General features: G+C 68.0%; 51 protein-coding genes (2 of these 51 running past the window's edge). 27 read left to right on the top strand and 24 right to left on the bottom strand.

Annotation, left to right across the window (positions count from 1 at the left end):
• Both AC1EJR_RS13635 and AC1EJR_RS13640 read right to left on the bottom strand, forming a co-directional pair.
• A protein-coding gene (locus AC1EJR_RS13635) for a sensor histidine kinase N-terminal domain-containing protein (protein WP_477147206.1) crosses the window boundary here: on the bottom strand, positions 1-1038 show its 5' portion. It extends 543 nt beyond the left edge of the window; only the first 1038 of its 1581 coding nucleotides appear in the window; its start codon is at positions 1036-1038; its stop codon lies off the left edge, out of view.
• Positions 1039-1050: 12 nt separating this feature from the next.
• Positions 1051-1740, bottom strand: a complete 690-nt coding sequence (locus AC1EJR_RS13640; RefSeq protein WP_092291989.1) for a response regulator — start codon at positions 1738-1740, stop codon at positions 1051-1053.
• 235 nt (positions 1741-1975) lie between these two features.
• Between AC1EJR_RS13640 and recA the strand changes: the two genes are divergently transcribed.
• From recA to AC1EJR_RS13695, 11 genes are all read left to right on the top strand, one after another.
• Positions 1976-3040 carry a recombinase RecA gene (recA, locus tag AC1EJR_RS13645; RefSeq protein ID WP_092291991.1) on the top strand — a complete coding sequence of 355 codons (1065 nt, stop codon included), beginning with the start codon at positions 1976-1978 and terminating at the stop codon, positions 3038-3040.
• Positions 3041-3125: 85 nt separating this feature from the next.
• Entirely contained in the window at positions 3126-3584 is a 459-nt protein-coding gene (recX, locus tag AC1EJR_RS13650; RefSeq protein WP_441591743.1) for a recombination regulator RecX, read from the top strand.
• Positions 3585-3931: 347 nt separating this feature from the next.
• Positions 3932-4606, top strand: a complete 675-nt coding sequence (locus tag AC1EJR_RS13655; protein WP_092291995.1) for a DUF2889 domain-containing protein — start codon at positions 3932-3934, stop codon at positions 4604-4606.
• A gap of 89 nt (positions 4607-4695) precedes the next feature.
• A complete protein-coding gene (sucC, locus tag AC1EJR_RS13660; RefSeq protein WP_477147207.1) occupies positions 4696-5862 on the top strand; it encodes an ADP-forming succinate--CoA ligase subunit beta in 1167 nt (388 codons plus the stop codon).
• 84 nt (positions 5863-5946) lie between these two features.
• Entirely contained in the window at positions 5947-6828 is an 882-nt protein-coding gene (gene sucD, locus AC1EJR_RS13665) for a succinate--CoA ligase subunit alpha (protein WP_092291999.1), read from the top strand.
• 280 nt (positions 6829-7108) lie between these two features.
• Positions 7109-7804 carry a TerC family protein gene (locus tag AC1EJR_RS13670; protein WP_092292001.1) on the top strand — a complete coding sequence of 232 codons (696 nt, stop codon included), beginning with the start codon at positions 7109-7111 and terminating at the stop codon, positions 7802-7804.
• A gap of 260 nt (positions 7805-8064) precedes the next feature.
• Positions 8065-8565, top strand: a complete 501-nt coding sequence (locus tag AC1EJR_RS13675; protein ID WP_454756826.1) for a pilin — start codon at positions 8065-8067, stop codon at positions 8563-8565.
• 210 nt (positions 8566-8775) lie between these two features.
• Complete coding sequence (locus tag AC1EJR_RS13680) at positions 8776-9303, top strand: pilin (RefSeq protein WP_441644813.1); 528 nt, start codon at positions 8776-8778, stop codon at positions 9301-9303.
• An 11-nt stretch (positions 9304-9314) separates the two neighbouring features.
• Positions 9315-9839, top strand: a complete 525-nt coding sequence (locus tag AC1EJR_RS13685) for a pilin (RefSeq protein ID WP_441644812.1) — start codon at positions 9315-9317, stop codon at positions 9837-9839.
• A 232-nt stretch (positions 9840-10071) separates the two neighbouring features.
• Positions 10072-10566 (top strand): pilin, encoded by a 495-nt coding sequence (locus AC1EJR_RS13690; protein ID WP_441591899.1) that lies wholly within the window; start codon positions 10072-10074, stop codon positions 10564-10566.
• A gap of 132 nt (positions 10567-10698) precedes the next feature.
• Complete coding sequence (locus AC1EJR_RS13695) at positions 10699-12483, top strand: PglL family O-oligosaccharyltransferase (RefSeq protein WP_477113360.1); 1785 nt, start codon at positions 10699-10701, stop codon at positions 12481-12483.
• Positions 12484-12510: 27 nt separating this feature from the next.
• Here the strand turns inward: AC1EJR_RS13695 and AC1EJR_RS13700 are convergent, their stop codons facing one another.
• From AC1EJR_RS13700 to moaC, 3 genes are all read right to left on the bottom strand, one after another.
• Entirely contained in the window at positions 12511-13035 is a 525-nt protein-coding gene (locus AC1EJR_RS13700; protein WP_092292011.1) for a hypothetical protein, read from the bottom strand.
• On the bottom strand, positions 13032-13517 hold the full coding sequence (locus AC1EJR_RS13705) for a hypothetical protein (RefSeq protein ID WP_092292013.1): 486 nt from the start codon (positions 13515-13517) through the stop codon (positions 13032-13034). Before AC1EJR_RS13705 ends, AC1EJR_RS13700 begins: the two co-directional genes overlap by 4 nt.
• Before the next feature lie 251 nt (positions 13518-13768).
• Positions 13769-14245 (bottom strand): cyclic pyranopterin monophosphate synthase MoaC, encoded by a 477-nt coding sequence (moaC, locus tag AC1EJR_RS13710; protein WP_092292015.1) that lies wholly within the window; start codon positions 14243-14245, stop codon positions 13769-13771.
• 111 nt (positions 14246-14356) lie between these two features.
• Between moaC and AC1EJR_RS13715 the strand changes: the two genes are divergently transcribed.
• The gene (locus AC1EJR_RS13715; RefSeq protein ID WP_477113361.1) at positions 14357-16141 is read left to right on the top strand and encodes a beta-barrel assembly-enhancing protease; all 1785 of its coding nucleotides are present in this window, start codon (positions 14357-14359) and stop codon (positions 16139-16141) included.
• Positions 16142-16150: 9 nt separating this feature from the next.
• Here AC1EJR_RS13715 and AC1EJR_RS13720 read toward each other — a convergent pair whose 3' ends face one another.
• The 6 genes from AC1EJR_RS13720 to AC1EJR_RS13745 all read right to left on the bottom strand — a co-directional run bounded on the left by AC1EJR_RS13720 (position 16151) and on the right by AC1EJR_RS13745 (position 20598).
• On the bottom strand, positions 16151-16759 hold the full coding sequence (locus AC1EJR_RS13720; protein WP_092292019.1) for a DUF2946 family protein: 609 nt from the start codon (positions 16757-16759) through the stop codon (positions 16151-16153).
• Between the two features lie 9 nt (positions 16760-16768).
• Complete coding sequence (locus tag AC1EJR_RS13725; protein WP_092292021.1) at positions 16769-17821, bottom strand: YheT family hydrolase; 1053 nt, start codon at positions 17819-17821, stop codon at positions 16769-16771.
• 13 nt (positions 17822-17834) lie between these two features.
• Positions 17835-18275 (bottom strand): YybH family protein, encoded by a 441-nt coding sequence (locus AC1EJR_RS13730; RefSeq protein ID WP_092292023.1) that lies wholly within the window; start codon positions 18273-18275, stop codon positions 17835-17837.
• A gap of 10 nt (positions 18276-18285) precedes the next feature.
• Entirely contained in the window at positions 18286-19308 is a 1023-nt protein-coding gene (waaF, locus tag AC1EJR_RS13735) for a lipopolysaccharide heptosyltransferase II (RefSeq protein WP_092292025.1), read from the bottom strand.
• A 112-nt stretch (positions 19309-19420) separates the two neighbouring features.
• Positions 19421-19615: a zinc-finger domain-containing protein gene (locus tag AC1EJR_RS13740; protein ID WP_092292027.1), complete on the bottom strand. Its 195-nt coding sequence runs from the start codon at positions 19613-19615 to the stop codon at positions 19421-19423.
• Positions 19616-19677: 62 nt separating this feature from the next.
• Positions 19678-20598: a branched-chain amino acid transaminase gene (locus AC1EJR_RS13745; RefSeq protein WP_477147208.1), complete on the bottom strand. Its 921-nt coding sequence runs from the start codon at positions 20596-20598 to the stop codon at positions 19678-19680.
• A 137-nt stretch (positions 20599-20735) separates the two neighbouring features.
• On the opposite strand from AC1EJR_RS13745, the gene AC1EJR_RS13750 reads away from it, so the two are divergent.
• The 5 genes from AC1EJR_RS13750 (at position 20736) to AC1EJR_RS13770 (ending at position 28138) form a co-directional block, all read left to right on the top strand.
• Positions 20736-23663: an SNF2-related protein gene (locus AC1EJR_RS13750; protein WP_477147209.1), complete on the top strand. Its 2928-nt coding sequence runs from the start codon at positions 20736-20738 to the stop codon at positions 23661-23663.
• A 252-nt stretch (positions 23664-23915) separates the two neighbouring features.
• Complete coding sequence (locus tag AC1EJR_RS13755) at positions 23916-25421, top strand: amidase (RefSeq protein WP_477113362.1); 1506 nt, start codon at positions 23916-23918, stop codon at positions 25419-25421.
• A gap of 26 nt (positions 25422-25447) precedes the next feature.
• Positions 25448-26785 (top strand): MFS transporter, encoded by a 1338-nt coding sequence (locus tag AC1EJR_RS13760; protein WP_092292035.1) that lies wholly within the window; start codon positions 25448-25450, stop codon positions 26783-26785.
• 193 nt (positions 26786-26978) lie between these two features.
• Positions 26979-27818, top strand: coding sequence for an AzlC family ABC transporter permease (locus tag AC1EJR_RS13765; protein WP_477113363.1), 840 nt, complete (start codon positions 26979-26981; stop codon positions 27816-27818).
• Complete coding sequence (locus AC1EJR_RS13770; protein WP_092292039.1) at positions 27815-28138, top strand: AzlD domain-containing protein; 324 nt, start codon at positions 27815-27817, stop codon at positions 28136-28138. Before AC1EJR_RS13765 ends, AC1EJR_RS13770 begins: the two co-directional genes overlap by 4 nt.
• Before the next feature lie 26 nt (positions 28139-28164).
• Here AC1EJR_RS13770 and AC1EJR_RS13775 read toward each other — a convergent pair whose 3' ends face one another.
• Both AC1EJR_RS13775 and AC1EJR_RS13780 read right to left on the bottom strand, forming a co-directional pair.
• Positions 28165-29310 (bottom strand): helix-turn-helix transcriptional regulator, encoded by a 1146-nt coding sequence (locus tag AC1EJR_RS13775; protein ID WP_441645009.1) that lies wholly within the window; start codon positions 29308-29310, stop codon positions 28165-28167.
• A 122-nt stretch (positions 29311-29432) separates the two neighbouring features.
• Positions 29433-30539 (bottom strand): helix-turn-helix transcriptional regulator, encoded by a 1107-nt coding sequence (locus AC1EJR_RS13780; protein WP_092292043.1) that lies wholly within the window; start codon positions 30537-30539, stop codon positions 29433-29435.
• Positions 30540-30976: 437 nt separating this feature from the next.
• Here AC1EJR_RS13780 and AC1EJR_RS13785 point away from each other — a divergent pair, with 437 nt between their 5' ends.
• The 7 genes from AC1EJR_RS13785 (at position 30977) to AC1EJR_RS13815 (ending at position 38677) form a co-directional block, all read left to right on the top strand.
• On the top strand, positions 30977-32173 hold the full coding sequence (locus AC1EJR_RS13785) for a phosphoglycerate kinase (RefSeq protein ID WP_477147210.1): 1197 nt from the start codon (positions 30977-30979) through the stop codon (positions 32171-32173).
• A 79-nt stretch (positions 32174-32252) separates the two neighbouring features.
• Positions 32253-33689: a pyruvate kinase gene (gene pyk, locus AC1EJR_RS13790; protein ID WP_092292047.1), complete on the top strand. Its 1437-nt coding sequence runs from the start codon at positions 32253-32255 to the stop codon at positions 33687-33689.
• Between the two features lie 123 nt (positions 33690-33812).
• The gene (gene fba, locus AC1EJR_RS13795; RefSeq protein ID WP_092292049.1) at positions 33813-34877 is read left to right on the top strand and encodes a class II fructose-bisphosphate aldolase; all 1065 of its coding nucleotides are present in this window, start codon (positions 33813-33815) and stop codon (positions 34875-34877) included.
• A 79-nt stretch (positions 34878-34956) separates the two neighbouring features.
• Complete coding sequence (locus AC1EJR_RS13800; RefSeq protein WP_477147211.1) at positions 34957-35865, top strand: phosphoribosylaminoimidazolesuccinocarboxamide synthase; 909 nt, start codon at positions 34957-34959, stop codon at positions 35863-35865.
• Between the two features lie 21 nt (positions 35866-35886).
• Positions 35887-36384: a 5-(carboxyamino)imidazole ribonucleotide mutase gene (gene purE / locus AC1EJR_RS13805; RefSeq protein ID WP_092292053.1), complete on the top strand. Its 498-nt coding sequence runs from the start codon at positions 35887-35889 to the stop codon at positions 36382-36384.
• Between the two features lie 49 nt (positions 36385-36433).
• Entirely contained in the window at positions 36434-37678 is a 1245-nt protein-coding gene (locus AC1EJR_RS13810) for a 5-(carboxyamino)imidazole ribonucleotide synthase (protein ID WP_092292055.1), read from the top strand.
• Between the two features lie 9 nt (positions 37679-37687).
• Positions 37688-38677, top strand: a complete 990-nt coding sequence (locus AC1EJR_RS13815; RefSeq protein ID WP_092292057.1) for an L-threonylcarbamoyladenylate synthase — start codon at positions 37688-37690, stop codon at positions 38675-38677.
• A gap of 379 nt (positions 38678-39056) precedes the next feature.
• On the opposite strand, the gene dacB is transcribed toward AC1EJR_RS13815, so the two are convergent.
• A complete protein-coding gene (gene dacB, locus AC1EJR_RS13820; RefSeq protein ID WP_441591770.1) occupies positions 39057-40631 on the bottom strand; it encodes a D-alanyl-D-alanine carboxypeptidase/D-alanyl-D-alanine endopeptidase in 1575 nt (524 codons plus the stop codon).
• Positions 40632-40732: 101 nt separating this feature from the next.
• Positions 40733-41179, bottom strand: a complete 447-nt coding sequence (locus tag AC1EJR_RS13825) for a PACE efflux transporter (RefSeq protein WP_441591771.1) — start codon at positions 41177-41179, stop codon at positions 40733-40735.
• A gap of 137 nt (positions 41180-41316) precedes the next feature.
• Between AC1EJR_RS13825 and AC1EJR_RS13830 the strand changes: the two genes are divergently transcribed.
• A complete protein-coding gene (locus AC1EJR_RS13830) occupies positions 41317-42228 on the top strand; it encodes a LysR family transcriptional regulator (protein ID WP_092298003.1) in 912 nt (303 codons plus the stop codon).
• Here AC1EJR_RS13830 and AC1EJR_RS13835 read toward each other — a convergent pair whose 3' ends face one another.
• Genes AC1EJR_RS13835 through AC1EJR_RS13850 form a run of 4 tightly spaced genes read right to left on the bottom strand, consistent with a single transcriptional unit; the run spans position 42229 to position 51742 of the window.
• Positions 42229-43722 (bottom strand): efflux transporter outer membrane subunit, encoded by a 1494-nt coding sequence (locus tag AC1EJR_RS13835; protein WP_441591773.1) that lies wholly within the window; start codon positions 43720-43722, stop codon positions 42229-42231.
• Between the two features lie 5 nt (positions 43723-43727).
• Positions 43728-47042 carry an efflux RND transporter permease subunit gene (locus AC1EJR_RS13840; RefSeq protein ID WP_477147212.1) on the bottom strand — a complete coding sequence of 1105 codons (3315 nt, stop codon included), beginning with the start codon at positions 47040-47042 and terminating at the stop codon, positions 43728-43730.
• A complete protein-coding gene (locus tag AC1EJR_RS13845) occupies positions 47042-50224 on the bottom strand; it encodes an MdtB/MuxB family multidrug efflux RND transporter permease subunit (protein ID WP_477147213.1) in 3183 nt (1060 codons plus the stop codon). Before AC1EJR_RS13845 ends, AC1EJR_RS13840 begins: the two co-directional genes overlap by 1 nt.
• Positions 50225-50248: 24 nt before the next feature.
• Positions 50249-51742: an MdtA/MuxA family multidrug efflux RND transporter periplasmic adaptor subunit gene (locus tag AC1EJR_RS13850; protein ID WP_477147214.1), complete on the bottom strand. Its 1494-nt coding sequence runs from the start codon at positions 51740-51742 to the stop codon at positions 50249-50251.
• A 285-nt stretch (positions 51743-52027) separates the two neighbouring features.
• Between AC1EJR_RS13850 and AC1EJR_RS13855 the strand changes: the two genes are divergently transcribed.
• Both AC1EJR_RS13855 and AC1EJR_RS13860 read left to right on the top strand, forming a co-directional pair.
• Positions 52028-52762, top strand: a complete 735-nt coding sequence (locus AC1EJR_RS13855) for a response regulator (protein ID WP_092298018.1) — start codon at positions 52028-52030, stop codon at positions 52760-52762.
• Positions 52759-54039, top strand: a complete 1281-nt coding sequence (locus tag AC1EJR_RS13860) for an ATP-binding protein (RefSeq protein WP_092298022.1) — start codon at positions 52759-52761, stop codon at positions 54037-54039. The genes AC1EJR_RS13855 and AC1EJR_RS13860 overlap by 4 nt, the downstream gene beginning before the upstream one ends.
• 42 nt (positions 54040-54081) lie before the next feature.
• Here the strand turns inward: AC1EJR_RS13860 and plsY are convergent, their stop codons facing one another.
• From plsY to AC1EJR_RS13885, 5 genes are all read right to left on the bottom strand, one after another.
• Entirely contained in the window at positions 54082-54693 is a 612-nt protein-coding gene (gene plsY / locus AC1EJR_RS13865) for a glycerol-3-phosphate 1-O-acyltransferase PlsY (protein WP_477147215.1), read from the bottom strand.
• A gap of 95 nt (positions 54694-54788) precedes the next feature.
• A complete protein-coding gene (locus tag AC1EJR_RS13870; protein ID WP_092298028.1) occupies positions 54789-55280 on the bottom strand; it encodes an aminoacyl-tRNA deacylase in 492 nt (163 codons plus the stop codon).
• A gap of 21 nt (positions 55281-55301) precedes the next feature.
• Positions 55302-56240: a site-specific tyrosine recombinase XerD gene (gene xerD / locus AC1EJR_RS13875; protein ID WP_477147216.1), complete on the bottom strand. Its 939-nt coding sequence runs from the start codon at positions 56238-56240 to the stop codon at positions 55302-55304.
• Positions 56237-56716: a methylated-DNA--[protein]-cysteine S-methyltransferase gene (locus AC1EJR_RS13880; RefSeq protein ID WP_092298034.1), complete on the bottom strand. Its 480-nt coding sequence runs from the start codon at positions 56714-56716 to the stop codon at positions 56237-56239. Before AC1EJR_RS13880 ends, xerD begins: the two co-directional genes overlap by 4 nt.
• 249 nt (positions 56717-56965) lie before the next feature.
• A protein-coding gene (locus AC1EJR_RS13885; protein ID WP_092298037.1) for a tripartite tricarboxylate transporter substrate binding protein BugE crosses the window boundary here: on the bottom strand, positions 56966-57671 show its 3' portion. 272 nt of this gene lie beyond the right edge of the window; only the last 706 of its 978 coding nucleotides appear in the window; its start codon lies off the right edge, out of view; the stop codon is at positions 56966-56968.

Raw genomic sequence — 57671 nt, forward strand, 5'->3', positions numbered from 1 at the left:
AAGCAGCTGCGTCACCAGGTGCGCGGTGCGTTCGGAACTGCCGGCGATCTGCGCCAGCGAGCGGCGCAATTCCTCGGGCGACTGCTCGCGCTGCGCCAGCTCGGCCTGCATGCGCAGCCCGGCCAGCGGCGTCTTCATCTGATGCGCGGCATCGGCGATAAAGCGCTTCTGCGTCTGCACGGACTGGTCCAGTCGCGCCAGCAGGTCATTGAACGATGCCACCAGCGGCGTGATCTCCTGCGGCGCGGCGGTCTCGTCGATGGGGCTCGTATCGCCGGGGTTGCGCGCCCGGATGCGCTGCTGGATCGCGGTCAGCGGCGCCAGCCCGCGCGTGAGGCCGAACCAGACCAGCACCACGGCCAGCGGCAGGATCACGAACTGCGGCAGGATCACGCCCTTGATGATTTCGTTGRCCAGCCGCGCGCGCTTGTCGAGCGTCTCGGCCACCTGCACCAGCACCGGCTGGGAGCCGGCGCTTTTCAGGTCGACATAGGTATAGGCCACGCGTACGTCGTTGCCGGCCACGCGGTCGTCGCGCAGGGACACCAGCCCGGCATGGCCCTGGTCCTCCTCGGACGGCAGCGGCAGATCGTGGTCGCCGGCCACGTACTCGCCGCGCTTGCCCACCACCTGGTAATAGATATTGTCGGTTTCGTCGGCCCGCAGGATCTCGCGCGCGGAGAGCGGCAGCTGCAGCGTCACGCGGCCGTTCACCTCGCGCACCTGCTGGGACAGCACGATGGCGCTGGCCTCCAGCGCGCGGTCGAACGGACCGTTGGCGATGGATTTGGCGACGAGGTAGGTGACCGCAATGCTCATCGGCCAGAGCAGCAGCAGCGGGGCGAGCATCCAGTCGAGGATCTCGCCGAACAGCGAGCGCGGGGAGGGATGGGCGGACGATTCTTCCAGGTGCGGCAGGGCGTCGGCCAGCGCGGCGTCCTCCGCCGCGGCGTCGGCCAGGGTCGGCAGGGGCGGCGGCGAGTTGGGCAGGGGGGGCAGGGCCGGCGGGCGGCCCCAGCGCAGTCTCAGCAGGCGCATGCCGCCCCCGGATCAGCCATGCGCCGCCATCACCGGCTGGAACTTCTCCAGGCAGTAACCCAGGCCGCGCACCGTGGCGATGCGGATGCCACCCACTTCGATCTTCTTGCGCAGCCGGTGCACATAGACCTCGATGGCGTTGTTGCTGACTTCCTCGCCCCACTCGCAGAGGTGGTCCACCAGCTGTTCCTTGGAAACCAGCCGCCCGCTGCGCGTGAGCAGGATCTCCAGCAGGCCGATCTCGCGTGCGGACAGGTCCAGCATCTGCTCGTTCAGATAGGCGATGCGGCCGACCTGGTCGAAGGCCAGCGGCCCGTGGCGCATCAGCGTGGCGCCGCCGCCCGCGCCGCGCCGGACCAGCGCGCGCACGCGCGCCTCCAGCTCGGACAGCGCGAAGGGCTTGGCCATGTAGTCGTCGGCGCCCAGGTCCAGGCCCTTGACCCGCTCGTCCACGCCATCGGCGGCGGTCAGGATCAGCACCGGCAGCATCGCGCCGCGCGTGCGCAGGCGCTTGAGCACCTCCAGGCCGGGCATGCGGGGCAGGCCGAGGTCCAGGATCAGCAGGTCGAAATGCTGGGTCGACAGGGCCGAATCGGCTTCCACGCCGTTGGCGACGTGGTCGACGGCGTAGCCGGAATGCCGCAGCGAGCGCGTGAGCCCGTCTGCCAGCACGTCGTCATCTTCCGCAATCAGAATGCGCATGGTTGTCTCCACCCTGTTGCCAGCATCGCACGCCACGCGGTTGCGGAACCGGTGGGGCTTGCCAAGCATACTGTTTTTTTATACAGTACCCGACATTCCGCAGGCTGCCTTGTGGGCAGCGGGGTCGGGTCGCACGCCAGATCACTTTTCAGGCCGATTTCCGTCGGAAATCGCTTAAAAATCAGGCGTCGCGCCGCATGCGGCCTATTTATACACCATTGACTGAAGGACGACCATGGACGACAAGAAGGCCGGCGCCGGCGTGAGCGCTGAGAAGCAGAAGGCGCTTGCCGCCGCGCTCTCCCAGATCGAGAAGCAGTTCGGCAAGGGCTCGATCATGCGTCTGGGCGATGGCGAGATCGAAAAGGACATCGAAGTGGTGTCGACCGGCTCGCTGGGGCTCGATATCGCGCTGGGCGTCGGCGGCTTGCCGCGCGGCCGCGTGGTGGAGATCTATGGTCCGGAATCGTCGGGCAAGACCACGCTGACGCTGCAGGTGGTGGCCGAGATGCAGAAGCTGGGCGGCACCTGCGCCTTTATCGACGCGGAACACGCGCTGGACGTGAACTACGCCGGCAAGCTGGGCGTGAACGTGGGTGAACTGCTGATCTCCCAGCCGGACACCGGCGAGCAGGCCCTGGAAATTACCGACGCCCTGGTGCGCTCGGGCTCGATCGACCTGATCGTGATCGACTCGGTGGCCGCATTGGTGCCGAAGGCCGAAATCGAGGGCGAAATGGGCGATTCGCTGCCCGGCCTGCAGGCCCGCCTGATGAGCCAGGCGCTGCGCAAGCTGACCGGCACCATCAAGCGCACCAACTGCCTGGTGATCTTCATCAACCAGATTCGTATGAAGATCGGTGTGATGTTTGGTTCACCTGAAACGACCACCGGCGGCAATGCGCTGAAGTTCTACGCCTCGGTGCGCCTGGACATCCGCCGCATCGGCTCGATCAAGAAGGGCGACGACGTCATCGGCAACGAGACCAAGGTCAAGGTGGTGAAGAACAAGGTGTCGCCGCCGTTCCGCGAGGCATTCTTCGACATCCTCTACGGCCAGGGCATTTCCCGTCAGGGCGAGATCATTGACCTCGGCGTGGATGCCAAGATCGTCGAGAAGTCGGGCGCGTGGTACAGCTACAACGGCGAAAAGATCGGCCAGGGCAAGGACAACGCGCGCGAATACCTGCGCGAGAACCCTGACATCGCCGCTGAGATCGAGAACAAGGTCCGTGCGGCGCTGGGCGTGGTGGCGATGAACGCCGCTGTCGTCAGCGCGCCGGCCGAAATCGAAGGCTGAGGCGGAGCTTTCTCCGCCCCTCGGAAGCCGTCGCAGATCGTGCGGCGGCTTTTTTTATGGGTACTGCACTGTCGATGACCCCCTGATGGCTGGCTCCCGCCCCCCGCTCTCGCTGAAGGCCCGCGCCGTTGGCTACCTGTCGCGCCGCGAGCACAGCCGCGCCGAACTGCGGCGCAAGCTGGCGCCGCACGCCGAGACGCCCGAGGAGGTGGATACCCTGCTCGACGCGCTCGAGCGCGAGAACTGGCTCTCCAACGACCGCTTCGTCGATAGCCTGGTCCATCGCCGCGCCAGCCGCTATGGCGCCGCCCGGGTGATGCAGGAGGCCAAGACCCATCAGCTCGGCAATGAACAACTGCATGACCTCCAGGACCGCCTGCGGGACACCGAGGTCGAGCGGGCCCGGGAGGTCTGGCGCAAGCGCTTCGGCACCGCCCCGGATTCTCCGGAGGCCAAGGCCAAGCAGATCCGCTTCATGGTCGCGCGCGGCTTCTCGCGCGCCGTGGTCGGCAAGATCATCCGCGGCGCGGAAGATGACGAGTGAGATGGCAACAACGTGTCGATTACGCCACGTAGACCACTGTATACCTGCGTGCGCAACAGGGATTTTGTGATCCGGCGCCTAACGTTGCGGCGCCGCACCACCGACCGTGCCGCCGGATACGATGGCCGCCCGCCAGCCCTTGTCGCGCCGTGGTTCGACGTTGTCACCGGCGCAACAATTCGCCCCCGACATTCCGTATCGCAGGATGTTCCCGGTCAAAGCGGCGCGGCATGTTAAACTCTCCCGGTTTTCCGGCCTTGGCGGCCGTGCGGCTGTCGGCCGTCCCGCCCCGGCCGTGACGTTTGCCCCCGGTCACACCTCAACATCCCGCGTCAGCCCCAGCTGTCATGCCACTTTCCCCGCCTGCCAACCGCACCTTGCGTCATCGCCGTGCCATCACGGCGGAAGCGTATGCGCGGGAAGACGGTCTGTGGGACATCGAGGCCCGCCTTACCGACACCAAGCCACGTGACATCGAACTCGCCGGCGGCGGCATTCGCCCCATCGGCCAGCCGCTGCACGACCTCTGGCTGCGCGTGACGATCGACCTCCGCATGAACGTGGTGGATGCTGAAGCCTGCTCAGACTGGGTGCCGTATCCGACGCATTGCGACACGATCGGCCCGGCCTACCGGAAGCTGATCGGCCTGAACCTGACAAAGGGCTTCCGCAAGGCGGTGCGCGAGCGGCTGTCCGGCGTGTCCGGCTGCACCCACCTGACGGAGCTCGCCGGCGTGCTGCCGACCGCCGCCATCCAGGCGTTTGCCGGCGATGTCTTCAATGTGCGCGACGGCGCCACCGTCAACGATCCGAATCCCGAACCGCCTTACCAGCTCCATGGATGCCACGCGCTCCATTTCGAGGGCGAGGTGGTTCGCCAGTTTTACCCGCGCTGGTATGGCTACCAGCCGGCACCGAAGGCCGGCGCTGCGGCGTCATCGTCCCAGACCGCGTCACGCGTCGATGCTCCGGCATCGGGCGACGACACCCTGGCCCACCGGCCCAACGGAACCTCGGGCTGACCGTCACGGTCCGCCCACAGGAACAGCGAGAGACGAGTCGTCTCCCCCATTTTTCCCATCCCTTTACGCCTACCCGAAAGGAAACACGCATGAATATCCATGAGTATCAAGGCAAGGAAATCCTGCGCAAATACAATGTGCCGGTTCCGCGCGGCATCCCGGCTTTCTCGGTTGAAGAAGCCCTGAAGGCGGCTGAGCAGCTCGGCGGTCCGGTGTGGGTCGTCAAGGCACAGATCCACGCAGGCGGCCGCGGCAAGGGCGGCGGCGTGAAGGTGGCCAAGAGCATCGAGGACGTCAAGACCTACGCCACCAACATCCTGGGCATGCAACTGGTGACGCACCAGACCGGTCCGGAAGGCAAGAAGGTCAACCGCCTGCTGGTCGAAGAAGGCGCTGACATCAAGAAGGAACTGTACGTGTCGCTGGTGGTGGACCGTGTCTCGCAAAAGGTGGCCCTGATGGCCTCCAGCGAAGGCGGCATGGACATCGAGGAAGTGGCTGCGCACAGCCCGGAAAAGATCCACACGCTGATCGTGGACCCGGCCGTGGGCCTGCAGGACGCCGAAGCCGACGACATCGCCCGCAAGATCGGCGTGCCGGACGCCAGCGTGCCGCAAGCGCGCCAGGCACTGCAAGGCCTGTACAAGGCGTTCTGGGAAACCGACGCTTCGCTGGCCGAAATCAACCCGCTGATCCTGACCGGCGACGGCAAGGTGATCGCTCTGGACGCGAAGTTCAACTTCGACTCCAACGCGATGTTCCGTCACCCGGAAATCGTGGCCTACCGTGACCTGGACGAAGAAGACGCCAACGAAATCGAGGCCTCGAAGTTCKACCTGGCCTACATCTCGCTGGACGGCAACATCGGCTGCCTGGTGAACGGCGCCGGCCTGGCCATGGCCACCATGGACACCATCAAGCTGTTCGGCGGCGAGCCGGCCAACTTCCTGGACGTGGGCGGCGGTGCCACCACCGAGAAGGTGACCGAAGCCTTCAAGCTGATGCTGAGCAACCCGAACGTGGAGGCCATCCTGGTCAACATCTTCGGCGGCATCATGCGCTGCGACGTGATCGCCGAAGGCGTGATCTCCGCTTCGAAGGCTGTGCAGCTGGGCGTGCCGCTGGTCGTCCGCATGAAGGGCACCAACGAAGACCTGGGCAAGAAGATGCTGGCCGAGTCGGGCCTGCCGATCATCTCGGCGGACACGATGGAAGAAGCCGCCCAGAAGGTTGTGGCCGCTGCCGCTGGCAAGTAAGCCGAAGCCGATACGCCAACAAATGCAAGCGCGCGGTGCGCAGGCCCTGCCCGCGCCGCGCGACGCCAAGCAAAGGATTACAGCATGTCGATTCTGATTAACAAAGATACCAAGGTCATCACCCAGGGGATTACCGGCAAGACCGGCCAGTTCCACACCCGTGGCTGCCGCGACTACGCGAACGGCAAGAACGCCTATGTGGCGGGCGTGAACCCGAAGAAGGCCGGCGAGGATTTCGAGGGCATTCCCATCTACGCGAGCGTGAAGGACGCCAAGCAGGCGACCGGCGCGACCGTGTCGGTGATCTACGTGCCGCCCGCCGGCGCTGCCGCCGCCATCTGGGAAGCCGTTGACGCCGATCTGGACCTCGTGGTCTGCATCACCGAAGGCATTCCCGTCCGCGACATGATGGAAGTCAAGGACAAGATGCGTAAGCAGAACAAGAAGACCCTGCTGCTGGGTCCGAACTGCCCGGGCCTGATCACGCCGGACGAGATCAAGATCGGCATCATGCCGGGTCACATCCACCGCAAGGGCCGCATCGGCGTGGTGTCGCGCTCGGGCACGCTGACGTACGAAGCCGTGGGCCAGCTGACCGCGCTGGGCCTGGGCCAGTCGTCGGCCGTGGGCATTGGTGGCGACCCCATCAACGGCCTGAAGCACATCGACGTGATGAAGATGTTCAACGACGATCCCGACACGGACGCCGTGGTCATGATCGGTGAGATCGGCGGCCCGGACGAGGCCAACGCCGCGCACTGGATCAAGGACAACATGAAGAAGCCGGTGGTTGGCTTCATCGCCGGTGTGACGGCGCCCCCGGGCAAGCGCATGGGCCACGCCGGCGCGCTGATCTCGGGTGGTGCGGACACCGCCCAGGCCAAGCTGGAAATCATGGAAGCCTGCGGTATCACGGTGACCAAGAACCCGTCGGAGATGGCCCGCCTGCTGAAGGCGATGCTGTAAATMATGCGTCACTTCCCGCGCCATGGCGTGCCGATTCGGGCGCCTGGCGTGTGGTGATTGCATCGCATTGCCCCCGCTCGCCCGGGGGCAATGTCATTCTGGCGAGACGCTGACCTAGGGTATTTCCCGAGCCGCCTGCCGGAAGGTTGAAACCGAATMGTAAGGTTCGTGCGATACATCTCCATGTCTGTAAGTTCAGACATCCAAAAGTTCGCAGTGGCGCCGCCTGCCGGGCGGTTGGCGAACGTGGAATAAACCTAGAAATTCGAGGAGTCTTGCCGTGGAATTGCTGTCGAGCAGCGCATTTTGGATTGCGCTGGGATCCATCATCCTGACCAATATCGTGCTGTCCGGCGACAACGCCGTGGTGATCGCGCTCGCCTCGCGCAATCTGCCGCCGGCCCAGCAAAAGAAAGCCATTTTCTGGGGCAGCGCCGCCGCCATCATCATGCGCGTGGTGCTGACCGTGGCCGCCGTGAAGCTGCTGACGCTGCCGTACCTGAAGATCGTCGGCGCCATCCTGCTGGTCTACATCGGCGTGCAACTGCTGACCGGTGATGACGGCGAGGAAGGCCACGACGCCAAGGACAACATCTGGCAAGCCATCCGCACCATCCTGATTGCCGACCTGGTGATGTCGCTGGACAACGTGGTGGCCGTGGCCGCCGCCGCCCAGAAGGGCCCCGAAGGCAGCCAGCTGATGCTGCTGGTGCTGGGCCTGGGCCTGTCGATTCCGCTGATTGTGTTCGGCAGCACCATCCTGCTGAAGGTGATGGAGCGCTTCCCGCTCATCATCGTGCTGGGCGCCGCGCTGCTGGGCTACCTGGCCGGCGAGATGCTGGTGAGCGACCCCGTGGATGCAGAGTGGTTCCAGGTGCATGTGCCGCACGCCCATCTGGTGTTTGGCTTGGTCGGGGCCGTGCTGGTGGTGCTGGTGGGCAAGCTGCTCAAGCGCCGGAGCGCGCAGGTGGCCTGACGCCTCTGCATTGCAGTCTCGTCATGCCTGAAACGGGCGGCCGATCTGGCCGCCCGTTTTTCTTTGGTGGCGCCGCTACAACAGGGCGCTGTGGGCGCCCGCGCCACGAATTCCTGTGGATTTCCAAGCAATTCCCACAAGCCTGTGGGAATTGTCGGAGATCAATCGGAGTAGGGGGCTGACCTCCCGATCATGGGTGCCGTGCCGGTGCGCAACGTCGCGCGGCACGGACATCAACCATCACCATGAAAAGGGTCAATATGCAACGCAAGCCTTCCGCACGCCGCCATCGCGGCTTCACGCTGATCGAACTGATGATCGTGGTGGCGATCATCGGCATCCTCGCCGGGGTCGCCATTCCACAGTATCAGGACTACGTGGCGCGCTCGCAGTTCGCCGAGGGACTGAGCCTGGCGTCGGGGCAGAAGCCGGCGGTGATCGAAACGTTCTCGTACGGCGGCACCTGCCCCAGCAACGCCAGCGGGGCGGCGGACGGGATCCCACTGGCGACCAGCATTGCCGGGACGTACATCAAGAGCGTGGTCACGGGCGGCACGCCCACGGCCGCGGGCGGCTGCACCATCGTCGCCAACTTCAAGGACGCTGGCATCGCCAAGGGGCTGGTCGGCAAGTCCCTGACGCTGCGCATGACCGGCGCGGACCAGGGTGCCGTGGCGTGGCAGTGCGAATCGGGCGCTGAACGGAAGTACCTGCCCAAGGCGTGCAGCCACGTGGCGGCGGCTGCGGCGGCGCCGGCCTGATCTGATGACGGCGGCTGACCGGGGGTGGGACCGCTCCCAGCCTCGGTCAGCATCGAAAAAATCGGGCCGAAATGCGCCATTTATGGTGCATTTCCATCAGAGTGAATCAACGTCCGGCGGCTTGCGCGCGATCAAATTTGTAGCGCGCAGCCCGCCACAGCATACGACCCCAGTCATCGCGTCGATGACGACAACCAGAAAGGGGGTCCTATGCAACACACCAACACTTATCCACGGCGGTCTGGCCGTCTTGTGCGCCGGACCATGCGCGCCGGCTTCACGCTGATCGAACTGATGATCGTTGTGGCGATCATCGGCATTCTGGCCAGCCTTGCCATTCCGCAGTACCGCGACTACGTGGCGCGGGCCCAGTTCGCCGAGGCGCTGACGCTGGCATCGGGCCTGAAGACGTCGCTGGTGGAGGCCTACGTCAGCTCCGGGTCGTGCCCGGACAACAAGACGGCCAATAACTCCGGCCTGCCGCTGAGTTCGACCATCAATGGCCGGTATGTGGCATCGGTGGAAACCAAGGCCAATGGCGTGGTGGGCGACTCCGGCGGTTGCGTGATCACGGCCCGGTTCCGGAGTGACGTCTCGCAGGCGCTGGCCGGCAAGCATGTGGAGTTGGAACTGAAGGGCTCCGAGGGCTCGTTCACCTGGGATTGCTTCTCCAACGTGGACCACAAGCTGATGCCGAAGTCCTGCAGCGTGCGGGGATCGAGTTCCACCTCGGCCTGAGGCGGTGCGCCATGGATCGCCGCAAGCGCCTTCCACGGCGGGCGGGCTTTTCGCTGATCGAGCTGATGATCGTGGTGGCGATCATCGGCATCCTGGCCAGCCTCGCCCTGCCGCAGTACCGCGCGTACGTGGCGCGGGCCCAGTTTGCCGAGGGACTGTACTTGCTGGGTGGGTTGAAGGTCTCGGTGCTGGAGACCTATGTCTTGTCCTCTCAATGTCCTGACAACACCGGGGAGAACGATACCGCTTTGCCGCCCGCTGAAACCATAAACGGAAAGTACGTGGAGCGCGTGGTGGCCCAGCGCATGGGCCAGGTCTCAGACGGCGGCGGGTGCTTTCTCCGGGCGTACTTCCGCGAGGACGCGTCGCCGCTGCTCCGGGGCAAGTTCGTGGAGCTTGAGTTAAGTGGGACCGGCAAACCGTCTGAAGGCTACGCTGGCGGCGGCGCGGCGTCTTGGGACTGTTATTCGAACGCGCGCGAAAATGTGCGTCCAAAGGCATGTCGGTATCGGTGGGGGTACACCCCAGAGGCATAGCCCGTCCCGCCCGCCTCAAAGTGCAAAACTTTGGCAGTCCCGCAGACACAAAATGTKACAAATTTTGTTGATTGGCCGTCCCTTGGAATCGTAGATCGGCCAAATTTTGTCACTCCCGCATGAGATTATCGGCATTTGCTGGCCTGGCACACTCCCTGCTTTAGGGGTAATGCATCACATGCAAGCAGATGTTTCTTTCTGTAACGAAAATCTCATCGAGGGGTCAATCCTTATGCAACGGGTACAACAAATCAAAAAACTGGGCCGCCAAGCTCAGAAGGGTTTCACGCTGATCGAACTGATGATCGTGGTTGCGATCATCGGTATCCTGGCTGCTATCGCGATTCCGCAATATCAGGATTACACGGCGCGTACGCAGGTGGCACGTGCAGTCAGCGAAATGGGCGCGTACAAGACGGCATTTGAAGATCGTCTGAGCAACGGCGCCGCGGTTGCCGCCTTGGCCGATATTGGCTTTGTTCAGTCGAATCTGTATGCCGATCCGAATGTGCCCGCTAACGTGAACACCGGCGCATTTGTCTGGTCGTCGACGCTGACCACGGACGCAGGCACCAACAAGAATGCTAGCCCTTCCGTGGCAGGTGCCACCATCAACTGGCAGCGCCAAGATACTGGTACGTGGCGCTGCTTCGTTACAGCTAGCAACAACGCTGGTTGGAAAGCCAGCTACGCTCCTTCGGGTTGCCCGATTGGCCAGGCGATTTAATATCAAGCCATCAGCGAGCCTTTCCCTCGCCTGATGTCTGAAGCTTGAAAAAGCGCCTTCGGGCGCTTTTTCTTTTCCTGCTTCCCCAAGCCGCCAAGCTATCATGGCGCCTTTCCTTCCCCTCGCGCCCGCATGCCGCCATCCAGGGCTTTGCTTCCGGGGTCGGCGATCATCGCCGCCTTTACCCTCCCGCTGCTGGTTTCGAAGCACACGCTTCCGCTCGCCACCTTCTACGGCGAATGGATGGCCGGCGTGCTCGGTGTCGCGCTGGTCTGCCTGCTGGCCTTTCGGCGTTCGCCAGACACCCCCCAAGTCCCCTGGATCGTCCTGCTGCCGCTCTGGCTGATCCTGACGACAATCATCCAGTCCGCCGCCGGCATGCCCGACATCACCGGCAGCCGCTCCACCACCCAGATCGTCCTCGCCCTCGGCGCGGCCATGATGGTCGCCGCGTGGCGTCTCGGGCAGGGGTTTTCCACCGAGGAACGGGCCGAGATTGTCGATGCCCTCGCCATTACCTTCCTCGTCGCCGGGCTGCTCGGCACGTTGGCCCAGTGGATCCAGGTCTTCCATATGGAAGACCAGATGTTCGGCCTCGTTTCGGAATATTTCTACGACACCAACCGCCGGCTGTGGGGCAACCTGAACCAGCCCAACCATCAGGCGACGATCCACGGCTTTGGCCTGGTTGCCGCGATGTGGCTGGCGCGGCGGGCGCGGCTCGGGTTTGCGGCTTGGCTGGCCGCCGTGCTGCTGCTCGAGTCGGGTATCGCGCTGACCGGCTCGCGCACGGGCCTTGTCCACGTAGGGCTGGCCGTCGTCTACGCCCTGATCGCCGCCGCGATGGCGCGCGGCGAGCGGCGCGGGCCGAATCCGATGGCGCGCCCGCCCGGATTGGTGCTCGCCGCCGTGCTGTTGGTCGTCGGCATCGTGGTGCTGCAGCCGGTCATCAAGAGCGCCGGGCAGGCATTCGATTGGCGATTGTTCGATACCGTCGCGCAACTGAAGGCCGGCGATCAGGTCTCGGCACGCGGCGCGCTGTGGGCGCATGCCATCGCCATGTTCCGCTCGCATCCGCTGCTCGGCGTGGGTTACGGGGAGTTCGGCTGGGCGCAGTTCCAGCAGATGTCGCAACTGCGCGTGACGGCCGAGATGTCCCTGCACGCCCACAACGCCGTGCTCGATCTGCTGGCGAAGACGGGTTTGACGGGGACGGCGGGCGTGGGGGTGCTGCTGCTGGCGTGGCTGGGGCGTGTGGTGCGTAGTCGCCTCTGGCGCGCGACGTCGGCGGAGCGCCCGCAGACCGTGGTGATCCTGCTCTGGCTGGCGATGGTCGGCGCGCATTCGATGCTCGAATACCCGCTCCATTACCTCTACTTCTTCCTGCCGTTCTGCTTCCTGCTGGGATGGCTGGAGCCGTCCGGCTTCGGCAAATGGCGAGTCCCCAAGCCGGTGCCGATGGTCATCGGCATCGCCTTCGTCGCGCTCTCGGCCATCATCCTGACCACGCTCTGGCAGGACTACCGTCGCGTGGAGGCGCGCGAGTATGCGAGCGATGAACGGCGCGATGGCCTGCCGATGCCGCGCCACTGGTTCCGCCAGCACGCCGCCTCGGAAGCCGTCGAGCGGACTGTCATCACCGCCCAGAATGCCGTTGAATTGCTACCCGCGCACCTCGACGCGCTGCACCTGCTGCCCACCCCGAACCTGATCGGCCGCACCGCGTGGCTGCTGGCGCTGACCGGCCAGCCGGAGCGCGCGCGGCTGTGGATGGATCGCCTGCGCTATTACTATCAGGGCGACGAAGCCGCGCAGTTCAACACGCTGGACAACGCCTGCGAGGAAATGGCCGACGCGCACCGTCCGCGCGACTTCTGCGCCTGGGTGCGCGTACGCGCCCGGCAGGGCCACGGCTGAGCCGAAACCCAGCCAGGGCCGAAGCCGTCAGCGCACGTAACCGGGCGGCGGGGGCGGAGGATAGTAGGGCTGGTAGTTCGACGGCGGCGCCGCGTAGCTGGTGGCGCGCGGCGTGGACACCATCTGCCCGTAGACCGGCACGCGGTTGCCGCTGGCGTACATGCACTGGACGTAGGCGGCGTCGTACTGCCGCTGCGAGCCATATCCCGCGTTATACGAGTTCCCGGCCCCCACGGCGGCGCCAGTGAGCAGGCCCACGCCGGCGCCGATGGCCGCGCCCGAACCGCCGTCGAAGGCCGCCCCGGCCGCTGCGCCGAGTGCCGTGCCGATGGCCGCGCTGCCCACGGCGGCCGTGTTCGATGCCTGCTGGGCGCTTACGCCGCCCACCTGACCGAATGCGAACTGGCGGCAGTTGTAGTCATCCCCACGGAATTGGTCGAAGGTCTTGCCGGTGCCCGGCAGCGCCATCACGCTCGGGCCGGACGGCATGACCGCGCAGGCGCCAAGGCCCAGCGTGCCCGCCAGCAACAGGGGAAGGATGCGCGGATTCATGACGTCGCTCCCGGAACACGGCCCTGCGGCGTGGTGGACGAAGACGGCGTCGGCGGCACCCGCTGCCAGCCGGTGGGACACTCGCGGACGTACGGGTAGAAGCCCTCGGGCGAATCGCAGTGGTACCACCAGGCGTTGGGCGAGTCATTCGGCGCGCCGCTGGCCGATGGCGCGGGCACCGGATTGCCATCCGCGCCCTGTTCGATGTACTGCGGCGGATTCGGCGCCGGCACCGCGACGACGGCGGGCGGATAGTAGCCGGGCCCGTAGTAGGGGCCATAGGCATAGGGTCCCCAACCGGGCCCCCAGCCTGGACCCCAGCCGGGTCCCCATCCTCCCCAGCCCGGTCCCACGTAGACGCCCACGCCGACGCGCGCGCGCCCCCCGTGGTAGTGGCCGCCGGCCATGGCCGACGTGCTGACAGCGGCCGAGGCCACCGCCGCGAAAGCCAGGGCGATCTGGCAAAGCTTGCGCCCGTTCATGATGTGTACCCCTACCCAATGTGCTGCATGCGTGCCGGCGACATCCCGAAAGCGGCGTTTCCGGCGTTGTGACCTGTTACCTAACCCTCAACGCTCGACCCGCCCGATCCGTGGACGGGCGGCGCCGGGCCTTGCTGGTAATTCAATACCAATTTTCCGGAAGTGGCGCCGGCGCGGGGGGCTTGGAAATGCGGCGTTACCTTTATTACGGGCGGGACAACGGGGGACAACGGGAGACACGGGGCGACAAATCAGCCCGCCACCCAATCCCCCGACTTCCCGCCATGCTTTTCCAGCAGCTTCACGTTGCCCATCACCATGCCCCGGTCCACTGCCTTGCACATGTCGTAGATGGTGAGCAGGGCCACCTGCACGCCGGTCAGCGCCTCCATCTCCACCCCGGTCTGGCCGTGGGTTTCGGTGCGTACCACGCAGGCGATGGTGGAACTCGGTTCGTCCAGCGCGAAATCGACCGCCACCTTGGTCAGGCCGATGGGATGGCAGAGGGGGATCAGGTCGGAGGTGCGCTTGGTCGCCATGATCGCGGCCACCCGGGCGATGCCGAGCACGTCGCCCTTCTTGGCGGTGCCGTCGCGCACCAGCGCGAGGGTATCCGGCTGCATGGTGATGGTGCCGGTGGCCACCGCCACGCGATGGGTGCTGGCCTTGTTGCCGACATCGACCATATGGGCTTGTCCGGCGGCGTCGAAGTGGGTGAGTTGGCTCATGGCGTCAGAATTCGAGKGATGAAATAGCGCCCGTCGCAATCCGGAGAAACAACGCGGGGCAAGGGGTCTGCCGGATTGGGAACGCGCGGCGGAGGCCGCTATCATAGCAATATGCCCAAGACCTCCTGGCGCCGCCGCCTGCCCGCTCCGGCGCGCGCCGCCGACACCGCTCCCGCTGCTTTGGCCGCCCCCGCCATGCGCGCGTCACTTGCCCGTGCCGTGGCCGCCGCCCTCGTGCTGACCATGGCCGCGCCGGCCTGGCCGCAGGGCTTGACCGTACCCGCCGCGCGGCTGGCGCCGTCCTCGCAGCAGCCGGCGCCCACTACGGAGCTGGTGCCCGACGCCAGCGATCAGGTCTACGACAATCTCAACCGCAGTGTCAGGGCGGGTCAGAAATCCGAATTCGGATTGCGGACCAATAACCCGGTGGTGGAGGGCGGCAGCCTGCAGCTCCCGGACCTCGGCGACCCGTCCACGGCATCGCTGTCGCCGGACATGGAGCGGCGGCTGGGCGACCGGATCATGCGGGATATCCGCCGCGATACCGACTATGTCTCGGACGCGCTGCTCAACGATTACCTGAACGCGCTCGGCTACCGGCTGGTGCAGGCCGCGCGCCGCCAGAACGTGGCCGGTTCGAATGGCGCGGGCACCTTCGCCACCGGTTTCGAGCTGTTTGGCGTGCGGGACCGCTCGATCAACGCCTTCGCGCTGCCGGGCGGCTATATCGGCGTGCATACCGGGCTGCTGGTCCAGTCCGAGACCGAATCGGAACTTGCCTCCGTGCTCGGCCATGAAATCGGCCACGTGATGCAGCGCCATATCGCGCGCGGCATCACCAAGCAGGATGAGTCGATGTGGATCGCGCTGGCGTCGATGGTGCTGGCCGGGCTGGCGGCCACCAAGAGCGGCGATGCAGCGGCGGCGCTGGCGATGGGCGGGCAGGGCGCGGCCGTGGCCAACCAGCTGTCCTTCTCGCGCGGGGCCGAGCGCGAGGCTGACCGCGTCGGCTTCCAGATCATGACCGCTGCCGGCTTCGACCCGCAGGGCATGCCCGATTTCTTCTCGCGGCTGCAGCGCGTGACCGGCATCTCGGACAACTCGATCCCGGCCTATGTGCGCACCCACCCGCTGACCTCCGAGCGGATCGCCGACATGCAGGACCGCGTGCGCCACGTGACCGCCCGCAAGGTTGGCAACACGCCCGAATACGAGTTCGCGCGCGCGCGGGCGCGCGTCATCCAGGCCACCACCCCCAACGACCAGCGCAACGTGCTGGAGACGTTCCAGTCGCAAGTGGCGAACGCCTCGCCGGTGCGGCAGCCGGCGATCTATTACGGCATCGCCTTCGCCAACCAGCGGCTGGGCCGCTACGCGGATGCCGACCGGGCGCTGGCCGAGGCGCGCCGGCTCTATGGCACGATTCCATCCGCCACCTCGGGCAGTCCGATGCTGGATGTCATGGCGATCGAGCTGGCGCGCGCCGAGGGCCGTCCGCAGGAAGCGCTGACGCAGGCCAACGCCTCGATGCGCGCGTTCCCGCTCTCTCATGCCGTGGCGCTGACGTATGCCGATTCGCTGGTCGCCGCCGGCAAGCTGGGCGACGCCGTGACCTTCCTGCGCGCCCGCACGCGCGAGGAAAAGGCGCGTGCCGAATGGTGGGAGCTGCTCGCGCGCGCCTACGCGGCGCAGGGCAAGCGGCTGCAGCAGCATCAGGCGCTGGCCGAGAAGTACGCGATGGACGGGTCCTACCAGGCGGCCATCGAGCAATTGCAGATCGCCCGCAAGGCCAATGATGGCGATTTCTACTCGCTGTCCGAGGTCGATGCGCGGCTGCACCAGCTCCAGCTGCAGTTCCGCGAGGAAAAGCAGGACAACAAGGGCATGCCGAACTGAGGCTGGGCCTCAGCCAGCTTCGGCTTCCGGTGCGGGTGCAGGTGTTCGCACGAAGCCGAAGCGCGTCGGCACCTCGTCCTCGGCAATCGGTTCGATGTCGAAATCGCGCCCGGCGTGATGGAACACCCCCAGCGCCGCACCGCACCCCTCGCCATGCCAGGTGCAGGCGCTGCTGAAGGCATCGAGGTCATGGTCGTGCAGCAGCGCGGCCTGCACCGGCGCGCCATCTCCGTCCCCATCCCCCAGACCTTCCACCGTCCCCGCCAGCACCACGTTGCCGTGCTCGTCGGCATGGCAGGCCGCCACGCTGAACGGCCGCCCGGTGGTGGTGGCCAGCGCGCCGTCGTGCATCCGCACGATCCACGGCGCGTAGCCGAGCGAGACGAACACCCGCTGCGGCCCGTTCTGGAAGAACCAGGCGCCGCGCGCGTCGTGGGTGTAGTTGCGTTCGATGAAGTGGATCAGCGCCTCGTGGCGGATCGGGTCGCCGGACAGCCCGTGCTCCTGGGCGAACTCGTTGCGCAGGCGCCATTGCCCGCGCCGGTCCAGCGCCAGCCATCCGTACGCGTTCGGCACGTTGGGCCAGCGGGCCATCGCCTGCTTGACGATGTCATCCATGGTTGTCTCCTACGCCGTCTGGCGCGTTCCACCCACGCTGTCGAAGTAGTCGAGGATGCGCGTGGGCAGCCATTCGATATGGCCCGCCACCGGGAACAGCGGCAGGTGGCCCAGCACGCCGGCGCGCGGCGTCATGAAGCCGACGTGGCCGCCGTGCGCGGGCTGCTCCAGCAGCACGTCGGGGCTGACCTCGGCCTGGCTCGGCAGGTGCTGGCCGGGCAGGAAGGGGTCGTTGCGCGCGTTCAGCACCAGCGTGGGAATGCGGATCTCGCCCAGCACCGGCTTGCTGGCGGCGCGCATCCAGTAGTCGTCGGTATCGCGGAAGCCGTGCAGCGGCGCGGTGACCACGTTGTCGAAGGCGTAGAGGTCGCGGCTCGCCAGCATCGTCGCGCGGTCGAACAGGCCCGGAAACTGGTCGAGCTTGGCCAGCGACTTGCGCTTCAGCGTCTGCAGGAACATCCGGGTATAGATCAGGTTGAAGCCCTGGGAGAGCGCCGCGCCGCCCGCCGCGAGGTCGAGCGGGGCCGAGATGGCCGCCGCCGCCGAGAGGAAGCGCGCGCCGTGGCCTTCCTCGCCCAGATAGCGCAGCAGGGCATTGCCGCCGAGCGAGATGCCGACTGCCAGCATGCGCTGTCCTTCCGCCCGTCCGGGCTGCACCCGTTGGCGCAGCCGCTCCAGCACCCAGCGGATCTCGGCGGAATCGCCCGAATGATAAAAGCGCGGCGCGCGGTTCAGCTCGCCCGAACAGCCCCGGAAATGTGGAATGGCGCCCTGCCAGCCGCGTGCGCGCAGCGCGTCCATCAGGGTTTGGGCGTAGTGGCTGTTCGAGTCGCCCTCGAGGCCGTGGAACATCACCACCAGCGGGGCGCCCGGCGCTACCGGGTGCGTGGTCCAGTCGACGTCGATGAAGTCGCCATCGGGGGTGTCCCAGCGTTCGCGCCGGAACGTGACGCGCCGGTGCCGCGTGAAGCGGGCCGCGAGGATGGTCTGGGCATGGCCGCCGCGCAGCCACCACGGCGTGTGGAAGGTCTCGCCGAAGGGGGCGCCCAGCTTCAGGCCCATCACGTCGAAGTGGTCAGTGCAGCGCCTGGCCCGGGGCGGCGGCCACGGCGGCTACCTGCACCGCGTTGGCCGGGCTGCAGTGGATGTGGGCCAGGCGCCAGCCCTCGTGGTTCTGCATCAGCACGTAGGTGGTGTGCACGTAGAGGTCCGCTTCCACGCGGTCCGCGCCAAAGCGCAGCGCCTCGGTCACGTCGAAGATCGACACGCCGAGCGAGGCATGGCTGCTGGTCTCGATGGCGTCGATCAGCACCGGCTGTTCCTCCAGCAGCAGCATGAAGGCCTGGCGCAGATGGTCGTGCCCGATCAGGCGCTGGCCGTCGGGCATCACGCACGTGACCGAATCCTCGTCCAGCCAGAGGCGCAGCGCGCCATCGGCATCGCGCAGTTTCATGGCTTCGCGGAAGGCATCGACGATGTCTTCGGCGGAATCGAACAGTCGGGCGAAACGGGGCATGTTGGCGTGGTCAGGGTCGATGCAGGAGCTTGCGCAACTCGACGAACACCATTTCGGGTTCGATGTCCTTCAGGCAGCGCAGGTGGCCCAGCGGGCACTCGCGTTTGAAGCAGGGGCTGCACTCGAGTTGCAGCCACATGATACTCGCAGCCTGTGACAGCGGGGGCGTATGGCGCGGGTCGCTGGAGCCGAAAACGGCCACCTGGGGCCGGTTCAGTGCGGCGGTCACGTGCATCAGGCCGGAGTCGTTGCAGACGGCGGCTTCGGACAGGGCGAGCAGGTCCACCGCGTCGTCCAGCGAGGTCTGGCCGCACAGGTTGCGCACGAACGGCGCTCCGGCGACGATCTCCGCCGCGATCTCGGCATCCTTGGCCGAGCCGAGCGTGATGATCTGCGCATACGGGAACGAGCGGCGCAGCATCTGCGCCAGTTCGGCGAAGTGCGCGGCCGGCCAGCGCTTGGCCGGGCCGAACTCCGCGCCGGGGCAGAAGGCGATCACCCGGGTCTGCGGCGCGATGCCGAAGCGCTCGGCCGTGGCGGCCATGCGCTCGGGCTTCACGCGCAGCTGCGGATCGGGAATGTGCTCGGGCAGGCGCCCGCCGGGCTTGAGGGCCAGCCGTGCGTAGTGCTCTACCATCGGCGGGCGCTTGTCGCGCGGCGGATTGGCGTGGCGCACGTTGAGCATGCCGAAGCGCGCCTCGCCGCGATAGCCGATGCGCAGCGGAATGCCGGCCAGGAACGGAATCAGCGACGATTTGAGTGAATTCGGCAGCACATAGGCCACGTCGTAGCCCTCATGCTTGAGCTGCTGCGCGAACATCAGCCGGGCCGAGAGCTGCAGCTTGCCGTGCGCGAGATCGCTCGGGAACACGGTGCCGATCTCGGGCATGCGTGCGAGCACCGGCGCCACCCATTTCGGGGCGAGGGCGTCGATGACCATGCGGGGATGGCGCGCCTTGAGCAGCGCGAACAGCGGCTGCGCCATCAGCGCGTCGCCGATCCAGTTCGGGGCGATGACGAGGGCTTTTTTCATATTGTGGGTGATGCGTGGCCCGGACATGCCAACGCCCCGGGGCGCAACGCGGCCCGGGGCGGGAGGGGGGTGCGGCGGCGCGCGGCGTGGGCCGCGTGCCTCGGACGCGATCTCAGTGGTGGCCCTTCAGCACGGTGCCCGGCTTGAGCTTGTACACGGTGCCGCAGTACGGGCATTTCACCTCGCCGGTGTCGGCCACGTCCAGGAACACGCGGGGATGGTAGTTCCACGTCGGGGTGTTCCCCGTGGGGCAGTGGAGGGGCATGTCTTCAGCGCCGATTTCGACGACGGATGCGGTTTGCGTCATGGTGTTGCGTTTGGCTTGCAGGGTGACTGGCTTGTTTTAAATGATCGGGATGGCGCCGGTGCTCAGACCAGCGTCAGCCACTTCTTGTACTTCTCGTCCGTGCCGCCCACGGCGGCAAAGAACGCTTCCTGGATGCGCTGGGTAACCGGGCCGCGACGGCCTTCGCMGATCACGCGGTCGTCCAGTTCGCGGATCGGCGTGACTTCGGCGGCGGTGCCGGTGAAGAACGCTTCGTCGGCGCAGTACATTTCGTCGCGCGTGATGCGCTTTTCGCGCACCTCGATGCCGAGGTCGCGGGCAATGGTCAGCGTGGCGTCACGGGTGATGCCGTCCAGGCACGAGGCCAGGTCCGGCGTGTAGATCACGCCATTGCGCACGATGAACACGTTCTCGCCCGAGCCCTCGCTCACGTAGCCGTCGGTGTCGAGCAGCAGCGCCTCGTCGTAGCCGAGGCCGGTGGCCTCCTGGTTGGCCAGGATCGAGTTGATGTAGTAGCCGCTCGCCTTGGCGCGCACCAGCGACACATTCACATGGTGGCGCGTGAACGACGAGGTCTTGACGCGGATGCCGCGCTCCAGCCCCTCTTCGCCCAGATAGGCGCCCCACGGCCAGGCGGCGATGGCCACGTGGATGGTGTTGCCCTTGGCGGACACGCCGAGCTTCTCGGAGCCGATCCAGACCAGCGGGCGGATGTAGCACGACTCGAGATTGTTGGCCCGCACCACCTCGCGCTGGGCGGCCTCGAGCGTCGCTTCGTCGAACGGCATGGCCATCTGGAAGATCTTGGCCGAGTTGAACAGGCGGCGCGTGTGCTCCTTGAGGCGGAAAATCGCGGTGCCGGCCGGCGTCTTGTAGGCGCGCACGCCCTCGAATACGCCCATGCCGTAGTGCAGGGTGTGCGTCAGGACGTGAATCTTGGCATCGCGCCACTCAATCAGCTTGCCGTCCATCCAGATCTTGCCGTCGCGATCCGCCATCGACATGGTTGTCTCCCTCTGCACCAGAAATGTCACAAGGCCGCCATTGTAAGCCGCGCGCACTGATGTGCCAACGCGGCCKGGCGGGGGGACTACAATCGCCGTTCCGATCCTCCYGGCCTCTCTTTTTACCCCTTTTGCCCTTGTCCGCGCTCCCCACCACCCCCGACGACGATCACCGCTGGCAGGAAGCGCTGGGCGAACTGGCCGCGCTGGCCGGCGCGGAAGCCCCTGTCGAGGGCGGCCGGCGCCGCCTGTTGTGGGCGCTGACCATCGATGCCGATGGGGTGCCGGGACTGGTGGAGCCGCTGGAGCAGGCCTACGGCCCGCGCGGCTGGGGCAAGCCCCGGCCGATCCCGCTGGCCCGGGTAGCCGAGGACGACACCCTGGCGCCGTGGGACGCCCGCGTGGCCCGGGCCATCCGCCGCGACCGCTCGCGCAACCGCCGCCATGTGCTGGACMGCGCCGCCGCCGTGATGGCGCTGGTGGGGCACCCCGGGGTGGTGCTGTCCCACGCGCCGACTGTGCCGATGGAGGTCACCGAGGCCGCGCCCACGCTGGAAGCGGTCCGGGAGGTTGGCAACGGCGGCGACCGCTACGTGCTCCGCATCGCCCCCCCGCTGCGTCCCGCKCCCGCCATGGAAGACTTGCTGCCCCCTGCCGCGCGCGAGGAAGCCGAGGCGCTGCGCCAGATCACGGTGCTCCAGGACGGCCCACGCCGCCTCCGCGTGATCCGCTTCTCCGCCGCACAGCAGCAGGCCGCCCGCCTGATTGCCGATGGGCTGGCCGTGCCCGCCGACGCCCACGCCCGGCTGGACACCACGCTGCGCGCGCTGGCCGGCCATTTCCAGATCCATGCCGACAGTTCGGGCGAAGCCCGCCTGCGCGAGCCGGAAACCCGCCTGCGCGCCGAAGTGGCGCCGGTGGGGCGCGGCATCGGCCTGCGGCTGGTGGTCACGCCGCTGGGCCCGATGGGGCCCCGGCTGGCGCCCGGCGCGGGCCGCGCGCAGCTGATGGCGACCGTCGCCGGCGAAGCGATGGCCACCGAGCGCGACCTGGACGCCGAGCTGGCCCACGTGGCCGAAGTCTTCGCCGCGCTGCCGTTCCTGGTCGAATCCTCGCCGCCCGGCGGCGAATACACCTGGACGCTGGACGATCCCGAAGACGCCCTGACCGCCGTGGAGATGCTGCCCGGCCTCGCCGGTGTGATCGACCTCGAATGGCCGCGTGGCCGCGAGATCCGCCTGCTGCCGGCCGACCTCCCGCAACTGGCCGTCAGCGTGGAAACCGGCAGCGAGTGGTTCAAGCTCGTCGGCCATCTGCGCGTGGCCGAGGGGCTGGTGATGTCGCTCGAGAAGCTGGTGGCCTGGGCGCACGGCCACGCCGGGCGGTTCATGCCGATGGGGCAGGGCGTCTACGTGGCGCTGACCGGGCAGTTGCGCGCCCGCCTGCGCGACCTCGCCGGGGTGGGGGATGCCATGCGCGATGGCATCCGCGTGCCGCTGGTGGCCGCGCCCTGGCTGGACGACGTGCTGGCCGGCGCCGGCGTGGACCCGGATGCGCACTTCCGCACCCGCGTGCGCCGGCTGCGGGCCGCGCGGGAGGCGGACGCCGCCGTGCCCGCCACGCTGGCGACCGAACTGCGTCCTTATCAGGAAGAAGGCTACCGCTGGATGATGGCGCTGGCCGAGGCCGGTTTCGGCGCCTGTCTGGCCGATGACATGGGGCTGGGCAAGACGCTCCAGTCGCTCGCGCTGCTGCTGGCGCGTGCTGCCGACGGCGCGGCGCTGGTCGTGGCGCCGACCTCGGTGTGCGGCAACTGGGCCGCCGAGGCGCGCCGCTTCGCCCCCACGCTCAACGTCCATCTCTATGCCGAGGGGGACCGCGTGGCCATCGTCGAGCAGGCCGGCGCCCATGACCTCGTGATCGTCTCGTACCAACTGCTCCAGCAGGCGCGCAAGGATTTCGGCGCGCGGCGCTGGCACACGGTGATCGCCGACGAGGCGCAATCGATCAAGAATCCGTCCTCGCGCCGCGCGCAGGCCATGTTTGCGCTGGCCGCCGACTGCCGCGTGGCGCTTTCCGGCACGCCGATCGAGAACCGGCTGTCCGAACTCTGGGCCGTGATGCGGTTCTGCAACCCGGGGCTGCTCGGGTCGCTGGTCCGCTTCAACGAACACTTTGCCAACCCGATCGAGCGCAATGGCGCGCGGGAGCCGCGCGTGCGGCTGCGGCGCATGATCGCGCCGTTCGTGCTGCGGCGGACCAAGGCGCAGGTGCTGGACGAACTGCCGCCGCGCACCGAACTCGTGATCCGCGTGGAGCCCGAGCCGGCTGAGGCCGCCCACTACGAGGCCCTGCGCCGTCAGGCGCTGTCCGAGGCCGAGCGCGCGCTGCTACGGCCGCCCGCCAGGAAGGGCCGCAAGGCACAGCCGGCAGCGCCGGCCGAACCCGACGCCCGCATCCACGTGCTGGCCCAACTGATGCGCATGCGCCGCGCCGCGTGCGATCCGCGTCTGGCCACGCCCGAGGTGGCCGCGCCGGGCGCCAAGGTGCGCGCCTTCGCCGAACTGGCCGCCACGCTGGCCGCCAACGGCCACAAGACGCTGGTGTTCAGCCAGTTCGTCGATTTCCTCCAGTTGATGCGGCGCGCGCTGGATGAGGCGGGACTGGCCTACCAGTACCTGGACGGCGCCACGCCGGCCGGCGAACGCACGCGCCGCGTGGCCGCGTTCCAGGGTGGGGCGGGCGATGTCTTCCTGATCAGCCTGAAGGCCGGCGGCTTCGGCCTGAACCTGACGGCGGCCGACTACATCGTGATTGCCGACCCCTGGTGGAATCCCGCCGCCGAGGATCAGGCGATGGGCCGCGCGCACCGCATCGGCCAGCAGCGGCCGGTCACGGTCTACCGGCTGATTACCGCCGGGACCATCGAGGAACGGATCGTGGACCTCCACCAAGGCAAGCGCGCCCTGGCGGACGGCGTGCTCGACGCCACCGAAGGCGAAGCCACGGGCCGCGCCGCCGCCTTGCCCGACATCGACGAACTGGTCGGCCTGCTGCGGCGCTAATCTCCTCTCGCACCAAACGGTATACCAAAGCGCTCCCGATGATGGTGCAGCGCACACGCGCCCGCATGCGCCCATCCCCCGAAAAGCCGCATCCTGCCTTGTTGCGGTGCAAATCACCTTGGCACAAATACTGCCTTGTGAATTTTGGATTTGTGAATATAGTATACCGATTGCTGTATCCGCCGCCGTATCGATAAGCCCCCTCAGGCCGCCGCGCCCACGCGCCGGCCCAAGACAACACACGGAGCGCACGTGACCCTGCCTGACCTGCCACCGGCCGACCCTGGCCGGCTGGACGACTGCTTTTTGCCGATCTGGGTAGCCGCCGACCGGCTTGCCCGTGGCGAGACCACCGCGCAGGCGCTGGTCGCGTCCTGCCACGCCGCGTGGGTCGCCCATCATGCGACGATCAACGCCCTTGTCCTGCCCGACTTCGATGCCGCGCACACCGCAGCCCGTGAGAGCGACCGCCGCCGGCAGGCCGGCGCGGCGCTCGGGCCGCTGGACGGCGTGCCGTTCTCGATCAAGGAATCGTTCGACGTGGCCGGCTGGCCCACCACCTGCGGCAGCCCGGCGCGCGCCGATCATCGTGCCGAGCGCGACGCCGTGGTGGTGCAGCGCCTGCGCGCGCAGGGCGCGATCCTGCTCGGCAAGACCAATGTGCCGCTGGGCCTGCGCGACTGGCAGAGCTACAACGCGATCTACGGCACCACGCGCAATCCGCACGATCCGACGCGCACGCCCGGCGGTTCCTCGGGCGGCAGCGCGGCGGCGGTCTGCGCCGGCATGAGCTTTTTCGATGTGGGCTCCGATATCGGCTCGTCGTTGCGCAACCCGGCGCACTACTGCGGCGTGTTCTCGCACAAGAGCAGTCACGGGCTGGTGCCGCTGCGCGGCCACGGCAACGCGCCGGCCGGGTTTGCCGAGCAGGACATCAACGTGGCCGGCCCGGTCGCCCGCAGCGCGCGCGACCTCGAACTGGTGCTGCGCGCCATCGCCGGCCCGGACGTGGACCTCGCGCCCGCCTGGCGGCTGGACCTGCCGGTCTGCCCGCACCAGCGTCTGGCCGACTTCCGCGTGGCGGTGCTGCCGACGCATCCGCTGGCCGATGTCGATGCCACCGTCAGCCAGCCCATCGAGGCGCTCGGCCACTGGCTGGCCGGGCAGGGCGCCAAGGTKGACTGGCACGTGCGCCCGGACTTCGACGCCGCCGCGCTGTGGCGCACCTATGTGCTGCTGCTGCGCGCCACGACCGCCGTCTATATGGATGACGCCGCCTTCGCCGACGCGCTGGCCCGTGCCCAGCCCGATGCGGGTGACGACTACGCCACGCTGCAGTTCACCGGCGTCACGCTGACCCATCGCGACTGGCTCCGCCTGCAGGCCGCGCGCGACCGTTTTGCCGAAAGCTGGCGCCGCTTCTTCGCCGATTACGACGTGCTGCTGTGCCCGGCCGCCGCCACCACCGCGTTCCCGCTCGACGAAGCCGGCGAGCCGTGGCAGCGCACGCTGCCGGTGAACGGCCAGCCGATGCCGCTGACCACGCAACTGTTCTGGGCCGGCCATTCGGGGCTGTGCGGGTTGCCGTCCACGGTGGCGCCGATCGGCCCGGCGGGGGACGGCCTGCCGTGCGGCGTGCAGATCGTGGCGCGGCGCTGGGGCGATCTCACCTCGCTGCGCTTCGCCCAATTGCTGGAGGCCGCCGGCTACGGCTACCAACCGCCGCGCGGGCTGGCATCGGCCGGCATCGATCGATAACAACGGAAGACTGGGAGGAAACCATCATGATGGACTGGTTCAAGGAGCTGTCGCGCGCCGAGCGCAAGGGGTTCTACGGCGCGTTTCTCGGTCATGCGGTCGATGTGTTCGACTTCATGATCTATTCCTTCCTCATCTCCACGCTGCTGGCGCAGTGGGGCATGAGCAAGTCGATGGCGGGCGCCATCGTCACCTGGACGCTGGTCTCGTCGCTGGTTGGCGCGGTGGGCGCCGGGCTGCTGGCGGACCGCTTCGGCCGCGTGCGCGTGCTGCGCTGGACCATCATCGTGTTCGCGGTGTCGTGCTTCCTCTGCGGCATGGCGAATTCGCCCGAGCAGTTGCTGGTGTTCCGCATGCTCCAGGGGCTGGGCTTCGGCGGCGAATCGTCGCTGTGCATGGTGCTGGTGACCGAGCTGATCCGCAATCCGGCCCATCGCGGCAAGTACTCGGGCTTCACCGCCAGCAGCTATTCGTTCGGCTGGGGCGGGGCGGCCATCGCCTACGCCATCACGTTCAACCTGTTCGAGCCGGAAACGGCGTGGCGCGTCTGCTTCTTCCTCGGCATCCTGCCGGCGTTGGTGGTGATCTACCTGCGCCGCAACCTGCAGGAGCCGGAAGTCTTCCTCAAGAGCCGGGCCGCGCGGGGCAAGGTCTCGCCGGGGGCCGATCTCGCGCGCGTGTTCCGCGCGCCGCTGCTGCGCAAGACCGTGCTGTGCAGCCTGCTGTCGGGCGGCATGCTGGGCGCCTACTACGCCATCGCCACCTGGCTGCCCACCTTCCTGAAGACCGAGCGGGGGCTGTCCGTGTTCGGCACCAGCTCCTACCTGGCGGTGACCATCCTCGGTTCGCTGGTCGGCTACGTGGCCGGCGCCTACGCCACGGACCGCTGGGGCCGCCGCGTGACCTATATGGCGTTCGCCGCCGGCGCTTTCGTCATGGCGATGATCTATATGGTGATTCCGGTCAGCAATACGTCGATGCTGTTCCTCGGCTTCCCGCTCGGGGTGCTGATGCAGGGCGTGTTCTCGGGAATTGGCGCGACGATCTCGGAGTCGTACCCAAGTGCCGTGCGCGCCACGGGGTATGGCGTGTCGTACAACCTCGGCCGGGTGATCGGCTCGTTCTTTCCGCTCGCCGTGGGCTGGCTCAACAGCGGGCGGACCTCGCTGGCGCTGGCCATCGCCATGGTGGCCGGGGTGGGCTACGCGGTGGTGATGGTCTCGGCGGCGTTGCTGCCGGAGACGTCAGGCATCGATCTGGGACAGGCCGGCGGCGGGGATGACGAGACGGACCCGGCTATGGATCCGACCAACGCGCCTGCCGCCGAAGCCGCGCCGCTGGCGCCCACGAGCCGCCCGGCATAGCGGCTGGGTGAGGAAGGAGGGGCGCCGGGGCCCCGATTCTCCACGAAACAACACTCGGTGCGTGCACTTTTAAGCCGCCGCTTACCAGCGGCGGGCACGCGCCTATAATGTCTGCTTTGCCGCCGGCGCGATGCCGGCGGTGCCCCCGACGGCCCCGCTCCCCGCGCTGGCCGTACCCTTCTCGTCCTCTGCTATGACACCCCGACAGTCGTCCCCGGTGTGGTTGCGCCTCTGGCATCGATTTGCCGAGGTGGAGCGCAACGGTTTTCTCGACGGCGCACGCTATTTCGCGCCTTCCCTGCCCGCGGTGTTCTCGTGGGGCCTGGTCACCGGGGTGGCCATGAGCAAGTCGGCGCTGACCGTGCCCGAGGCCATCGGCATGTCACTGCTGGTCTACGCCGGCTCCGCCCAGCTGGCCGTACTGCCGCTGTTCGCGGCCGGCCTGCCGATCTGGACCATCTGGCTGACCGCCGCCGTGGTCAACCTGCGCTTCGTCATTTTCAGCGCGGCGCTCCAGCCGCACTTCAGCTATCTGCCGATGGGCCGGCGCACCGTGCTGGGCTTCTTCAACGGCGACCTCCACTTCGTCTATTTCATGCAGAAGTACGTCGAGCCGGGCTACGCGCCGGGCAAGGAGGGCTATTTCTGGGGGATGGCGCTGGTCAACTGCGCCACCTGGCAGGTCTCGTCGCTGCTCGGCATCCTGCTGGCCAGCGTGTTCCCGGACGCCTGGGGCCTCGGGCTGGCCGGCGTGATGGCGCTGATTCCGGTGATGATCGCCACGATCAACTCGCGCTCCACGCTGATGGCCGTGGTGGTGTCCGCCGTGCTGGCGCTGCTGTGCTTCGACCTCCCGTACCGGCTGGCGCTGGTGGTGGCCGTGGTGGGTGCGCTGGCGGCGGGCATGGCCAGCGACGAACTGGCGGCGCGCGCCACGCTGCGCGGCATCCGCGCGCGGAAGGACAAGGCCAAGGCCGAGGCCCGCGCGATATCCGAGCCGCAGCCGGAACCCCAGACCGGAGACCGCGCATGAGCCACGTCGAAACCTGGATCGCCATCGTCGGCATGGCCGTGGTGACGGTGCTCACGCGGGCGCTGTTCCTGATGGCCGGCGAGCGCGTGTCCGTGCCGGACCGCCTCCAGCGCGCGCTGCGCTACGCCCCGGCGGCGGCGCTGGCGGCCATCATCGTGCCGGAATTCATGACCTGGCAGGGCCATTTCACCATCTCGCCGATGAACGCCAAGCTGATGGCCGGCATCGCGGCCACGGTGTTCTACCTGTTCACGCGCCGCATGGTCGGGATGATCGTGGTCGGCATGGCGGTGTACACCGCGCTGCGGCTGCTCACCTGAGCCGGCTGTCTTCTTCCCACCACTAATTAATAGCGCGATGGCTCGGTCAGCATCGTGCTGAGCCGGGTCAGCAGGTGAGCCAGTTGCGCCTGCGTGCTGGTGCGGGTCTTGTTGAAGATCGACTTGACCTGCGTGCGGCTGGTTTCGCGCTTGATGCCGAGCTGCGCGCACGCGTCCGGCAGGCCAACGCCCTGCGTCAGCAGCGCGGCCAGCCGCGTTTCCGCCGGCGTGAGGCCGAAGAGGTCGCGCAGGATGGCCGGCATGGCGCGCGGCGTGCCATAGCGTTCGTGGATGGCGGCCAGCACGGTGTGGGTCTCCATGCCGGGCAGGCTCTGCGCCATCGGCGCCAGCGCCAGCGTCACGATCTGCGCGGTGCGGCCATCCGGCCCGGCGGCCTGGATGGCCTGCGCGGCCTGCAGGGTGTCTGGCGCGGCCACGGCGCGAAGCACCTCGGGAAACGGGCGCGAGAACTGCCAGAAGGCGCTGTCCGTCGGCGCGCTGGCGCGCGGCCCGAAGAAGGCGGCCGGCATCAGGCGCCGCACCCACGGCTCGCCGGACTGGTTGGCGAACAGCGGCTTGCCGGCCAGATCGAACACCACCACCCCGAAGGGCAGCCGGTTCAGCATGTCTTCCGACAATCGCCCCCGCGTGGCCAGCTCCTGCATGCGCTCGCGCAGGCCGAGGGCATCGCGCAGGTGCGGAATCACCCAGTCCAGCGCCAGGGCATCCGCTTCCGCGTAGACATTGGCGTCGAGCGGCCGTTGCAGCGACAGGTAGATCTCGTAGGTGGGATGCCGCTCGATGAGGCACGACATGACCGACGCGATATTGAGGTCGCGCAGGAACTCGCCATAGAACGGGCTGGCACGCATGACCTGCTCGCCCACGTCGCGATGGTCGATATACCAGTCGCCCACGCCAAGGCGCTCGGCGAACGGCCGGCTCGGGTCGAACTGGTAGTAGTGGGAGGTGTAGGCCTCCATGGCGTCCGGCTTGTAGTCGACGGCGTGGGTCACCACCACGCGGTCCAGCGCCCGGTTGCGCACGATCAGCGACGCCTGCGAACTGCCGCTCGCGCCACACAGGGCGACCAGGCTCCGCTGCCAGGCGCCCGTTTCGAAAACACCTTGGTAGAGACTTCGAATGGTCTCGTGCATTTGTCCGTCGTTCATGCCTTGGGGTCCGGCGTGGCGCGCGAAGGTATGCCCGGTTCCGGTGAGGCGGGCGCGCGTCAAGACTTCGCATGCCTGCCGCGGGGGCGCGACAGGGGCAAGGGGCGATGCAGGGGAGGGCGCTAGCCGCCCTCGAGCGTGGTGGCGAGCCGGGTCAGCATCTGCGTGAGGCGGGCCTGGCTGCCGCAGCCCGTCTTCAGGAAGATGGACTTGAGCTGTGTGCGCGCGGTCTCGTGGCGGATGCGCATCTGTCGGCTCGCCTCGGGTAGTCCTTCGCCGCAGGCCAGCCGCGTGGCCAGCCGCGTCTCGGCCGGCGTGAGCGCGTACAGGTCGCGCAGCACGGTATCGAGCAGCACGGATGGGGCGCCGGCCTCGTGCACCACCACCAGCGCGGCGGGTTGCTGCCAGGAGGCGGCGAGGATGTGGGAGGGCGGCAAGGGCAGGACCAGCACCTCGGCCATGGCGCCGGTCTTGTCGGTGGCGCGCGCGGCCTGCGCGGCTTGCGGCTGGTGGGGATGGCAGGCGGCCTGGACCATCTCGGCAAAACCGCGCGAGAGGCGCCAGTCGCCGGTCTTGCCAGTGGGGTCGAGCCGGCGCGCCCAGCGCTCGCCGGCGGTATTAGCCAGCAGCAGGTGGCGGTCCGGCGTGTAGACGGCCACGGCGAAGGCGAGCCGCTCCAGCAGCCGCGCGGACACCGACGCCAGCGTGGACAGCCCCATGGTGCGTTCGCGCAGGGCGATGGCGCTGCGCATATGCGGCACCACCCAGTCGAGCGCACGGGTGTCCTCGCCCGAGAAGGCGTCCTGGCTCAACGCGCGCTGCATCGAGAAATACACTTCGTAGTGGGGCTGTCGTTCCACCAGGCAGGCCACGTAGGAGCGCAGGTCGAAACGGTTGAAGAAGTCGCAGTAGAACGGATGCCGCGCCATGGCCTGCGGGCCGAGGTCGCGTGCATCGATATACCAGGCGCCGGGCACCAGCCGGGGGGCGAAGATCTTGGCTGGATCGATGGCCTGGTACTCGTTCTCGTACGCAGTGAACAGTTCCGGCACCGGATTGACGATCTCGTTCACGGTGACCTGGTCGCGCACGGTGTCCCACACCATCATCGACGCATGTGCGCTACCCGCCATATCGGTCAGCGCGCACAGGCTCTTGTGCCACGCGCCGGGGTCCAGAATGCCTTCGTAAAGCCCACGGATTGCCCCGTGCATGCTTGCTTGGTCCATCGGATCTACCCCTGCATTCACGACAATGGACCATCCGGCCGCCGGTGCCCTCGAAACGGGGCGGGTCGGGTGGGATGGCTTTTTGTTATTGCCGGTCGATKCCGGCTCGCTGGCTGCAACTGATGATGCGATGTACCAAATATGCGACCTTTGCGATGCGTGTCTGGCGGTGCATACGTTTAGTACATTAGGGCGTACATTACCCCAACCGGGGCAGCCCGCCAGAGATACCTGTACCCTTCTTTCGAGGGGGTTTGCAGTGAAGTCCGATGCGCTCCTGGCACTTTCGCCCACGGGGTGGGTATTAGTGATGTTGGCGTCATTTCGAGGGCCAATCGCATAAAACCGTGACGGCGATCAGGTAAAATGCCGGTTTCCCCGATTTCCAACGCGGCCGCGTGCTGTTGGCGTACCGCCCAGTCCCGTTTCTACTCGCCATGACCTCTGTCCTGCGTCTCACCGATCTCATCTCCCAAGGCAATCTCTCCGGCAAGCGCGTGTTTATCCGCGCCGATCTGAACGTGCCACAGGACGATGCCGGCAAGATCACGGAAGACACCCGCATCCGTGCGTCGGTGCCGGCCATCGAGGCCTGCCTGAAGGCCGGCGCGGCCGTGATGGTGACGTCCCACCTGGGCCGCCCGACCGAGGGTGAATTCAAGCCCGAGGACTCGCTGGCCCCGATCGCCGAACGCCTGTCCGAACTGCTCGGCAAGCCCGTGCGGCTGGTGCAGAACTGGGTCGATGGCGTGGACGTGGCGCCCGGCCAGGTGGTGCTGCTCGAGAACTGCCGCGTGAACAAGGGCGAGAAGAAGAACAGCGACGAACTGGCCCAGAAGATGGCCAAGCTGTGCGACGTCTACGTCAACGACGCCTTCGGCACCGCGCACCGCGCCGAGGCCACCACGCACGGCATCGCCAAGTACGCACCCGTGGCCTGCGCCGGCCCGCTGCTGGCGGCCGAGATCGACGCGCTGGGCCGCGCGCTGGGCCAGCCGGCCCGCCCGCTGGTCGCCATCGTGGCCGGCTCCAAGGTTTCCACCAAGCTGACCATCCTCAAGTCCCTGGCGGACAAGGTGGACCAGCTGATCGTCGGCGGCGGCATCGCCAACACCTTCATGCTGGCCGCCGGCCTGAAGATCGGTAAATCGCTGGCCGAGCACGACCTGGTTGGCGACGCCCAGGCCATCATCGACATCATGGCCCGCCGTGGCGCCTCGGTGCCGATTCCGGTGGACGTGGTCTGCGCCAAGGAATTCAGCGCCACGGCCGCCGCCACGGTCAAGGATGTCAAGGACGTGACCGACGACGACATGATCCTCGACATCGGCCCCAAGACCKCCGCCCAGCTGGCGGACCAGCTCCAGGCCGCCGGCACCATCGTCTGGAACGGCCCGGTGGGCGTGTTCGAGTTCGACCAGTTCGGCAACGGCACCAAGGTGCTGGCCGAGGCCATCGCCAATTCCAAGGGTTTCTCGATCGCGGGCGGCGGTGACACGCTGGCCGCCATCGCCAAGTACCACATCGCCGACCGCGTGGGCTATATCTCCACCGGCGGCGGCGCCTTCCTGGAGTTCCTGGAAGGCAAGACGCTGCCCGCGCTGGAAGTGCTCCAGCAGCGCGCTGCGGCCTGATTTACCTGTCACCTGTTTTTGCCCGATCGTTCCCGAGCCGCCCCTGTCCGTACCAGTAGCCTTTGAGGAAACCGCCCGCATGACTCGTTCCACCAAGATCGTTGCCACCATCGGCCCGGCGTCCAGCACGCTGGACATGCTGACCCGCATGATTGCCGCCGGTGTCGACGTGGTGCGCCTGAACTTCTCCCACGGCACCGCGCAGGACCATATCGACCGCGCCGCGCTGGTGCGCGAGGCGGCGGCGGCCTGCCACCGCGAGGTGGCCATCATGGCCGACCTGCAGGGCCCCAAGATCCGCGTGGGCAAGTTCGAGAACGGCAAGGTCACGCTGAAGCCGGGCGATCCGTTCGTGCTGGACGCCACCTGCCCGCTCGGCAACCAGGAGCGCGTGGGGCTGGACTACCAGGACCTGCCGCGCGACGTGGGCCCCGGCGACGTGCTGCTGCTCAACGACGGCCTGATCGTGCTGGTGGTGGACCGCGTCATCGGCAGCGAGATCTTCACCACGGTGCGCGTGGGCGGCGATCTCTCGAACAACAAGGGCATCAACCGCCAGGGCGGCGGGCTCTCGGCGCCGGCGCTGACCGCCAAGGACATGGAGGACATCAAGACTGCCATGGCCCTCGGCGCGGACTACGTGGCCGTGAGCTTCCCCAAGAACGCCACCGACATGGAAATGGCGCGCCAGCTGGCCGCCGTGGCCGGCCAGCCGCATGGCCACAAGGCGCGCATGATCGCCAAGATCGAGCGGGCCGAGGCCATTCGCCCGGGCGTGCTGGAGGAAATCCTCCAGGCGTCCGACGGCATCATGGTGGCCCGGGGCGACCTGGCCGTGGAAGTGGGCAACGCGGCGGTGCCGGCGCTCCAGAAGCGCATGATCCGCCTCGCGCGGGAGGCCAACAAGCTGACCATCACCGCCACGCAGATGATGGAAAGCATGATCGTGAACCCGGTGCCGACCCGCGCCGAGGTGTCCGACGTGGCCAACGCGGTGCTGGACGGCACCGACGCGGTGATGACGTCGGCCGAAACCGCCGCCGGGCGCTTCCCGGTGGAGACCGTCGAGGCCATGGCCGCCATCTGCCTGGAGGCCGAGAAGTCCGAAGTGGTGCAGCTCGATACCGACTTCCTGAACCAGACCTTCTCGCGCATCGACCAGTCGATTGCCATGGGTGCGCTGTTCACCGCCTATCATTTGGGAGTGAAGGCCATCGCGGCGCTGACCGATTCCGGCGCCACCGCGCTGTGGATGAGCCGCCACCGGATTCACGTGCCGATCTACGCCATGACGCCGAACCTGGCCTCCCAGCGCAAGATGCAGCTCTACCGCAACGTGGTGCCGCTGCCGCTCCAGTCGAGCACGGACCGCGACGAGGCGCTGGAGCAGGCCGAGGAGCTGCTGCTGGCCCAGGGCGTGGTGCAGCGGGGCGATTTCATCGTGCTGACCATCGGCGAGCCCATGGGGCAGCCGGGCGGCACGAATACCCTCAAGATCGTGAGGGTGGGCAGTTAAGGTTTAGGAACAAGCGCGCGCGATGTGGCGCGCCGGACAGACGCGGCACCCTGGCGGTGCGAACCTGCCGGCCCGGACATCCCCGATAAGAACCCCCCAAAATTTTTCATTCAGGAGTTAGACATGCCACTCGTTTCCATGCGCCAGCTGCTGGACCACGCCGCCGAGAACAGCTACGGCCTGCCGGCCTTCAACGTGAACAACCTCGAACAGGTACAGGCCATCATGCAGGCCGCCGACGAGGTCAACGCCCCGGTGATCATGCAGGCATCGGCCGGCGCGCGTAAATACGCCGGCGAGCACTTCCTGCGCCACCTGATCGAAGCGGCCGTGGAAGCCTACCCGCACATCCCCGTGGTGATGCACCAGGATCACGGCCAGTCGCCGGCGATCTGCCAGGGCGCCATCGACCTCGGGTTCTCGTCGGTGATGATGGACGGCTCGCTGCGTGAAGACGGCAAGACCCCCGCCGAGTACGAGTACAACGTCGACGTGACCCGCAAGGTGGTGGCGCTGGCCCACGCCGTGGGCGTGACCGTGGAAGGCGAACTGGGCTGCCTGGGCTCGCTGGAAACCGGCGAAGCGGGCGAGGAAGACGGCATTGGCGCCGAAGGCGTGCTCGACCACTCGATGCTGCTGACGGACCCCGAGCAGGCTGCCGACTTCGTCAAGGCGACCCAGCTCGACGCGCTGGCCATCGCCATCGGCACCTCGCACGGCGCCTACAAGTTCACGCGCAAGCCCACGGGCGACATCCTGGCGATCAGCCGCATCAAGGAAATCCACGCGCGCATCCCCAACACCCACCTGGTGATGCACGGTTCGTCGTCGGTACCCCAGGAACTGCTGGAAGAGATCCGCAAGTTCGGCGGCGACATGAAGGAAACCTACGGCGTGCCCGTCGAGGAAATCCAGGAAGCGATCAAGTTCGGCGTGCGCAAGATCAACATCGACACCGACATCCGCCTGGCCATGACCGGCGCAATCCGTCGCTTCTTTGCCGAGAACCCGACCAAGTTCGACCCGCGCGAGTACCTGAAGCCGGCCCGCGAAGCCGCCAAGCTGGTCTGCAAGGACCGCTACGTGGCGTTTGGCTGCGAAGGCCAGGCCAGCAAGATCAAGCCGGTCGGCCTGATCGACATCGCCTCGGCGTACAAGACGGGCAAGCTCGCCCAGGTTGTGCAGTAATCCTGTCGTAACGGCGTCGTCCCCCGCAAACGGGGGCGACGCTTTTTTTGTTTGGCTCTCCCGCCGGCCCAGACCCACCATGTCCCAAGCTCTCTATCAGTCCTCCATCCAGTCCCTGCCGCTGCTCGGCCATGGCAAGGTCCGTGACAACTACGCCGTTGGCGACGACAAGCTGCTGATCGTCACGACCGACCGCCTCTCGGCGTTCGACGTCATCCTGGGCGAGCCGATTCCCGCCAAGGGCCGCGTGCTGAACCAGATGGCCAATTTCTGGTTCCGCAAGCTGGCGCACATCGTGCCGAACCACGAGACCGGCATCAGCGCCGAGAGCGTGGTGGCGCCCGAGGAAGTGGCGCAGGTGCAGGGCCGGGCCGTGGTGGTCAAGCGGCTGAAGCCGATCCTGGTGGAAGCCGTGGTGCGCGGCTACCTGGCCGGCAGCGGCTGGAAGGACTACCAGGCGACGGGCAAGGTGTGCGGCATCGAGCTGCCGGCCGGCCTGCAGAACGCGCAGAAGCTGCCCGAGCCGATCTTCACGCCGGCCGCCAAGGCCGAGATGGGCGAGCACGACGAGAACATCTCGTTCGCCKAGGTCGAGGAGCGGATCGGCAAGGATCTGGCTGCCCAGATGCGCGACATCTCGATCCGCCTGTACAAGGAAGCGGCCGACTTCGCCGCCACGCGCGGCATCATCATCGCCGATACCAAGTTCGAGTTCGGCCTGGACGACAACGGCACGCTGACCCTGATGGACGAGGTGCTGACCGCCGATTCGTCGCGCTTCTGGCCGGCCGATTCGTACCAGGTGGGCACCAACCCGCCGTCGTTCGACAAGCAGTTCGTGCGCGACTGGCTCGAAGCCGTGCGCATCGACGGCAAGCCGTGGCCCAAGACCGCCCCGGCGCCGAAGCTGCCCGAGGACGTGGTGCAGAAGACCGCCGACAAGTACCGTGAGGCGTTGACCCGCCTGACCGGCGAAGAACTCGCCTAACCGCATTAGGAAGGACAGATCGTGAGCAACGCAGCAAAGCCGGTGGTCGGCGTGGTGATGGGCAGCAGTTCCGACTGGGACGTGATGCAGCACGCGGTGGCCATGCTCAAGGATTTCGGTGTGGCGTTCGAGGCACAAGTGGTCTCCGCCCACCGCATGGCCGACGACATGTTCCGCTACGCCGAGTCGGCGCGCGGCCGGGGCATCCGGGCGATCATCGCCGGCGCCGGCGGTGCCGCCCACCTGCCGGGCATGATCGCCGCCAAGACCATCGTCCCGGTGTTCGGCGTGCCCGTGCCGTCGAAGTACCTGCGCGGCGAGGACTCGCTGCTCTCCATCGTGCAGATGCCCAAGGGCGTGCCGGTGGCCACCTTCGCCATTGGCGAAGCCGGCGCGGCCAACGCGGCGCTGCACGCCATCGCCACGCTGGCCACCACCGACGACGCGCTGGCCAGCGCGCTCGAGGCGTTCCGCGCGAAGCAGACCGAGGCCGCGCGCGCCATGACGCTGCCGGCCTGAGCCCCAGTCCCTCTCTCTATCTATAAGTAAGCCGCCGGAACCGATCCGCATGCCGACCGATATCCATCCCTACCTGTCCGAAGCCCACACGCCGGAGTCGCGCGCCGAGTTCGGCGTGGACAACCCGACCGCGCCGATCCTGCCCGGCGCCTGGCTCGGCATGCTCGGCGGCGGCCAGCTCGGCCGCATGTTCACCCATGCGGCGCAGTCCATGGGCTACCGCGTCTGCGTGCTGGACCCGGACCAGGACAGCCCGGCCGGTGCCGTGGCGGACCGGCATATCTGCGCGGTCTATACCGACGAAGCGGCGCTGGCCGAGATGGGCCAGCTCTGCGAAGCGGTGAGTACCGAGTTCGAGAACGTGCCGTCGCTGTCGCTGGACCGCCTGGAGCAACTGGGCGCGTTCGTGGCGCCGCGCGGCTACTGTGTGTCGATTGCCCAGAACCGCATCGGCGAGAAGAAGTTCTTTGCCTCGTGCGCCGAGCGCACCGGCGTGCCGCCGGCCCCGCACTGGGTGATCCAGCACGATGCCGATGTCGACCAGATTCCGGACAACGTGCTGCCGGGCATCCTCAAGACCGCGCGCATGGGCTACGACGGCAAGGGCCAGGCCCGCGTGAAGACGCGCGAGGACGTGCGCGCCGCGTGGCGCGCCATGCAGCACGTGCCGTGCGTGCTGGAGCAGATGCTGCCGCTGGCCTACGAGGTGTCCGTGCTGGCCGCCCGCGCCGCCGACGGCAGCACCGCCACCTGGCCGCTGGCCGAGAACGTCCATCGGGACGGCATCCTGTTCTCGACCACCATGCCTTCGTCGAGCGTGTCCGACGACATCGCCAACCGCGCCCGCGCCGCCGCCGCCACCGTGACGACGGAGATGGGCTACGTCGGCGTGCTCTGCATCGAATTCTTCGTGCTGACCGATGGCACGCTGGTCGCCAACGAGATGGCGCCGCGCCCGCACAACTCGGGCCACATCACCATGGACGCCTGCGAGACCAGCCAGTTCGAGCAGCAGGTGCGCGCCATGGCCCGCCTGCCGCTGGGCAGCACGCGCCAGCATTCGGCCGGCAAGATGCTGAATCTGCTGGGCGATGTCTGGTTCGAGTTCGGCCTGGAGCGCACGCCGGCCTGGGACGAGGTCGTCGGCCAGCCGGGCGCCAAGCTGCACCTGTACGGCAAGAACGACGCGCGGCCGTCGCGCAAGATGGGCCATGTGAACTGCGTGGGCGAGCAGGCCGCTGCCGCCGAGGCGGCGTTCAACGCCGCCGCGCAGGCGCTCCATATCCCGGTCTGAGGGTTGCCGATGTCTTCACGCATGCCCACGGCGGCCGAACTGGATGAGGCCGTCCGCCTGCTCGAGGCCGGCCAGCTCGTCGCCTTTCCGACGGAAACCGTCTATGGGCTGGGCGCCGATGCCGAGAACCCCGAAGCCGTGGCGCGCATCTTCGCCGCCAAGGGCCGGCCGTCGAACCATCCGGTGATCGTCCACGTGGTGGATGGCGCCGATGTGGGCTACTGGGCTGCGGAGGTGCCGGAAGCGGCACAAAAGCTGATCGACGCCTTCTGGCCCGGTCCGCTGACGATCATTCTCAAGCGCGCCGCCCATATTCCGGCGGCGGTGGCGGGCGGGCAGGACAGCCTCGGGCTGCGCTGCCCCTCGCACCCGGTGGCGCAGGCGCTGCTGTCGCGCTTCCGGCGCGGCCGGGGCGGCATTGCGGCGCCTTCGGCCAACAAGTTCGGGCAGGTCAGCCCGACCACAGCCGAGCATGTGCGGGACGAGTTCGAGGGCACGGTCTACGTGCTGGAGGGCGATGGGGTGGATATCGGCATTGAATCGTCGATCGTCGATCTGTCGCGCATCGACGAGGTCGGGCCGGTGCTGCTGCGCCCCGGCGCGATCACGGCGGCGATGATGGCCGACGTGCTCGGCACGATGCCGCTGGCCCCCGACGCCGCCGCGCCGCGCGCCTCGGGCACGCTCAAGGCTCACTACGCACCGCGCACGCCGCTKACGCTGGCTTCGCCGGATCAACTGCCGCGCTACCTGGCGGCGCTGCCGGGCGATGGCCGGCTCGCCTGGGTCGGCGCCACGCAGGTCAGCAACGACCCGCGCTGCGTGTTCGTGCCAGCACCCGCCACGCCGGACGCCTATGCCCAGGCGCTCTACGGCCTGCTGCGCAAGCTCGACAAGGAAGGTTTCAGCCGGCTCGTGTTCGAGCCAGTCCCCGACGCCCACGACTGGGACGGGGTACGCGACCGCCTCGGGCGGGCCGCGGCGGCGTTCGAGGCGTAGCCAGCGCCTACCCTCTCCCCCGGCCCCTCTCCCGCAAGCGGGCGAGGGGAGCAAACCGAGGGCTTTCGATCTTCCCCCTGTGTTCTCCCCTCTCCCTCCGGRAGAGGGGCGGGGGAGAGGGCGGGCGCATCAATGCGTCACGACCCTGTTCAAGGCGCCCCGCGAAACACCCATTCTGGGACGGGGTACGCGACCGCCTCGGGCGGGCCGCGGCGGCGTTCGAGGCATAGCCAGCGCCTACCCTCTCCCCCGGCCCCTCTCCCGCAAGCGGGCGAGGGGAGCAAACCGAGGGCTTTCGATCTTCCCCCTGTGTTCTCCCCTCTCCCTCCGGGAGAGGGGCGGGGGAGAGGGCGGGCGCATCAATGCGCCACGACCCTGTTCAAGGCGCCCCGCGAAACACCCATTCCATCAACGCATCGTGCGCTGCCTGCGCGCCGGAGGCGTTCGGGTGGTTGATGTACGCCACCACCACGTAGCGGCCGCCGTTCGTCGCATCGACATAGCCGGCCAGCGCCCGCACATCGGCCAGCGTGCCGGTCTTCAGGTAGGCGTTGCCCGCCGCGTGGGCGCGCGTGAGCCGGTTGCGCAGCGTGCCGTCCACGCCGAGGATGGGCAGGGAATCGACCAGCGTATAGCCGACGTCGCTGGCCAGCGCCTGCTGGAGCAGGCGGGCCATGTCATAGGCGCTGATGCGCTCCTCGCGCGACAGTCCCGAGCCGTTGTCGAGCACCAGCCCCGGCATGTCCAGCCCCTGGCGTGTCAGCCAGCGGCGGATCACCTGCGCGGAACGCGCCGTGCTGGCCGGGCCGCTGCGGTCCATCTCCGCGCCAATCGTCAGGAACAGCTGGCGCGCCATCACGTTGTTCGAGAACTTGTTGATGTCGCGCACCACGTCGCCGAGCGGCTGGCCGTAGTGGCGCGACAGCAGGAACGCGCCACGCGGCACCGCGCCGCTGCGCAGCCCCGGCGTGTGGGCGAAGCGGCCACCGGCCGCCTGCCATTCGGCCACGAAGCCGCCCCAGATGAAATCGCTGTGCGACAGCGTGGCGAGGTTGACCACGTGCTCGCCGCAGTCGCTCGAATAGGTGCCGTCGAACGAGGCCACCACGGTGCCATCCGGCTGCGGGGTGATGTTGGGCGTGGCGCGCGAGCGCCAGTCGCCGCAGCGGCCGTTGGTCAGCGTCAGGCGGTTCTCCACGCGCAACTGCGCCAGCGCGGGCGTGACCGCCACGTCCACGGTGCGGCCGGCGGCGTCCGGGGTGATCGTGAATGACAGGGTCTTGAAGGCGTACAGCAGCGCGTCCGGATTGACGTTGTAGGCGCGCTGGGACTCGCCGTCGATCGTATAAGTGCCTTCGGAGGCATCGGCGAAGAAGCTGCGGTCGAGTACCACGTCGCCGTCAATGGTGGTGGCGCCCGCGTTGCGCGCCGAAGCCACCAGCTTGGCCATCTCCTCGGGCACCAGCTTGGGATCGCCGCGCCCGCGCAGGTAGACGTTGCCCCGGATGGTGCCGTCGGCAGCGGGTTCGCTATCGGCGTAGAGCGAGGTCAGCCAGCGGTAGTCCGGCCCCAGCAGCTGCAGGCCGGCGAAGGTGGTCACCACCTTCATGGTCGAGGCCGGGTTCATCGGCGTCTCGGCGTTCCAGCTCACGCGGGCCTGCGGCGCGCCGACCTTGACCACGTAGAAGCTGGCGGCGGAGAGCGGCACGTTGGCCCGGCGCAGCGCGGCCGTGACCGATGCCGGCAGCCCGGTGCGGGCGGCGGCCAGATCGACGGTGTCGGCGCTCGCGCGGCGGACCGTGGCGGATTTCGATGCAGTGGCTTTGACGGCCTGCGCCGCCTTGGCGGGTTTGGCCTGGGCTCCGGCGATGCCGGTGGAGAGCAGGGCGACGGCGGCGATGGCGGCCGTCAGCGGGAGACGAAGCAGGGCGGGACGATTTGGCATGGCGAGCATGTTAACGCATGCCCGCCATCGGCTGGATGACGTAAAACAGCCGCTTCACGTGCCAGTTCGCCCGTGAAGTCGGCTTGGCGTCTCAGCGACGCTCGGATCTATCAGGGGCAGTCGGCGGCGCAGTCGCGCGGCGTGGCGTTCGGGATCGGAAAGATCGCATCGTAGGCCCAGTTGTAGATCAGCGCGTAGACCATGTAGAAGCCGGCCACGGCGATGTCCATGATGAAGGCATCGACCAGACTGATGTCGAGATACCACGCCACGGACGGCAGGAAGACCAGCAGCAACCCGCCCTCGAACAGGATGGCGTGGAGCACGCGGATGGCTGGCGTCTTCCGCAGCTGCCCCCGGAAGCGCAGCATCGCCTTGTCGAACATCAGGTTGTAGACGTAGTTCCAGACCGCGGCGATCAGCGACGCCACGGCGCCAATCAGGCCCATCTGGTGCAGGGCGTAGCCGAACACCAAACTGGCCAGCGGCGCGAAGGCCAGCAGGCCGATCAGCTCGAAGCCGACGGTATGGCGGATGCGGTCTCCGGTGGTGCGCATGACAGGAACTCCTTGGGATCGATGGAGGCCATTCTATCGGCAGGACAACTTAGGACAAGTTGGATACCATCGGCAAAACAGATGGATCGCTGCCGGTGGGGCGTCGATTCCGTGTCGATGTGATGAAAGGAGTACCCATGAGCCTGTCCCTGGACCAGCTGCAAGCCTTTGTAGCCGCCGCCGAGAGTGGATCGTTCTCGGGCGCGGCGCGCAAGCTCGGCAAGGCACAGTCGGTAATCAGCGCCGCGGTGGCTAACCTGGAGATCGACCTCGGCAACGCGCTGTTCGACCGCACCGCGCGCTACCCGGTGCTGACGCCGGCTGGCGAGCGCCTGCTGGTGGAGGCGCGCGTGATCCTGGAGCGCTGCGAGCATTTCCGGGGCGTGGCGATGAGCCTGGGCGAGGGCGTGGAGTCGCGCCTGACGCTGGCCGTGGACGAGCTGTACCCCGAGGAAGTGCTTGGCGTGCTGCTGGACGAGTTCTCGCAACGCTTTCCCGCCGTGGAGCTGGAGCTGCTGTTCCCGCTGATGGAGGACGTCAGCCGGCTGGTGATGAGCCAGTGCGCGGACCTCGGCATCATGTGGCGGCAGGAAGTGCTGCCGCCCGAACTGGCCTTCCACGCGCTGGGCTGGGTGCCGATGCCGGTGATCTGCGCGCCCGACCATCCGCTGGCCGCCCATGCGCAGGTCGATTTCGAGGAATTGAAGCGCCACCGCCAACTGATGGTGGCCACGCGCAGCGACAGCGAGGAGAAGAAGCGGCTGCGCGTGGCGGCCGAGGTCTGGTGGGTGGAGAGCCAGTGGGTGATCGTCGAACTGGTCAAGCGGCGGCTGGGCTGGGCCTTCGTGCCGTGGCACATCGCCGCCAGTTCGCCGGCGGCGGCCACGCTGGTATCGCCCCGGCTGGCCTTCCAGGACCAGGACTGGCCGGTGGCGATGGAGCTGGTCTGGCACAAGCAGCGCCCGCTCGGCAAGGCCGCCACCTGGCTGCGCGAGCGCGTGCGGCAGCAGCCCTTGCCGCTCGCGCCGGCGCGGTACCAGCAGCGTTGATTACTGGGGCGCGGGTTGCGGGGTCGGTTGCGCGGCAGGCTGCGGCGCCTGCGCCGTGTCCGTCCCCTCCGCGTGCCAGCCGCCGCCCAACGCGGCGATCAGCGTGACGGCCGCCGTGTACTGGCGGCCCGTGATCGACAGCGCCGTGCGCTCGGCCGTGTAGGCGGCGGTTTGCGCGGTCAGCACATCGAGCAGCCCGGCCGTGCCGGCCTTGTAGCGATTGTTGACCAGCGCCAGCGCCTCGCGCGCGGAACGCAGCGCGTCGTTCTGCACGGTGGCTTCCTGCCCCAGCAGCCGCGCGGCGGCGAGGTTGTCTTCCACCTCCTGGAACGCGCCCAGCACGGTCTGGCGATAGTTGGCCACGGTCTGGTCATACGCCGCCACGGCCTGCGCCTTGGCCGCGCCGCGCAGGCCACCATCGAACACAGTGCCGGCCAGCCCGGCGCCGACGGACCACACGCGGTCCGGCAAGGACAGCCAGCGCGCCAGCGTGCCCGCCGTCAGCCCGCCCGTGGCCGACAGCGACAGGGTGGGGTAGTACGCCGCCTGCGCCACGCCGATATCGGCATTGGCCGAGGCCATGCGCCGCTCCGCCGCCGCGATGTCAGGCCGGCGCTCCAGCAGCGTCGATGGCACAGCCACCGGCACGTTGGGAATGGCGTCGTCCACCTCGACCACGGCCATGGTCAGGTCTGCCGGCGGCTTGCCGACCAGCACCGCGATGGCGTGTTCCAGTTGCGCGCGCGTGATCTGGATGTCGATCTGCTGCGCCTGCGCACTCTTCAACTGGGTTTCCGACTGCAACACGTCCGAACGCTGCGCCGTGCCGGCCTGGTACTGGTTGCGCACCAGCAGCAGCGACTTCTCGTAGTCGGCCACGGTGCGGTCGAGCAGCGCGCGCTGTGAATCGGCAATGCGCAGCAGGAAGTAGCTCTGCGCCAGCGTGGCCTGCGTGGAGAGCAGCGTGGCGGCCAGATCGGCCTGGCTGGCCTGCGCGCCGGCCTGGGCGCTCTCCACCTGACGGCGGATGCGGCCCCAGACGTCGATCTCCCAACTGGCGGATAGCGTGGCGTTCTGGCCGTTGGTGATACGGCCGCCGGTGCTGCTGGCGCCGCGCGAGAGGCCGGCGGACGCACCGATCACCGGGAAGAAGCCCGCGCGCGCGGCCTGCAGCGAGGCGGTGGCCTGCCGGTACTGCGCCTCGGCCGCCTTGATGTTCTGGTTCGAGATCTGCACCTGCGCCATCAGGTCGTCGAGCGCCGGGTCGCCGAACACGCGCCACCAGTCGGTGCGCGCCGTGGCGTCCTGCGGCTCGGCGGTCTTCCAGTCGCCGGTCCAGCCCGGCATGGCCTCGCTGGCCTCCTTGAATGCCTTGGGGACGGGCGCATCGGGGCGCTGGTAGTCGGGGCCGACGGCGCAGCCGGCCAGGACCATGCAGGCCAGGGCGATGGCGGAGGCGCCGGGCAGCGAAAGGGGGCGGTTCATCTTCATCATGGAGGTCAGGATTCCAGCCGCGGCGCGGCGTCCGGGCGTTGGCCGTGGCGCTGGCGGCGGGCGCGCCATGCCTGCACGCGCAGGCGCCAGCGGTCGAGCGTGAGGTAGACCACGGGCGTGGTGTAGAGCGTCAGCAACTGGCTCACCACAAGGCCGCCGACAATCGAGATGCCGAGCGGCGCGCGCAGCTCGGCGCCGTCGCCCCGGCCGATGGCCAGCGGCACCGCGCCCAGCAGCGCGGCCATGGTCGTCATCAGGATCGGCCGGAAGCGCAGCAGACAGGCGCGATAGATCGCCTCGCGCGGGCTCATGCCCTCATTGCGCTCGGCGTCGATGGCGAAGTCGATCATCATGATCGCGTTCTTCTTGACGATGCCGATCAGCAGGATCACGCCGATCAGCGCGATGATGCTGAATTCGGTCTTGAACAGCAGCAGCGCCAGCAGCGCGCCCACCCCGGCCGAGGGCAGCGTGGACAGGATGGTCAGCGGGTGCACGTAGCTCTCGTACAGGATGCCGAGCACGATGTAGATGGTGATCAGCGCGGCCAGGATCAGGTAGGGCTGGCTCTTGAGCGAGTCCTGGAACGCCTTGGCGCCGCCCTGGAAGTTGGCCTGGAGCGTCTCCGGGGCGCCGATCTTGGCCAACGCCTGGCGGATGGCGTCGGTGGCCTCCGACAGCGAGAACCCTTCGGCCAGGTTGAACGAGATCGTGGAGGCGGCGAACTGGCCCTGGTGGTTCACGCCGAGCGGCGTGCTGGTCGGCGTGACGCGCGCGAAGGCCGAGAGCGGCACCCGCCGGCCGTTACCGGTGACCACGTAGATGTCCTGCAGCGCATGCGGCCCCTGCAGGTACTCCGGGCTCAGCTCCATCACCACGCGGTACTGGTTCAGCGGGTGGTAGATCGTGGAGACCAGCCGCTGGCCGAAGGCGTCGTTGAGCACCGCATCCACCTGCTGGGCGGTGACGCCGAGCTTGGAGGCGGTGTCCCGGTCGATGATCACCGAGGTCTGCAGGCCCTTGTCATTGGTATCGGTATCCACATCCTCGATCCCCTTGATGTTCGAGATCGCCGCGCGCACCTTGGGCTCCCAGGTGCGTAGCGTCTCCAGGTCGTCGGACTGGAGCGTGAACTGGTACTGCGAACTGCTCTGGCGCCCACCCACGCGGATGTCCTGCACCGATTGCAGGTAGAGGTTGGCGCCGGGCTCCCTGGCCAGCTTCAGGCGCAGCCGGGCGATGATGGCGTCGGCGKACTCCTTGCGCTCGTTCAGCGGCTTCAGCGTCACGAACATCTGCCCCGTGTTGCGTTGCGAGCCGCCGGTGAAGCCGGTGACGTTGACCACGGCCGGATCGGACTGGACGATCTTGATGAAGTTGTCGAGCTTGCCGCGCATGGCCTGGAACGAGGTGGCCTGGTCCGCGCGGATGAAGCCGATCAGCCGGCCGGTGTCCTGCTGCGGGAAGAAGCCCTTCGGCACGACCACGTAGAGCCAGACGTTCAGCGCCATGGTGGCCAGCAGGATCACCCAGACCAGCTTGCCGTGCCGCAGCGCGAAGTCCAGCGAACGCGCGTAGCGGTCGTGCATCCAGTTGAACACGCGCTCGCTGGCCCGGTAGAAGCGGCCCTGGCTGGCCTTGTGCTCGTCCACGGGGCGCAGCAGCCGCGCGCACATCATCGGCGTGGTGGTCAGCGACACGACCAGCGAGACCAGGATGGCCACCGACAGCGTGATGGCGAACTCCTGGAACAGCCGGCCCACGATGCCGCCCATCATCAGCAGCGGGATGAACACGGCGATCAGCGACAGGCTCATCGACAACACCGTGAAGCCCACCTCGCGCGCCCCGCGCAGGGCGGCCGCGCGCGGCTTCATGCCATTCTCGATATGGCGCGAGATGTTCTCCAGCACCACGATGGCGTCATCGACCACGAAGCCGGTGGCAATCGTCAGCGCCATCAGCGACAGGTTGTTGAGCGAGAACCCGCACAGGTACATCACCGCGAACGTGCCGACCAGCGACACCGGCACGGCCACGCTCGGGATCAGCGTGGCGCGCACGTTGCGCAGGAACAGGAACACCACCATGATCACCAGCGCCACCGAGATCATCAGCGTGTGCTCCACCTCGCGCAGGGAGGCGCGGATGGTGGGCGTGCGGTCCATCATCACGTCCATCGAGATGCTGGCCGGGATCATCTTGCGCAGCTGCGGCAGCATCTCGTTGACGCGGTCCACGGTCTCGATGATGTTGGCGCCGGGCGAGCGGTTCAGCACCAGCAGCACCGACGGCTTGCCGTTGGCCGAGCCGGCATTGCGGATGTCCTGCACCGAATCCACCACGCTGGCCACGTCCTGGAGCCGGATCGGCACCGCGAAGGCGTTGGGGCCGGCGGCGGCGCTGTTGCCGCCCGTGGCGCCCGAGCTGACGGTGGTGGTGCCGCTGCTGGTGGTGATGGTGGTAGTGGTGATCCCGTTGACGGTCTTGGTGCTCACCCCGCCGCCGGCCGTGGCGTTGGCCGTGCTGGCAATCAGCGCGCCGGCCGAGGCGGACGAATACGTGCCCGGCGTGGCGTAGCGCACGATCAGCGGCATGTAGTCCTTGGCCGTCATCGCCTGGTCGTTGGCGTAGACCTGCCAGTTGTTGACGTTGTTCTCGAGCACGCCGAGCGGGCGGTTGGCGTTGGTGGCCGAGATCGTGTTGCGCACGTCTTCCAGCGAGATGCCGTACTTGTTCAGCGCCGTGGGGTTCAGCTCCACCCGCACCGCCGGCAGCGAGGCGCCGCCAATCGTCACCTGGCCCACGCCCTCCACCTGCGACAGTTTCTGGGAGAGGATGGTCGAGGCGGCGTCGTAGAGCTGGCCGCGCGTCATGGTGGGCGAGGTCAGCCCGATGATCATGATCGGCGCGTCGGCCGGGTTGACCTTGCGATAGGTCGGATTGTTCGGCAGGCTGGTCGGCAGCGTCCCGCGTGAGGCGTTGATGGCCGCCTGCACGTCCCGCGCGGCGCCGTCGATGTCACGCGAGAGGTCGAACTGCAGCGTCACCCGCGTGGAGCCCAGCGAGCTGCTGGAGGTGATCTCGGTCACCCCAGCGATGGTGCCCAGCGCGCGCTCCAGTGGCGTGGCCACGGTGGCCGCCATGGTCTCGGGGCTGGCGCCGGGCAGCGACGCCGAGACCGAGATGGTCGGGAAGTCCACCTGCGGCAGCGGCGAGACCGGCAGCAGCCGGAACGCCGCGAGGCCCGCCAGCAGGATGCCGAGGGTCAGCAGCGCGGTGGCAACCGGGCGTTGGATGAAGGCGGCCGACAGGTTCATCAGGCGTGCGGCTCCTGCGGGTTCGCGTTCGGATTCGGGTTCGGGCGGGGACGATGGGCGTCCTCGTTGTCGCCACCGTCGCCACCGTCGTCAGGATCGCCGAAGCGGCGTTTGCGCCACCCTTTGAGCCGCATCGCCACGCTGTCGAATGCCAGGTAGATCACCGGCGTGGTGAACAGCGTCAGCACCTGGCTGACCAGCAGGCCGCCGACCATCGTCACGCCCAGCGGCCGGCGCAGCTCGGAGCCGATGCCCGTGCCCAGCATCATCGGCAGGGCGGCCAGCAGGGCGGCCATGGTCGTCATCAGGATCGGGCGGAAGCGCAGCAGGCAGGCCTGGAAGATGGCGTCGCGCGGCGCCATGCCGCCCTCACGCTCGGCCTCGAGCGCGAAGTCGATCATCATGATGGCGTTCTTCTTGACGATGCCGATCAGCAGGATGATGCCGATGATCGCGATGATGCCGATGTCCTGCCCCGAGACCAGCAGCGCCAGCAGCGCCCCCACGCCGGCCGAGGGCAGCGTGGACAGGATGGTCACCGGGTGKATCGTGCTCTCGTAGAGCACGCCCAGCACGATGTACATCGTGATCACGGCGGCCAGGATCAGCCACAGCGTGTTGGAGAGCGAGGCGCGGAAGGCCAGCGCGGCGCCCTGGAACTCGGTGACCATCGAGATCGGCAGGTTCAGCTCCTTCTCGATCTGCGTGATCTTGTCCACGGCGGCGCCCAGGGACTCGCCCGGGGCCAGGTTGAACGAGACCGTCGCGGCCGGGAACTGGCCCTGATGGTTGATCACCAACTGGCCGGTGCGCTCGCTGATGCGGGCGATGGCGCCCAKCGGCACCTGCCCGCCCGACGACGACGGCAGGCGCAGCTCGGCCAGCGACTGCGGGCTGGTGCGGAACTGCGGCATGGTCTCCAGCACCACGCGGTACTGGCTGGACTGCGTGAAGATGGTCGACACCAGCCGCTGGCCGAAGGCGCTGTAGAGTGCGCTGTCGATCACGGCCGTGGTGATGCCGAACCGCGCGGCGGCGTCCCGGTCGATGTCCACATAGGCGCGCAGGCCGTTGTTCTGCTGGTCGCTCGCCACGTCGCGCAGTTCGGGTTCCTGACGCAGGCGCTCCACCAGCTTGGGCACCCATTCGGCCAGCGTGGCCGGGTCCGGGTCTTCCACGGTGAACTGGTACTGCGTGCGCGAGACGCGGTCCTCGATGGTCAGGTCCTGCACCGGCTGGGTGTAGAGCGAGACGCCGCCCAGCTGCTGCACGGCGTCCTGGAGCCGCTGCGTGACCACCGCCATGCTGTCCCGGTCGGCCTTGGGCTTGAGGTTGATCAGCATGCGCCCGGCGTTGAGCGTGGTGTTGGTGCCATCCACGCCGATGAACGACGAGACGCTGGCCACCGCCGGGTCCTGCAGGATCACCTTCTGCACGGCCTCCTGCTTGCGGCCCATCGCCGCGAACGAGGTGGTCTGTGAGGCCTCGGTGATGGCCTGGATCACGCCGGTGTCCTGCACCGGGAAKAAGCCCTTCGGCACCAGCATATAGAGCAGGCCGGTCAGCACCAGCGTGCCCACGGCCACCACCAGCGTGGCGGTCTGGCGGTCCAGCACCCACTCCAGCGCCTGGCCGTAGCGGTGGATCACGTTGTCGAAGAAGCGGCCCGTGGCACGATGGAAGCGCGGCAGTTCCTCCTCGGGCACGTGGCGCAGCAGGCGCGCGCACATCATCGGCGTCAGCGTCAGCGACACCACGGCCGAGATCAGGATCGACACCGCCAGCGTGATGGCGAACTCGCGGAACAGCCGGCCGACCACATCGCCCATGAACAGCAGCGGGATCAGCACGGCCACCAGCGAGAAGGTCAGCGAGATGATGGTGAAGCCGATCTGCTTGGAGCCCTTGAGCGCCGCAGCCATCGGGGAATCGCCTTCCTCGATGTAGCGCATGATGTTCTCGATCATCACGATGGCGTCATCCACCACGAAGCCGGTGGCGATGGTCAGCGCCATCAGCGTCAGGTTGTTGATCGAGAAGCCGGCCATGTACATCACGCCGAAGGTGCCGACCAGCGAGAGCGGCACCGCCACGCCCGGGATGATGGTGGCCGGGATGTTGCGCAGGAAGACKAAGATCACCATCACCACCAGCGCGATGGCCAGCAGCAGCTCGAACTGCACATCCTTGACCGAGGCGCGGATGGTGGTGGTGCGGTCGGTCAGCAACTGCACGTGCACCGAGGCCGGCAGCGCCGCCTGCAGCTGCGGCAGCAGCGTCTTGATGCGGTCCACCACCTCGATCACGTTGGCGCCGGGCTGGCGCTGGATGTTCAGCACGATGGCCGGCTTGCTGTTGGCCCAGGCGGCCAGCCGGCTGTTCTCGGGGCCGTCGACGATGTCGGCCACGTCGGTGATGCGGATCGGCGCGCCGTTCTGGTAGCCGATGATGATCTGGCGGTATTCGTCGGCGGAGCGGAGCTGGTCGTTGGCGTCGATGGTGGAGGCGCGCGCGGGGCCGTCGAAGCTGCCCTTGGCGCCGTTCACGTTGGCGCTGCCGATGGCGGTGCGCAGGTCGTCGATCGACATGCCCAGCGCGGCCAGCGCGGTGGGATTGGCCTGGATGCGCACGGCGGGGCGCTGCCCGCCGCTGATGGTGACCAGCCCCACGCCCTGGATCTGCGAGATCTTGGCGCCCACGCGGGTGTCCACCATGTCCTGCAGCTTGGGCAGGGGCAGGGTGTCCGAGGTCATCGCCAGCGTCATGATCGGCGCATCGGCCGGATTGACCTTGCTGTAGACCGGCGGCATGGGCAGGTCCGAGGGCAGCAGGTTGCCGCCCGCATTGATGGCGGCCTGCACCTGCTGCTCGGCCACGTCCAGCGACAGCGACAGCTCGAACTGCAGCGTGATGACCGACGCGCCGCCAGAGGACGACGACGACATCTGCTTGAGCCCCGGCATCTGGCCGAACTGGCGCTCCAGCGGCGCCGTGACCGAGGAGGTCATGACGTCCGGGCTGGCGCCCGGGTAGAGCGTGGTGACCTGGATGGTCGGGTAATCCACCTCCGGCAGCGCGGACAGCGGCAGCAGCCGGTACGCCACCAGCCCGGACAGCAGGATGGCCAGCATCAGCAGTGCCGTGGCCACCGGCCGTTCGATAAAGATGCGTGAGGGATTCATGCCGTCTCGGGTGCGTCGCCGTGCTTACTGCTGCGGCCGTTGGCCGACGGTGCCGGTGGGGTTGGCCGGCGTGTTCGTGGTCGGGTTCGGATTGGTGTCGCCGTCACGGGGGCGCCGGCGCTCGGCTGCGGCGCCGGAGGCGCCCATCGCCCCAGCCGCTCCGGAGGCATCGCTGGCCCCGGCGTGCGGGCCGCTGGCACCGCCATGGCGCCGGCCACGCCCGCGCGGCGAACTGGCCGGCGTGGTGGCGGCGGCACGCGCGGCCGGGTCCACGGCTTCCACGATCATGCCTTCCTTGAGGCGGTCGGCGCCGTCCACGACCACGCGCTGGCCCGGCTCCAATCCTTTCATGACGGCGGTCTGGGCGCCATCGGTCGGCCCCAGCGTGACCACCTGCACCTTCACCTGGTTGTCATCGCCCACCACGTAGACGAAGGTGCCCTGCTGGCCGCGCTGGATGGCGGCCACCGGGATCACGGTGGCGTCCACCAGCGTGTCCACGCGCGTGCGCACGTTCACGAACTGGTTCGGGAACAGCATGCCGTCCGTGTTCGGGAAGATGGCCTTGAGCTTGACCGTGCCCGTGGTGGTGTCGATCTGGTTGTCGGTGGTCAGCAGCGTGCCTTCGCCAAGCTGGTTGCGCACCTGGCGGTCCCACGCCTGCACCGGCAGCTTCTCGCCGGCGTTGAGCTTCTTCAGCACGGCCGGCAGGTTGTCTTCGGGAATGGTGTAGAGCACGGCAATCGGCTGGATCTGGGTGATCAGCGCGATGCCGTTGGTGTCGCCGGTGCCGACGATGTTGCCCGGGTCCACCTGCCGCAGGCCGATGCGGCCCGAGTTGGGCGCCACGATCCTGGTATAGCCGAGCTGGATGCGGGCGTTATCCACATTGCCCTGGTCGGTCTTCACGGTGCCCTCGTACTGGCGCACCAGCGCGTCCTGGGTATCCACCTGCTGCTTGGAGATGGAGTCCTGCGCCAGCAGCGTCTTGTAGCGCTGCTGGTCCAGCCGGGCGTTCTGGAGCAGCGCCTGGTCCCGCGCGAGCTGGCCCACGGCCTGGTCGAGCGTGGCCTGKAACGGGCGCGGGTCGATCTCCGCCAGCACGTCGCCGGCCTTGACCATCTGGCCTTCCTTGAACAGCACCTTCAGCAGCGGGCCCGAGACCTGGGCGCGCACGGTGACATTGGTCACCGGCGTCACGTTGCCCAGGCCGTTGAGCACCACGTCCATGTCACGCCGGGCCACCGTGTTGACCACCACGGGCGAACGCGGTTGCGCGCCCGGGCCGCCCGGGCCCCCTGGGCCGCTGGCACCCATGCGGCGACCCGCGCCGGGGCCGCTGGCGCCGCCGGTGGCCGCGCCCGCCTCCTGCGCGGCCTGCCGGTGGCTGTGCCAGTACCAGCCGACGCCGGCCAGCACGACGATGACGGCCACGGCGATCCAGGTGCGGCGGCGGGCCGGGCCGGGGCGGCGCGGCGGGGAGGGCGGAAGAGATTGACCTTGTTCGGGGCTGGACATAGACCGGGAATCCTGGGGACGGCACGACGAAGGGCGTACCAACGGGCTTGCTCGGCATATCGGGGCAAATGACCCCATATGACGGCGAAGTTGCAGCAGTATGCCGCAGGCGGGCACGGCTGCGGTGCCATGGCCTGAAGGATAATGTGCCGCCGCCATCCCACCTGTTTCGTGGCGTCCCGCTTTTATTACATCGGATTACGATGGCGCCGGGTGTAACCTCCGGAAACAAAACGGTCGGGGTAAATCGCCATCTGGCGCTGCCGGCCTGACTATCATGTGGCTATGCGAACGAACCAGCCTACCCAGATCCTCGTCGTCGACGACGATCCCGAACTGCGCGACCTCCTGCGCGAGTACCTGACCAGCCAGGGCTTTGCCGTCTCGGTCCTGCACGATGGCGATGGCCTCCAGGCCCGCCTCGAGCGCGAGCGGCCGGCGCTGATCGTGCTCGACCTGATGATGCCGAAGGTGGACGGCCTGACCGCGCTGCGCAACCTGCGCGCCAAGAACGACGACATCCCGGTGATCCTGCTCACGGCGCGCAGCGACGAGATCGACCGCATCGTCGGGCTGGAGATCGGCGCCGACGACTACCTCGGCAAGCCGTTCTCGCCGCGCGAGCTGCTGGCGCGCATCAACGCGGTGCTGCGGCGCAAGCTGGCGCGCCCGGCCGCCGCGCCCGAGGACCGCGAATCGGTGGCGTTCGGCCCGTTCCGCGTCAATTTCCGGCTGCGCACGCTGTTGCGCAACGACCAGTCGGTGCAGATCAGCGATACCGAGTTCGCGCTGCTCAAGCTGCTGCTGTCCCACCCGCTGGAAGTGCTCTCGCGCGAACGCATCGTCGAGCTGATGTACGGCAGTGCCAGCGGCATCAGCGACCGCGGCATCGACGTGCAGATCTGGCGCCTGCGCCGCCTGCTCGACGAGGACGCCCAGCGTCCGCGCTATATCCAGACCGTACGGGGCCGGGGCTACACCTTCGTGCCTGACGAAGCCGAGGACAGCATTCCGCAATGAAGCTGAGGATCGACACCCTGTTCGGCCGCATGGCGCTGCTGATTGCGGCCGTGCTGTTCATCAGCCATTTCTCGTGGCTGGCCATCCTGCGCATGGACCGCCGGCAGCAGCAGATCGACTATTCGGTGGAGCAGATGATGTTCCAGCTGAAGAGTATCGAGCGCGCGCTGGACGCGAAGCCGCCGGTGGCGCTGCCGAGCCTGGTCGAGGTGGCCGATACCGCCGAGGCCGACGAGCATTCGGCCGATCCGGCGCCCGGCCGGCCGCGCCGGCTGGTGGAGCAGTTCGTGCGCCAGCTGCCCGCCGGCACGCAGATCCGCCTGGAAGACGAGACCACGCCGCGCCTCTGGATCAAGCTGCCCACGCGCGCGCAGTGGATCGCCATGCCGATTCTGTTCGTGCACAATCCGCCGCCCGACAACCGCATGGTGCCCGGCGTGGTGCTGGTGGTGGGGGTGGCGATCATCTTCGCGCTGCTGATTGCGTGGCAGATCCAGCGCCCGGTGCGCGACATGGCCGAGGCCGCCGAGCAGCTTTCCCGCCAGCATGCGGTCAAGCCGCTGCGCGAGCGCGGGCCGCATGAGCTGCGCCAGTTGATCGTGCGTTTCAATCGGATGGTGGCGGACCTCGCGCGCATCGACCAGGAGCGCAATACGATGCTGGCCGGCATCGCCCACGACCTGAAGACGCCGCTGGCGCGGCTGCGGCTGCGTGCCGAGATGCTGTCCGACCCCAAGGCGGCGGCCGGCGTGACCCGCGACGTGGACTCCATGGCGGCGATCGTCGAACAGTTCCTGAGCTTCGCCCAGAGCAGCGAGCCCACCGCCCGCCCGGTGCCGGTGGACAAGCGCATCGGCGAACTGGCGCTGTCGCTGCAGGAGCAGGACCGCACCGTGGTGCTGGAACTGGCCGCTGGCGAGGGCTTCCGGATGATCGCCACCCAGCTCGATCGCATCATCGGCAATCTTGTCGACAACGCCTATGCCTATGGCGCGCCGCCCGTCTGCGTGGCGACGGCACGGGGGCCGGACGGCTGGCGGCTGACGGTGGAAGATCAGGGACCCGGGATTCCGGAAGAGGCGATGGAGCGCGTGACGCTGCCATTCGTGCGGCTGGACCCGGCGCGTGGTGGCAATGCCCACTCGGGACTCGGCCTGGCCATCGTGGACCGCCTGGTGCGGCAGGGCGGCGGGCGGCTGATGCTGCTCAACCGGCCCGACGGCGGCCTGCGGGTGGAGATGGTGTTCCCGTTCGCGGCGCTGGCGCAGGCCGCGTAACGGTCAGTAACGGACAGTAGCGGTCAGGCTGGCGAGGTGCCCTCAGCCAGCCTTCTTCTTCTCGCCGATCCGGCTTTCCTTGCCGGCCAGCAGCTTGGCGATGTTCTGGCGGTGGCGCACCACCAGCAGCACGCCGATCACGAAGACCGMGCCGGTGATGATATCCACGCCGAACATCAGCACATAGAAGAACGGCGCGAAGATGGCCGCCACCAGCGCGGCCAGCGACGAATAGCGGAAGAAGAACGCGATGATGAGCCAGGTGGCCAGCGTGCCGGCGCCCAGCAGCGGATGGATCGCGAACAGGATGCCGGCGGCCGTTGCCACGCCCTTGCCACCCGCGAAGCGGTGGAACACCGGGAACAGGTGGCCCAGGAACACGCCCAGCGCCGCGAGCGCCACGCCCGAATCCTCCAGCCCGTAGCCCGGGCCGAAGTGCCGGGCCAGCCAGACCGCGAACCAGCCCTTCAGGCCGTCCCCAATCAGCGTCAGGATGGCCGCCTTCTTGTTGCCCGTGCGCAGCACGTTGGTGGCGCCGGGGTTGCCCGAGCCATAGCTGTGCGGGTCCGGCAGGCCCATGAGCTTGCTGACCACGACGGCAAAGGACACCGACCCGATCAGGTAGGCGACGACGGCGAATAGCAGGTTGACCATTGCAGGGGAATCTTTTTGGGGGTTTCAGGCTGGCGCGATTGTAGCGCGCCCGTCCGTGTCAGTCAGGCTCGGGTCAGCCCCGATTCAATCCGATTTCAGTCCGGCAGGGCGCACTCGACCGGCTTGGCCTCCAGCAGCCGCGTCAGCACCTCCGGCGCGATGCTGACCAGATAGCCGCGCCGCCCGCCGTTGATATAGATCCGCTCCAGCGCCAGCACGCCGGCCTCCACATAGACCGGCATCCGCTTCTTCGTGCCGAACGGCGACGTGCCGCCGACCATGAAGCCACTGTGGCGCTGCGCCACCTCGGGCTTGCACGGCTGCACGCTCTTGCAGCCAATCTGCCGCGCCAGGTTCTTGGTCGAGACCGAGCAATCGCCATGCATCAGCACGATCAGCGGCTGCGCGCGCTCGTCCTCCATGACCAGGGTCTTGACCACGTCGTGCTCGGGCACGCCCAGCTGGCGGGCAGACTCACCGGTGCCGCCGTGGTCGACATATTCATAGGGATGCTCGCCGAAATCCACGCCATGCCGGCGCAGCATCTGCGTGGCGGGGGTCTCGGAGATGTGTTTCGCTTTGCTCATGAGGCGCGGCGCGGCAGGGGGTTAGCCGCGCGGATGGTGGTGGAGATGCAGCTCGCGCAGGCGCTCGCGCGCCACGTGCGTGTAGATCTGCGTGGTGGAGATATCGGCATGGCCCAGCAGCAGCTGCACCACGCGCAGGTCGGCGCCATGGTTCAGCAGGTGCGTGGCGAACGCGTGCCGCAGCGTATGTGGCGAAAGCGGCGCATGGATGCCGCCTTCGCGCGCGTGCTTCTTGATCAGGTGCCAGAAGGTCTGGCGCGTCATGCCTTCGCCGCGCTGCGTGACGAACAGCGCGTCGCAGGGGCGCCCGGCCAGCAGGGCGGGGCGCGACTCGGCCAGGTAGCGACGCAGCCAGTCGCCGGCCTGCGCGCCGAACGGCACCAGCCGCTCCTTGTTGCCCTTGCCGCCCACGATGCGCGCCACGCCCTCGTTCAGGCCGATTTCCACGGTCTTCATGTTGGTCAGCTCGGACACGCGCAGCCCGCTCGCATACATCAGCTCGAGCATGGTGCGGTMGCGCAGCCCCAGCGGGGTGTCGGTATCGGGGGTTTCGAGCAGGGCCTCGACCTGGGCTTCGGAGAGCGTCTTCGGAAAGCGCGGCGGCTGCTTGGCGGGCCGCAGCAGCAGGCACGGATCGGCCTGGATCATGTGCTCGCGCAGCGCCCACTGGTAGAAGCGGCGGAACACGGTGAGCCGCCGGTTGGCCGACGAGGCCCGTGTCTCCAGATGGCGCGCGGCGAAGTAGGCGGACAGCAGGGTGTCGTCCACGCCCAGCAGCTTGCCGTGGGCGGCGCCGTGGAGCCAGCGTGCCAGCAGGGCGAGGTCGCGGCGATAGGCGTCGATGGTGTTGCGCGACAGGCCGTCTTCCAGCCACAGCGCGTCGCAGAAGCGATCGACCAGCGCGAGATCGGCGCTGGGATCGGTGCCGGCCGGGGCCTCGGCGTGCACAACCTCGCTCATAGCAGCATCGCGCCCTCGTGGCGCAGCAGCCAGCGCTTCACGCCGAGATGGAAGCCTTCCTCGCCATGATGGGCGAAGCCCCCCAGCCCGTTGGCGGCCACCACGCGATGGCAGGGAATGACCACGGGGAACCAGTTCTGCCCGCACGCCTGCCCCACGGCACGCGGCATGCTTTGCAGGCGYTTGGCGATGGTGCCGTAGGTGGTCAGGCCGCCACGCGGCACGGCCGAGATGGCGTCCCAGACCTTGCGCTGGAACGCGGTGCCGCGATGGGCCAGCGGCAGGTCGAACACGGTGTCGGGGTCGGCGTAGTAGGCGTCCAGCTGCGCGGCCACGCGGCGCGCGAGGGCGCTGGCCGGGGCAATCAGCTCGAAGCTGTCGGGCAGGTAGACGATTTCGTGGACGTGCTCGCCATCGGCACGCACGCCGATCTTGCCGAAAGGCGCGGGCAGGACGGCATCGAAGCGGTGGGACATGGCTGATGGACGGCTGGGGTAATGACCCCGGATTTTATGCCGATTCGCGCCGGTGCTGCGGTTTGCGCCTCTCTCCCTCTGGGAGAGAGGCCGGGAGAGAGGGCAGGCGCTGGCCGGAGCCTGCATGCTGGAACACACCGAAGGCTCCGCTTGATGTGGTCGCATGCTGGACCACCCCTCTCCCCGACCCTCTCCCACTGAGGGGAGAGGGAGCAAAACTCGTGGTCCTGAAGGGCCACTTGGGCGTACTTACTGCTCCAGCTTGATGTTCTGCACCTTCACAAGCGTCTTCATCTTGTCGAATTCCTTCTTGATCTCGGCGGCGTGCTGGGCCGGGGTGTTGCCCGACGGCTCGGCGCCAGCCGTGCGCAGGCGCTGGACGAAGTCCTTGTCCTGCAGCGCCTTGACGGCCGCCGCGTTCAGCTTGGCGATCACGTCGTCCGGCGTGCCGGCGGGGGCCACCAGGCCGTACCAGGCCGGGTCATTCGGCTCCTTCAGGCCCATTTCGCCGAAGGTCGGCACGTTGGGCAGGCCGTCCACGCGCTTGTCCCACGCCACCACCAGCGCGCGCAGCTTGCCGGCCTTGATGTAGGGCATCGACGACGGCAGGTTGTCCACCATGATCGGTACCTGGCCGGCCAGCACGTCGTTCAGCGCCGGGCCTGCGCCACGGTACGGAATGTGCACCATGAACGTCTTGGTCGAGACCTTGAACTGCTCGCCCAGCATGTGGCCGAAGCCGCAGGTGCCCGACGACGCATACGAGTACTTGCCCGGATTGGCCTTCAGCACGGCCAGGAACTCCTTGTAGTCCTTGGCCGGGAAGTTCGGGTTCACGGCGATCACGTTGGCCACGTTGGCCACGTTCGTGATGGGCTTGAAGTCCTTGATCGGGTCGTACGACAGCTTCGGGTTGCAGGCCGGGTTCACGGCCATGGTCGAAACCGTGGAGATG

The organism is Cupriavidus sp. 05T42, assembly GCF_056396345.1.

Coding starts and splice junctions, on each gene's coding strand:
- AC1EJR_RS13640 (WP_092291989.1), bottom strand. CDS start 1,740: ATGCGCATTCTGATTGCGGAAGATGACGACGTGCTGGCAGACGGGCTC.
- recA (WP_092291991.1), top strand. CDS start 1,976: ATGGACGACAAGAAGGCCGGCGCCGGCGTGAGCGCTGAGAAGCAGAAG.
- recX (WP_441591743.1), top strand. CDS start 3,126: ATGGCTGGCTCCCGCCCCCCGCTCTCGCTGAAGGCCCGCGCCGTTGGC.
- AC1EJR_RS13655 (WP_092291995.1), top strand. CDS start 3,932: ATGCCACTTTCCCCGCCTGCCAACCGCACCTTGCGTCATCGCCGTGCC.
- sucD (WP_092291999.1), top strand. CDS start 5,947: ATGTCGATTCTGATTAACAAAGATACCAAGGTCATCACCCAGGGGATT.
- AC1EJR_RS13675 (WP_454756826.1), top strand. CDS start 8,065: ATGCAACGCAAGCCTTCCGCACGCCGCCATCGCGGCTTCACGCTGATC.
- AC1EJR_RS13680 (WP_441644813.1), top strand. CDS start 8,776: ATGCAACACACCAACACTTATCCACGGCGGTCTGGCCGTCTTGTGCGC.
- AC1EJR_RS13685 (WP_441644812.1), top strand. CDS start 9,315: ATGGATCGCCGCAAGCGCCTTCCACGGCGGGCGGGCTTTTCGCTGATC.
- AC1EJR_RS13690 (WP_441591899.1), top strand. CDS start 10,072: ATGCAACGGGTACAACAAATCAAAAAACTGGGCCGCCAAGCTCAGAAG.
- AC1EJR_RS13695 (WP_477113360.1), top strand. CDS start 10,699: ATGCCGCCATCCAGGGCTTTGCTTCCGGGGTCGGCGATCATCGCCGCC.
- AC1EJR_RS13700 (WP_092292011.1), bottom strand. CDS start 13,035: ATGAATCCGCGCATCCTTCCCCTGTTGCTGGCGGGCACGCTGGGCCTT.
- AC1EJR_RS13705 (WP_092292013.1), bottom strand. CDS start 13,517: ATGAACGGGCGCAAGCTTTGCCAGATCGCCCTGGCTTTCGCGGCGGTG.
- moaC (WP_092292015.1), bottom strand. CDS start 14,245: ATGAGCCAACTCACCCACTTCGACGCCGCCGGACAAGCCCATATGGTC.
- AC1EJR_RS13715 (WP_477113361.1), top strand. CDS start 14,357: ATGCCCAAGACCTCCTGGCGCCGCCGCCTGCCCGCTCCGGCGCGCGCC.
- AC1EJR_RS13720 (WP_092292019.1), bottom strand. CDS start 16,759: ATGGATGACATCGTCAAGCAGGCGATGGCCCGCTGGCCCAACGTGCCG.
- AC1EJR_RS13725 (WP_092292021.1), bottom strand. CDS start 17,821: ATGGGCCTGAAGCTGGGCGCCCCCTTCGGCGAGACCTTCCACACGCCG.
- AC1EJR_RS13730 (WP_092292023.1), bottom strand. CDS start 18,275: ATGCCCCGTTTCGCCCGACTGTTCGATTCCGCCGAAGACATCGTCGAT.
- waaF (WP_092292025.1), bottom strand. CDS start 19,308: ATGAAAAAAGCCCTCGTCATCGCCCCGAACTGGATCGGCGACGCGCTG.
- AC1EJR_RS13740 (WP_092292027.1), bottom strand. CDS start 19,615: ATGACGCAAACCGCATCCGTCGTCGAAATCGGCGCTGAAGACATGCCC.
- AC1EJR_RS13760 (WP_092292035.1), top strand. CDS start 25,448: ATGATGGACTGGTTCAAGGAGCTGTCGCGCGCCGAGCGCAAGGGGTTC.
- AC1EJR_RS13765 (WP_477113363.1), top strand. CDS start 26,979: ATGACACCCCGACAGTCGTCCCCGGTGTGGTTGCGCCTCTGGCATCGA.
- AC1EJR_RS13770 (WP_092292039.1), top strand. CDS start 27,815: ATGAGCCACGTCGAAACCTGGATCGCCATCGTCGGCATGGCCGTGGTG.
- AC1EJR_RS13775 (WP_441645009.1), bottom strand. CDS start 29,310: ATGAACGACGGACAAATGCACGAGACCATTCGAAGTCTCTACCAAGGT.
- AC1EJR_RS13780 (WP_092292043.1), bottom strand. CDS start 30,539: ATGGACCAAGCAAGCATGCACGGGGCAATCCGTGGGCTTTACGAAGGC.
- pyk (WP_092292047.1), top strand. CDS start 32,253: ATGACTCGTTCCACCAAGATCGTTGCCACCATCGGCCCGGCGTCCAGC.
- fba (WP_092292049.1), top strand. CDS start 33,813: ATGCCACTCGTTTCCATGCGCCAGCTGCTGGACCACGCCGCCGAGAAC.
- AC1EJR_RS13810 (WP_092292055.1), top strand. CDS start 36,434: ATGCCGACCGATATCCATCCCTACCTGTCCGAAGCCCACACGCCGGAG.
- dacB (WP_441591770.1), bottom strand. CDS start 40,631: ATGCTCGCCATGCCAAATCGTCCCGCCCTGCTTCGTCTCCCGCTGACG.
- AC1EJR_RS13825 (WP_441591771.1), bottom strand. CDS start 41,179: ATGCGCACCACCGGAGACCGCATCCGCCATACCGTCGGCTTCGAGCTG.
- AC1EJR_RS13830 (WP_092298003.1), top strand. CDS start 41,317: ATGAGCCTGTCCCTGGACCAGCTGCAAGCCTTTGTAGCCGCCGCCGAG.
- AC1EJR_RS13835 (WP_441591773.1), bottom strand. CDS start 43,722: ATGATGAAGATGAACCGCCCCCTTTCGCTGCCCGGCGCCTCCGCCATC.
- AC1EJR_RS13855 (WP_092298018.1), top strand. CDS start 52,028: ATGCGAACGAACCAGCCTACCCAGATCCTCGTCGTCGACGACGATCCC.
- AC1EJR_RS13860 (WP_092298022.1), top strand. CDS start 52,759: ATGAAGCTGAGGATCGACACCCTGTTCGGCCGCATGGCGCTGCTGATT.
- AC1EJR_RS13870 (WP_092298028.1), bottom strand. CDS start 55,280: ATGAGCAAAGCGAAACACATCTCCGAGACCCCCGCCACGCAGATGCTG.